The organism is Streptococcus sp. IsoGale021 (assembly GCF_031142795.1).
GTDB lineage: Bacteria > Bacillota > Bacilli > Lactobacillales > Streptococcaceae > Streptococcus > Streptococcus hominis.
In genome coordinates this window covers 1-57,671 of record NZ_JAKZJH010000001.1, presented here as the reverse complement: position 1 = coordinate 57,671, position 57,671 = coordinate 1, and the positions used below count along the sequence as shown (strand labels likewise).

Annotated in this window: 53 protein-coding genes, 2 pseudogenes and 1 riboswitch (1 of these 56 running past the window's edge); of the genes and pseudogenes, 39 read left to right on the top strand and 16 right to left on the bottom strand. The window is 39.7% G+C overall.

Annotated elements, in window-relative coordinates; translation table 11 throughout:
• The 6 genes from RG565_RS00275 to RG565_RS00250 all read left to right on the top strand — a co-directional run.
• A protein-coding gene (locus RG565_RS00275) for a PTS sugar transporter subunit IIC (RefSeq protein WP_195323247.1) crosses the window boundary here: on the top strand, positions 1–848 show its 3' portion. Its footprint begins 418 nt before the window's first position; the window shows 848 of its 1,266 coding nt (coding positions 419–1,266); the start codon falls outside the window, past its left edge; the stop codon is at positions 846–848.
• Between the two features lie 12 nt (positions 849–860).
• On the top strand, positions 861–1,757 hold the full coding sequence (locus RG565_RS00270) for a haloacid dehalogenase-like hydrolase (protein WP_247937399.1): 897 nt from the start codon (positions 861–863) through the stop codon (positions 1,755–1,757).
• Between the two features lie 34 nt (positions 1,758–1,791).
• Positions 1,792–2,112: a PTS sugar transporter subunit IIB gene (locus tag RG565_RS00265; protein ID WP_221735319.1), complete on the top strand. Its 321-nt coding sequence runs from the start codon at positions 1,792–1,794 to the stop codon at positions 2,110–2,112.
• Positions 2,113–2,121: 9 nt separating this feature from the next.
• Positions 2,122–2,445 (top strand): PTS lactose/cellobiose transporter subunit IIA, encoded by a 324-nt coding sequence (locus tag RG565_RS00260; protein ID WP_247937400.1) that lies wholly within the window; start codon positions 2,122–2,124, stop codon positions 2,443–2,445.
• A 347-nt stretch (positions 2,446–2,792) separates the two neighbouring features.
• On the top strand, positions 2,793–4,715 hold the full coding sequence (locus tag RG565_RS00255) for a beta-glucoside-specific PTS transporter subunit IIABC (RefSeq protein ID WP_247937401.1): 1,923 nt from the start codon (positions 2,793–2,795) through the stop codon (positions 4,713–4,715).
• Positions 4,716–4,873: 158 nt separating this feature from the next.
• Positions 4,874–6,139 (top strand): CapA family protein, encoded by a 1,266-nt coding sequence (locus tag RG565_RS00250; RefSeq protein WP_247937402.1) that lies wholly within the window; start codon positions 4,874–4,876, stop codon positions 6,137–6,139.
• A gap of 90 nt (positions 6,140–6,229) precedes the next feature.
• Here the strand turns inward: RG565_RS00250 and RG565_RS00245 are convergent, their stop codons facing one another.
• The 3 genes from RG565_RS00245 to RG565_RS00235 all read right to left on the bottom strand — a co-directional run bounded on the left by RG565_RS00245 (position 6,230) and on the right by RG565_RS00235 (position 8,582).
• The gene (locus RG565_RS00245; protein ID WP_247937403.1) at positions 6,230–7,066 is read right to left on the bottom strand and encodes a C39 family peptidase; all 837 of its coding nucleotides are present in this window, start codon (positions 7,064–7,066) and stop codon (positions 6,230–6,232) included.
• Between the two features lie 86 nt (positions 7,067–7,152).
• The gene (locus tag RG565_RS00240) at positions 7,153–7,698 is read right to left on the bottom strand and encodes an HXXEE domain-containing protein (RefSeq protein WP_247937404.1); all 546 of its coding nucleotides are present in this window, start codon (positions 7,696–7,698) and stop codon (positions 7,153–7,155) included.
• A 14-nt stretch (positions 7,699–7,712) separates the two neighbouring features.
• The gene (locus RG565_RS00235; protein ID WP_003039856.1) at positions 7,713–8,582 is read right to left on the bottom strand and encodes an AraC family transcriptional regulator; all 870 of its coding nucleotides are present in this window, start codon (positions 8,580–8,582) and stop codon (positions 7,713–7,715) included.
• A gap of 111 nt (positions 8,583–8,693) precedes the next feature.
• On the opposite strand from RG565_RS00235, the gene RG565_RS00230 reads away from it, so the two are divergent.
• Both RG565_RS00230 and RG565_RS00225 read left to right on the top strand, forming a co-directional pair.
• A complete protein-coding gene (locus RG565_RS00230; RefSeq protein WP_247937405.1) occupies positions 8,694–10,133 on the top strand; it encodes a glycoside hydrolase family 1 protein in 1,440 nt (479 codons plus the stop codon).
• Entirely contained in the window at positions 10,123–10,509 is a 387-nt protein-coding gene (locus RG565_RS00225) for a VOC family protein (RefSeq protein ID WP_247937406.1), read from the top strand. Before RG565_RS00230 ends, RG565_RS00225 begins: the two co-directional genes overlap by 11 nt.
• Before the next feature lie 494 nt (positions 10,510–11,003).
• On the opposite strand, the gene RG565_RS00220 is transcribed toward RG565_RS00225, so the two are convergent.
• Positions 11,004–12,149 carry a cobalamin-independent methionine synthase II family protein gene (locus RG565_RS00220; RefSeq protein WP_247937407.1) on the bottom strand — a complete coding sequence of 382 codons (1,146 nt, stop codon included), beginning with the start codon at positions 12,147–12,149 and terminating at the stop codon, positions 11,004–11,006.
• A gap of 363 nt (positions 12,150–12,512) precedes the next feature.
• On the opposite strand from RG565_RS00220, the gene RG565_RS00215 reads away from it, so the two are divergent.
• The 11 genes from RG565_RS00215 (at position 12,513) to RG565_RS00165 (ending at position 27,902) form a co-directional block, all read left to right on the top strand.
• Positions 12,513–13,343, top strand: coding sequence for a Cof-type HAD-IIB family hydrolase (locus RG565_RS00215; protein ID WP_247937408.1), 831 nt, complete (start codon positions 12,513–12,515; stop codon positions 13,341–13,343).
• A complete protein-coding gene (locus tag RG565_RS00210) occupies positions 13,343–13,975 on the top strand; it encodes an SGNH/GDSL hydrolase family protein (protein ID WP_247937409.1) in 633 nt (210 codons plus the stop codon). The genes RG565_RS00215 and RG565_RS00210 overlap by 1 nt, the downstream gene beginning before the upstream one ends.
• Before the next feature lie 147 nt (positions 13,976–14,122).
• A complete protein-coding gene (locus tag RG565_RS00205) occupies positions 14,123–14,995 on the top strand; it encodes a helix-turn-helix domain-containing protein (RefSeq protein ID WP_070670159.1) in 873 nt (290 codons plus the stop codon).
• A gap of 404 nt (positions 14,996–15,399) precedes the next feature.
• Complete coding sequence (locus RG565_RS00200) at positions 15,400–15,939, top strand: hypothetical protein (RefSeq protein WP_247937410.1); 540 nt, start codon at positions 15,400–15,402, stop codon at positions 15,937–15,939.
• Positions 15,940–16,198: 259 nt separating this feature from the next.
• Positions 16,199–19,501 carry an LD-carboxypeptidase LdcB/DacB gene (gene ldcB, locus RG565_RS00195; RefSeq protein ID WP_282187071.1) on the top strand — a complete coding sequence of 1,101 codons (3,303 nt, stop codon included), beginning with the start codon at positions 16,199–16,201 and terminating at the stop codon, positions 19,499–19,501.
• Positions 19,502–20,157: 656 nt separating this feature from the next.
• Positions 20,158–21,933: a pyruvate oxidase gene (spxB, locus tag RG565_RS00190; protein WP_247937433.1), complete on the top strand. Its 1,776-nt coding sequence runs from the start codon at positions 20,158–20,160 to the stop codon at positions 21,931–21,933.
• 339 nt (positions 21,934–22,272) lie between these two features.
• Positions 22,273–24,072: an NACHT domain-containing NTPase gene (locus RG565_RS00185; RefSeq protein WP_268732142.1), complete on the top strand. Its 1,800-nt coding sequence runs from the start codon at positions 22,273–22,275 to the stop codon at positions 24,070–24,072.
• 171 nt (positions 24,073–24,243) lie between these two features.
• On the top strand, positions 24,244–24,504 hold the full coding sequence (locus tag RG565_RS00180) for an SWEET family sugar transporter (protein WP_247905957.1): 261 nt from the start codon (positions 24,244–24,246) through the stop codon (positions 24,502–24,504).
• Positions 24,505–24,715: 211 nt separating this feature from the next.
• Positions 24,716–26,155: a 6-phospho-beta-glucosidase gene (locus RG565_RS00175; protein ID WP_247937412.1), complete on the top strand. Its 1,440-nt coding sequence runs from the start codon at positions 24,716–24,718 to the stop codon at positions 26,153–26,155.
• A 200-nt stretch (positions 26,156–26,355) separates the two neighbouring features.
• Positions 26,356–27,033 (top strand): response regulator transcription factor, encoded by a 678-nt coding sequence (locus RG565_RS00170; RefSeq protein ID WP_151380083.1) that lies wholly within the window; start codon positions 26,356–26,358, stop codon positions 27,031–27,033.
• 2 nt (positions 27,034–27,035) lie between these two features.
• On the top strand, positions 27,036–27,902 hold the full coding sequence (locus RG565_RS00165) for a sensor histidine kinase KdpD (protein WP_247937413.1): 867 nt from the start codon (positions 27,036–27,038) through the stop codon (positions 27,900–27,902).
• Positions 27,903–27,952: 50 nt separating this feature from the next.
• Here the strand turns inward: RG565_RS00165 and RG565_RS00160 are convergent, their stop codons facing one another.
• The 6 genes from RG565_RS00160 to RG565_RS00135 form a co-directional block, all read right to left on the bottom strand.
• Complete coding sequence (locus tag RG565_RS00160) at positions 27,953–28,711, bottom strand: ABC transporter permease (RefSeq protein WP_247937414.1); 759 nt, start codon at positions 28,709–28,711, stop codon at positions 27,953–27,955.
• 13 nt (positions 28,712–28,724) lie between these two features.
• The gene (locus RG565_RS00155; RefSeq protein WP_247937415.1) at positions 28,725–29,633 is read right to left on the bottom strand and encodes an ATP-binding cassette domain-containing protein; all 909 of its coding nucleotides are present in this window, start codon (positions 29,631–29,633) and stop codon (positions 28,725–28,727) included.
• A 127-nt stretch (positions 29,634–29,760) separates the two neighbouring features.
• Positions 29,761–30,387: an alpha/beta fold hydrolase gene (locus tag RG565_RS00150; protein WP_106083134.1), complete on the bottom strand. Its 627-nt coding sequence runs from the start codon at positions 30,385–30,387 to the stop codon at positions 29,761–29,763.
• Positions 30,388–30,596: 209 nt separating this feature from the next.
• Positions 30,597–31,250 (bottom strand): energy-coupling factor transporter transmembrane component T, encoded by a 654-nt coding sequence (locus RG565_RS00145; RefSeq protein ID WP_247905955.1) that lies wholly within the window; start codon positions 31,248–31,250, stop codon positions 30,597–30,599.
• Entirely contained in the window at positions 31,247–32,581 is a 1,335-nt protein-coding gene (locus RG565_RS00140) for an ATP-binding cassette domain-containing protein (protein WP_247937416.1), read from the bottom strand. Before RG565_RS00140 ends, RG565_RS00145 begins: the two co-directional genes overlap by 4 nt.
• 1 nt (position 32,582) lies before the next feature.
• The gene (locus RG565_RS00135) at positions 32,583–33,143 is read right to left on the bottom strand and encodes an ECF transporter S component (protein ID WP_247937417.1); all 561 of its coding nucleotides are present in this window, start codon (positions 33,141–33,143) and stop codon (positions 32,583–32,585) included.
• A gap of 83 nt (positions 33,144–33,226) precedes the next feature.
• Positions 33,227–33,314, bottom strand: a riboswitch (TPP riboswitch).
• Positions 33,315–33,578: 264 nt separating this feature from the next.
• Between RG565_RS00135 and metE the strand changes: the two genes are divergently transcribed.
• The 6 genes and pseudogenes from metE to RG565_RS00105 all read left to right on the top strand — a co-directional run bounded on the left by metE (position 33,579) and on the right by RG565_RS00105 (position 40,752).
• Positions 33,579–35,828 (top strand): 5-methyltetrahydropteroyltriglutamate--homocysteine S-methyltransferase, encoded by a 2,250-nt coding sequence (gene metE / locus RG565_RS00130; RefSeq protein WP_247937418.1) that lies wholly within the window; start codon positions 33,579–33,581, stop codon positions 35,826–35,828.
• 313 nt (positions 35,829–36,141) lie between these two features.
• Positions 36,142–36,996 (top strand): methylenetetrahydrofolate reductase [NAD(P)H], encoded by an 855-nt coding sequence (gene metF / locus RG565_RS00125; RefSeq protein ID WP_247937419.1) that lies wholly within the window; start codon positions 36,142–36,144, stop codon positions 36,994–36,996.
• Between the two features lie 223 nt (positions 36,997–37,219).
• A pseudogene (locus RG565_RS00120) lies at positions 37,220–38,689 on the top strand (glycoside hydrolase family 1 protein).
• A gap of 12 nt (positions 38,690–38,701) precedes the next feature.
• Positions 38,702–39,544, top strand: coding sequence for a Cof-type HAD-IIB family hydrolase (locus tag RG565_RS00115; protein WP_308937435.1), 843 nt, complete (start codon positions 38,702–38,704; stop codon positions 39,542–39,544).
• Positions 39,545–39,555: 11 nt separating this feature from the next.
• Positions 39,556–40,149 carry a histidine phosphatase family protein gene (locus RG565_RS00110; RefSeq protein ID WP_247937421.1) on the top strand — a complete coding sequence of 198 codons (594 nt, stop codon included), beginning with the start codon at positions 39,556–39,558 and terminating at the stop codon, positions 40,147–40,149.
• A complete protein-coding gene (locus RG565_RS00105) occupies positions 40,150–40,752 on the top strand; it encodes a histidine phosphatase family protein (protein WP_247937422.1) in 603 nt (200 codons plus the stop codon).
• Positions 40,753–40,985: 233 nt separating this feature from the next.
• On the opposite strand, the gene RG565_RS00100 is transcribed toward RG565_RS00105, so the two are convergent.
• Genes RG565_RS00100 through RG565_RS00090 form a run of 3 tightly spaced genes read right to left on the bottom strand, consistent with a single transcriptional unit; the run spans position 40,986 to position 43,316 of the window.
• Positions 40,986–41,396, bottom strand: a complete 411-nt coding sequence (locus RG565_RS00100; protein ID WP_049533362.1) for a hypothetical protein — start codon at positions 41,394–41,396, stop codon at positions 40,986–40,988.
• On the bottom strand, positions 41,371–42,276 hold the full coding sequence (locus RG565_RS00095; protein ID WP_247937423.1) for a phosphodiester glycosidase family protein: 906 nt from the start codon (positions 42,274–42,276) through the stop codon (positions 41,371–41,373). Before RG565_RS00095 ends, RG565_RS00100 begins: the two co-directional genes overlap by 26 nt.
• Positions 42,273–43,316 (bottom strand): bifunctional glycosyltransferase family 2/GtrA family protein, encoded by a 1,044-nt coding sequence (locus RG565_RS00090; RefSeq protein ID WP_247937424.1) that lies wholly within the window; start codon positions 43,314–43,316, stop codon positions 42,273–42,275. The genes RG565_RS00095 and RG565_RS00090 overlap by 4 nt, the downstream gene beginning before the upstream one ends.
• 267 nt (positions 43,317–43,583) lie before the next feature.
• On the opposite strand from RG565_RS00090, the gene rpsF reads away from it, so the two are divergent.
• The 3 genes from rpsF to rpsR are packed head-to-tail and all read left to right on the top strand — an operon-like array spanning position 43,584 to position 44,653.
• Complete coding sequence (gene rpsF / locus RG565_RS00085) at positions 43,584–43,874, top strand: 30S ribosomal protein S6 (RefSeq protein ID WP_003026325.1); 291 nt, start codon at positions 43,584–43,586, stop codon at positions 43,872–43,874.
• A gap of 11 nt (positions 43,875–43,885) precedes the next feature.
• A complete protein-coding gene (locus RG565_RS00080; protein WP_003039831.1) occupies positions 43,886–44,377 on the top strand; it encodes a single-stranded DNA-binding protein in 492 nt (163 codons plus the stop codon).
• A 36-nt stretch (positions 44,378–44,413) separates the two neighbouring features.
• Positions 44,414–44,653 (top strand): 30S ribosomal protein S18, encoded by a 240-nt coding sequence (gene rpsR, locus RG565_RS00075; protein WP_000068664.1) that lies wholly within the window; start codon positions 44,414–44,416, stop codon positions 44,651–44,653.
• A gap of 181 nt (positions 44,654–44,834) precedes the next feature.
• Here rpsR and RG565_RS00070 read toward each other — a convergent pair whose 3' ends face one another.
• Positions 44,835–45,512: a DUF1129 domain-containing protein gene (locus RG565_RS00070; RefSeq protein ID WP_117644765.1), complete on the bottom strand. Its 678-nt coding sequence runs from the start codon at positions 45,510–45,512 to the stop codon at positions 44,835–44,837.
• Between the two features lie 15 nt (positions 45,513–45,527).
• A complete protein-coding gene (locus RG565_RS00065; RefSeq protein ID WP_195674331.1) occupies positions 45,528–46,472 on the bottom strand; it encodes a magnesium transporter CorA family protein in 945 nt (314 codons plus the stop codon).
• A 122-nt stretch (positions 46,473–46,594) separates the two neighbouring features.
• On the opposite strand from RG565_RS00065, the gene uvrA reads away from it, so the two are divergent.
• Entirely contained in the window at positions 46,595–49,420 is a 2,826-nt protein-coding gene (gene uvrA, locus RG565_RS00060) for an excinuclease ABC subunit UvrA (RefSeq protein WP_247937425.1), read from the top strand.
• A gap of 37 nt (positions 49,421–49,457) precedes the next feature.
• Here the strand turns inward: uvrA and RG565_RS00055 are convergent.
• Positions 49,458–50,213, bottom strand: a pseudogene (locus RG565_RS00055) (hypothetical protein).
• Positions 50,214–50,360: 147 nt separating this feature from the next.
• Between RG565_RS00055 and RG565_RS00050 the strand changes: the two are divergent.
• The 10 genes from RG565_RS00050 to RG565_RS00005 all read left to right on the top strand — a co-directional run bounded on the left by RG565_RS00050 (position 50,361) and on the right by RG565_RS00005 (position 57,584).
• Entirely contained in the window at positions 50,361–51,422 is a 1,062-nt protein-coding gene (locus tag RG565_RS00050) for a Xaa-Pro peptidase family protein (RefSeq protein WP_195673320.1), read from the top strand.
• 58 nt (positions 51,423–51,480) lie between these two features.
• Positions 51,481–52,041 carry an elongation factor P gene (efp, locus tag RG565_RS00045; RefSeq protein WP_003037772.1) on the top strand — a complete coding sequence of 187 codons (561 nt, stop codon included), beginning with the start codon at positions 51,481–51,483 and terminating at the stop codon, positions 52,039–52,041.
• 110 nt (positions 52,042–52,151) lie between these two features.
• Complete coding sequence (locus tag RG565_RS00040) at positions 52,152–52,541, top strand: Asp23/Gls24 family envelope stress response protein (RefSeq protein ID WP_003037725.1); 390 nt, start codon at positions 52,152–52,154, stop codon at positions 52,539–52,541.
• Positions 52,534–52,959, top strand: a complete 426-nt coding sequence (gene nusB / locus RG565_RS00035; protein ID WP_003039673.1) for a transcription antitermination factor NusB — start codon at positions 52,534–52,536, stop codon at positions 52,957–52,959. Before RG565_RS00040 ends, nusB begins: the two co-directional genes overlap by 8 nt.
• A gap of 216 nt (positions 52,960–53,175) precedes the next feature.
• The gene (locus RG565_RS00030; protein WP_247937426.1) at positions 53,176–53,649 is read left to right on the top strand and encodes a sigma-70 family RNA polymerase sigma factor; all 474 of its coding nucleotides are present in this window, start codon (positions 53,176–53,178) and stop codon (positions 53,647–53,649) included.
• Positions 53,650–53,841: 192 nt separating this feature from the next.
• Positions 53,842–54,666 carry an HAD family hydrolase gene (locus RG565_RS00025; RefSeq protein WP_247937427.1) on the top strand — a complete coding sequence of 275 codons (825 nt, stop codon included), beginning with the start codon at positions 53,842–53,844 and terminating at the stop codon, positions 54,664–54,666.
• Between the two features lie 18 nt (positions 54,667–54,684).
• A complete protein-coding gene (locus RG565_RS00020) occupies positions 54,685–55,368 on the top strand; it encodes a LacI family DNA-binding transcriptional regulator (RefSeq protein ID WP_247937428.1) in 684 nt (227 codons plus the stop codon).
• A gap of 551 nt (positions 55,369–55,919) precedes the next feature.
• On the top strand, positions 55,920–56,516 hold the full coding sequence (locus RG565_RS00015) for a TetR/AcrR family transcriptional regulator (protein ID WP_247937429.1): 597 nt from the start codon (positions 55,920–55,922) through the stop codon (positions 56,514–56,516).
• On the top strand, positions 56,513–57,079 hold the full coding sequence (locus RG565_RS00010; protein WP_247937430.1) for an NAD(P)H-dependent oxidoreductase: 567 nt from the start codon (positions 56,513–56,515) through the stop codon (positions 57,077–57,079). The genes RG565_RS00015 and RG565_RS00010 overlap by 4 nt, the downstream gene beginning before the upstream one ends.
• Before the next feature lie 136 nt (positions 57,080–57,215).
• Positions 57,216–57,584, top strand: a complete 369-nt coding sequence (locus RG565_RS00005; protein WP_049513101.1) for an EXLDI protein — start codon at positions 57,216–57,218, stop codon at positions 57,582–57,584.
• The last annotated feature ends 87 nt before the right edge of the window (positions 57,585–57,671 follow it).

Here is a 57,671-nt window from a genome sequence, read left to right as displayed (position 1 = left end):
GCTTGGTAAATGGTTACATCTATCAATGGTTTATCAATCATAATGTTCAAATTAAAATGCCTGATGGTGTTCCGCCGGCAGTTTCAAAAAGTTTCAGCGCCATTATTCCAGGTGCAGTGATTATCACAGGCTGGTTGTTGGTTTATGCCCTTTTAGCAAGTTTAAAACTACCAAATTTGCATGCGGTAGCTCAAACTGTTTTAGGAAAACCGCTAGGCCTACTAGGTAATAATTTATTTGGTTTGATGATTCTAGTCGCTTTAAATAGTTCATTCTGGTTTGTTGGACTTCATGGAGGCAATGTTGTCAATGCGGTTATGAAACCATTGTGGCTTTCGAACCTTGATGCCAATAAAGTTGCTTATCAAGCAGGGGAAAAATTACCACATATCTTTACTAGTGTTTTCATGGATAATTTCGTCTTCATTGGCGGTGGTGGCGCAACTATTGGCTTGGTATTAGCGATTGGTTATTTAGCGAAAAAGAAAAAATCAAGTAAGCAGATCAAAACACTAGCACCTATTACAGTAGTTCCAGGCTTGTTCAATATCAATGAGCCAACCATGTTTGGTGTGCCAATTGTCTTAAATATCTTGCTTCTGTTTCCATTCATTTTGGCACCGATTGCGAATCTTATCGTTGCGTGGTCATCTATGGCAAGTGGTCTGGTACCGTTAACATATACTGATCCAGGTTGGACAACTCCTCCGATTATTAGTGGCTTGCTGGCAACGGGAAGTTTTAAAGCGTCTATTTTACAAGCTGTTCTTATTGTGATTGATATTTTAATCTATATTCCATTTGTAATTACTATTGAAAAACGCTTTAAAGCAGAAGAAAATCAGTAGGGAGATGAGAATATGAAACGATTAATTAGTGCAAATCCTTCGGAAATTTTGAATATGACAGCCCAAGAATTGAAACAAAGCATTCAAGCGAGTGAAGGGCGAGTTGTTTTATCCGAAAATGTTGTCATTCGTGAAACCTTTGTCGGAGATATTACCAATGCTGAAATTGCAAGAGCTTTTGGTGCAGATATGATTTTGCTGAATTGTTTAGATGTTTTTAATCCAAAGATCTTTGGATTGGACTGTGAAGACAGTCAAGTGGTTCGAGAGCTCCATCGCTTAGTCGGAGCACCAATCGGGGTCAATCTAGAACCTGTTGATTTGCAAGCAGATATGTTGGAAGAAGTACAAGTGATCGCTGCTGGTCGACAAGCCAGTCAAGCTTCTTTTGAGCAAATCGAAAAATTAGGTTTTGATTTTGTCTGTTTGACAGGAAATCCCGGTACAGGAGTTAGCAATAAAGAAATTGTTGCTGCGGTGAAATTGGCTAAACAATATTTCTCAGGTTTGATTATAGCTGGGAAAATGCACGGTGCAGGAGTGTCTGAGCCGGTTGCAGATCTTCAGACAGCTGAACAATTATTAGAAGCGGGTGCAGATGTGATTTTGGTGCCAGCCGTTGGAACGGTTCCTGCTTTCAACGATGAAGAAATGAGAGCTGTCGTAGATCTAGTACATAGTAAAAGAGGTTTAGTCTTAAGCGCTATTGGCACTAGCCAAGAGACATCAGATGTGGATACGATTAAACAAATCGCGCTTCGCAATAAAATTTGTGGTGTGGATATTCAACATATTGGAGATGCAGGCTATGGTGGTTTGGCAGTAGTGGATAATATTTATGCACTGAGCAATACAATTCGTGGCATTCGGCATACTGTGTCACGTTTAGCAAGATCCGTTAATCGGTAGACAGTAATCATTTGATAAAATAGAAGGAGTAAACATGGCTAAAACGACCATTATGCTAGCATGTGCTGCGGGCATGAGTACCAGCTTGCTTGTCACAAAAATGCAAGCTGCAGCAGATGAAAAAGGATTAGATGCAGAGATTTTTGCAGTCCCAGCTCAGGAAGTGGACGACATCATTTTGGAGAAAAAAGTAGATGTTTTGCTATTAGGACCGCAAGTTCGGTATCTATTAGAGCAATTTACGGAAAAATTGAAGTATAAAAACATTCCAATTGGAGTTATCCCAATGGTGGATTATGGCATGATGAATGGTTCAAAGGTGCTAGCGTTAGCTGAGGGACTGATCGGAGGCTAGAAGATTGATATGGAAAATTCAAATTTAGAAAGTATCATGTCCCTCATTATGTATGGTGGCGAGGCGAAGAGCAATGCTTTTGAAGCGATTCAAAAAGCTAAAAAAGGCTGTTTTGAAGAAGCACATGAAAAGTTAAAAGCAGCAGATGAGGCATTAGTTTTAGCACACAAGTCACAGACAGTGATGCTGACACAGGAAGCTCAAGGTGAAAAAATTGAGCTCAGTCTTTTGATGGTGCATGCTCAGGATCATTTGATGACAAGTTTGACTTTCATTGACTTGGCAAAAGAAGTCGTTGATGTATACGAGCGGCTGACAAATGAGATGAAGTAAAAAAACGATTTTACACATTCTTATAAATCAAAACTTTGGTTGGTGATAATCCAATCAAAGTTTTTTAATTGTCTTACTTCGTTATTGAATGGCAGCTCTATCTCTAGTTTGATAACGATTTTTTCAAATTTAAAAAAACTTTTAGAAACCGCTTGCATTTTTAGAAACTTGTGTTATACTTAATTCATGGATTGTTACTGGTCATGCAGGCAAAACCTAGACAAATACGAGATATGAAGTAGGGGAACTACTTTCTATTTGGTATGTGTTTAGGTTTTTTTGTTATCGTTGTTCTATATTTATATGTGCAACAACACAGCTGACCTAAAAAATAAAGGAGGTCCATTATGGCAAAAGATTATACTGACTTAGCTCAGGATATTGTTGCTCACGTTGGTGGCAAGGAAAATATCATCAAGTTAGTGCACTGTGTGACGCGTTTGCGTTTTTCTCTGAAAGATGAGAGCAAGGCAGACACGGAATACTTGAAAAATAGAGACGGTATTGTAACGGTTGTAAAAGCTGGTGGACAATACCAAGTGGTGATTGGGAACCATGTGCCAGATGTGTATGCGGCGGTCATTAAGGAAGCAGGCATTTCTAGTGAGGGAAGTATTGATGTGGATGAGGGAGATGTTCCGCAAGGAAATCTATTTGACCGATTTATCGCTTTGGTGTCAGGACTTTTCCAACCAATGCTGGGAGCTCTTTCTGCAGCTGGTATGATCAAAGGTGTAGTTGCCATTATGGCAGCTTGTGGTGTTAAGTCGACAGACGGTGCTTATGTCATCTTAAATGCCGCTGGTGACGGATTCTTCCAATTCTTACCATTGATTCTGGCTTTGACTGCTGCTAAGCGGTTTAAAATGGAAAAATTCACAGCGCTTGCGATTGGCTTTGCCTTGGTCTATCCAAATATCGCAGCTAGCTTTACAGCTGCTAAACCACTCTACACGCTATTTGCAGGAACTTTTATTGAGTCAAAAATCTACGCAACTTTCTTAGGTTTGCCGATTATCTTTCCTGCTTCTAGTTATCTATCAACTGTATTGCCAATCATTCTAGCAATTTGGGTCGGCTCAAAAATTGAAAAATTCTTTAAACGAATTATTCCAGATGTTGTCAAAGTCTTTGTTGTTCCATTCTTTGTTATCTTAATCACGGTACCGTTATCATTTCTTGTCATTGGACCAGTCATGACATGGGCTTCTGATATAGTCGGTGCTATTTTCACAGGTATTTATAGCTTCAGCCCAATTATTTATGGAATTATTCTGGGTGCTTTGTGGCAAGTGTTGGTTATGTTCGGTCTCCACTGGGGATTGGTGCCGCTTGCAATTTTGGAATTACAAAAAGGACCAGGTGTCATTCTTGTAGCTTCTATTGCTATTTGCTTTGCGCAAGCAGGAGCATTGCTCAATATCTTCTTGCGTACAAAAGAAGAAAAAGTCAAACAGTTGGCTATTCCAGCTTTTATCTCGGCTTTGTTTGGGGTAACAGAACCAGCTATTTACGGGATTACCTTGCCAATGCGAACACCATTTATTATGACTTGTATTGCTGGTGCAGTTCAAGGGGCCTATCTCGCTTTCTTTAATGCCAAAATGCAAGTAATGGGTGGAATGGGACTCTTTGCGATTCCGTCTTTCATTGATCCAAAAGACTCACTATTACTCATTCACTTCCTTGTAGCAATTGCAATCAGCTTTGTTCTTGGATTTGTATTGACCCAATTTACAAAGATTCCAACTCTTTATGGTGGGGCACAAGAAGTCGCTGCTGAAGAAATCAGTCAGCCAGTTGAAGAGATTGCTCCTGAGCAAGTCATCACAGCTCCGCTTAGCGGGAAAGTGGTCGCACTCGAAGATACGCCTGATGCTGTTTTTGCAAGTGGCGCAATGGGTCAAGGTGTAGCAATTGAGCCTAGCGTTGGCGAAGTTGTCGCTCCTGCTGACGGTGTGATTCGTCTGCTTTTCCCAACCAACCATGCGATTGGCTTAGCGACTGATGATGGCGCTGAAATCTTGATTCACGTGGGCATGGATACAGTCGCTCTTGAAGGAGAAGGCTTTATGGCACATGTTACTCAAGGCTCAAAGGTCAAGGCGGGTCAATTATTGCTAAGCTTTGATATAGATGCTATCAAGAAAGCAGGTTATCCTGTTACAACTCCAATCATTGTAACCAATACAGCTGATTATAAGACAGTTGAAGCATTAGCTGGCGGCGATGTGAAACTAGGCGATGATTTGCTGAAAGTAAGTAAATAATCTAAGAAAAGGACAAGCAAAACTTGTAGAGTTCTAAACAGTTGGTCGAAAAAATCAACTAGAGCTACTACAAACATGCTTCGTCCTTTTTATTATTTATCATTTCCTGCGTCATGTCTGCTTCTTTGTGCTACAATAGAGGTATAGGAGAACAGGAGATGAAAAGATCAGAACGGAAAATACAGTCAGCAACTAATTGGCAGTTTATTTTAGGCTTGCTTTGCGTAGTGTTTTTAGTAGCAAGTGTGATTTTATTAGCTGAGAAAATAAACGATAGCATGAAGATGAAGACAAGGCCTACAAAAACAAGTATTGTACAAAAGAAAAAAATGTCTTCTTCCTCAAATGGTGTACAGATGGCTCGTATCATGGCAAATGGAGATTTGCTGTATCATGACCTTCTATATATGAGTGCCTTACAGTCAGACGGGACATATGATTTCACAGAGAATTATCAATATGTCAAACCTTGGTTGAAAAAAGCGGACTTGGTATTAGGAGACTTTGAAGGGACGATTCGACCAAATTATCCTTTGGCGGGCTACCCGCTGTTCAATGCGCCAGAGTCGGTGGTATCTGCTATCAAAGACGCTGGTTATCAAGTCGTGGATTTGGCACACAATCACATTTTAGATTCCCAATTAGAAGGTGTTACCACAACAGCAGAGGCTTTTGAAAAACAAGGCATTACACCAATTGGAGTTTACACTCATGAAAGTCGGAATAAATCGTCACTTGTCATTAAAAAAGTAAATGGGATTAAAATTGCGCTCCTAGCTTATTCTTATGGATTTAATGGCTTAGAGGGAAATCTCTCTCAGGCAGACTATAATCATCATTTGTCGGATTTAAATGAAGAAAAGATGAAAAAAGAAATTGAGCGAGCCGAAAAAGAAGCTGATATAACCGTTGTCATGCCTCAGATGGGGGTTGAATATCAATTGGAACCGACACAGGAGCAAAAAACTCTTTATCATAAGATGATTGAGTGGGGAGCGGATATTATCTTTGGCGGGCATCCGCATGTCGTTGAACCATCAGAGGTCGTCAAACAAAATGGGCAAAAGAAATTCATTATCTATTCTATGGGAAATTTTATCTCCAATCAGCGAATCGAGACAATGGACGGTGTGGAAAATAAGAAATGGACAGAACGCGGCGTGCTCATGGACGTGACGGTTGAAAAATCAAAGAAAGGGACGATTATCAAGGATGTACAGGCACATCCGAGTTGGGTGAGTCGTGTGGCGAAAGGGACGTATTCACCGGAAGGCTATCCTCTCTACACCTACCAGACCTATATTTTAGAAGATTTCATTGAAGGTGGAAAATACCGTAATCAATTAGACCAAGCCACCAAAGAACGAATTGACACAGCTTATCAGGAAATGAATGAGCATGTAAATTTGAAATGGAACGAATAAGTTTATTCCTTTAGAAAAAAGACCAGAGATTCTTGCGTTGAGAATTTCTGGCTTTTTGTTTTTGGTAAAATTCAATAGTATAGAGGATTTTTACCATGCATAATTTGGTTCAGTACAACTTACCATTGCATTTAGCAATTCTTCTGGACTCACAATTTTTAACCCTCCATAAACAGAATCTTGGACTAAATAAGATGGATCTAAATAATAGACATAAGCAACATCTGAACCATCTTCTGTTAAGACATATCCTACACCGATAACATTATGCTCTCCACTTTTGCCGGGATATATTTTGCTATTATTGAAAGTGTAGTACATTGGATAGCCGCCATTGATATTTTGAATCAGGCGTTTTTTGAATAATCTCATATCTTCTGAATCAGAATTAGGATTGGTTACAGTTGCTAAACGATATCCTGCTTGATTTCCTGATGGTACATCGTAGCCAAACAAATGGCGATTTAAAACTTTTATAGCATTGCTATTATGAGTTCCAAAAGTTTCATCTGTTCCCATTTCATTGGCTAGCTGGGCTTGGTCAACCTGAAGATCTTGACTTGCCAGTATCATAGATACGGTTGCTGGTGCGCAGTAATTCCACCGTCGTTGGACAATTGTAGAGATATTTAGTTGAACCTTTTCCCCTCCTACATGACTTTTTGGGTCGGTACTATCTATGGATTCAGAGGGGACTGTTTTATTAGTAGCTGAAGAATTGTTTTCTCCAGCAGTTGAGGTTTGAGAAGAACTTGTCTGGCTTGAACTAGAAGAATTTTGTTGAGAGGCAGAAAAATGAGAACGTTGTGTTTGCTTGGCTTTAACAGTATCTGATGGTTTTGCTGGTGCTGTGTTTCCATGAACACACGCAGTAATCACAATGAAGGCTAATAAGAAAACAATTGACGAGTATATGACTTTTTTCATAATTCTTCCCCCCTTATTTCTCAAAACTATAATGCCGTATTTCTAATTTTTGTGAATTCGTTTACATTTTTAGTGTACCATTTATGTTAAAGTTTTTCAATTTTTTCCGAGTTGTAAAAAATCTTATTCAGCCACCCAGAAAACTGCCTCCCTAACCAGAGTGCAAAAAAGAGATTACTGATGAGAATGAGAATACCAATGAGACTGAAAAAGAGGAGTTCAACTGTGTTGACATGAAGTAAAGTGCTTGCTTTCCAAATGATGATACTGCTAACTGGTAAGCACAGGATAGAGGTCGCAAGAGCTGGGATATAGCGTCTAAGCCAGATAGCTTGCAGGATATGAACCACCAGATGAAGAGCGAAAGCGACAAATCCGCCCAGCCAGATGAGGTAAAGTAGGCGAGTGTGGCAAATAAGAGCAAAGAACGAGACGAGGAGCACCACGACAAATTCCTCTGCCACAGCTAGCGCGAAACCTTCTGTAGATAAGCCTTTGTGGGTATTTAGAATGAAAGCAGCTTTTTTCGCTAGCAGTTTTTCGTTTCGCTCTATCCACGGCATGAAGCCGATGATTTCTTCCAAATAATGAAAAATGAATAGTAGCGGAAACAACCAGATAGTATCTTTCATTGAATGTCTCCTTGTTATTTTTTCCGATATTGACTAGGAGTTATTTGGTAATACTTTTTAAACTGACGATTGAAGTTAGAGAGATTGTTAAAGCCAGACTGTGTAGCAATTTCTAGGACGGGCAAGGTAGAGTGTTGCAAGAGTTCAGCCGCTTTTCGCAAGCGAAATTGAATCACGTATTCCATGCAAGATACCCCCAGATGTTTCTTAAAGAAATTCATAAAATGGGTATCGCTATAACCACAAATTTGAGCAAGCTGATCAATCGTGAGCTCCTCTTGATAATGACTACCGATGTAGTCAATAATGGTACGGATTTTTTCTTCCTTGCGATAGCCTTCTAAAGATTGCTCTTTTGAAATCACATAGCCATTTTCAAATAAGAGAAAAAAGAGTTGGTTGAGCTGGGCTTTGAGCTGAAATTCAAAATACTCTGTACGATAATAGCCTGTTTTCATGGCATCAAGTAAACACTGCCGAATGTCTGCATAGGCTGGCTGATTGGGCTTGATGACACGAACAAAATCCAGCTGACCATTATAAAGTGGCTGCAAATATTCAATACTAGCTTGATCCATCGCAGAATAGCCCATTAAGTCTAAATGAAAGTTAATCGCATCCATATAGTGGCGTTGATTTTCAATCGGGTGAATGGAGTGAAGAGCATTGGGACGAATCAGGATAATATCACCTGCCTCACTATTAAAGTAATCATAATCAATGTGGAACTGCGCAGTTCCTTCATGAACATAAACCAGCTCAACATCCGTATGCCAATGAAAGAGAATGTCCGGCTGACCGTTTTTTGTAATAGTTCGTGTGAGAGAATAAGGAGTGCCTTGATTTTTGTAAACGATATCTTTGTGTAATGTTCCCAGATCCATAAGTGTTGCCTCTTTCGTAGAATAATACCAATTTATAAGAGAATTGTGTTAGAAAATACTCTTGTCTAAGATTATAATATAATTAAGTGAAAAATAAAAGAGGTAAAAGTCATGAGTAAATTTCCGGCAGATTTTCTTTGGGGCGGTGCAACAGCTGCCAATCAATACGAAGGAGCTTACAATGTGGACGGGAAAGGTCTTTCGGTTCAAGATGTGACACCAAAAGGCGGCATGCCAGCTAAAGCAGGTGATCTCAATCCTTTGATTACAGATGAGCCAACAGCAGACAATCTCAAATTAGAAGGGATTGACTTTTATCATCGTTACAAAGAAGACATTGCCCTTTTTGCAGAAATGGGCTTCAAGGTCTATCGTACTTCCATTGCTTGGTCGCGGATTTTCCCAAATGGTGATGAAACGGAGCCAAATGAAGCAGGTCTAAAGTTTTATGATGACCTCTTTGATGAATTGGCAAAATATGGTATTGAGCCTTTAGTGACTTTGTCGCACTATGAAACACCGCTATACTTGGCACGCAAGTACAATGGTTGGGCAAATCGTGATTTGATTGGTTTTTATGAGCGCTATGTTCGCACTGTCTTTACTCGCTACAAAGACAAGGTGAAATATTGGTTGACCTTTAATGAAATCAACTCCGTTCTTCATGCACCATTTATGAGTGGAGGGATTGCAACACCAGTAGAAGAATTGTCCAAGCAAGACCTTTATCAAGCAGTTCATCACGAACTAGTGGCATCAGCTCTTGCAACGAAGATTGGGCATGAAATCAATCCAGACTTTAAGATTGGTTGTATGGTGCTAGCCATGCCAGCTTATCCGATGACGCCAAAACCAGAGGATGTACTGGCTGCCCGTGAGTTTGAAAATCAAAACTATCTCTTTTCAGATATTCATGCGCGTGGTAAATATCCAGCATATATGAACCGTTTCTTCAAGGAAAATGGAATTGAGATTCAATTTGCACCGGGTGATAAGAAATTGATGGCAGAACATACCGTGGACTTCATCTCCTTCTCTTATTATATGAGTGTGGTTCAAGCTCATGACCCAGAAAGTTATTCTTCTGGTCGTGGAAATGTTCTAGGTGGTCTGCAAAACCCTTATCTGGCAAGTTCTGAATGGGGTTGGCAAGTTGACCCAATTGGTCTGCGTCTAGTTCTCAATGCTTTCTATGACCGCTACCAGTTGCCACTCTTTATCGTAGAAAATGGTCTCGGTGCTAAAGATGTCTTGGTAGATGGTCCTAATGGTCCAACTGTTGAAGATGATTATCGTATTGATTATCTTAAACAACATTTGCAACAGGTCGGCGAAGCGATTGAAGATGGTGTTGAGCTCTGGGGCTATACCACTTGGGGCTGTATTGACCTCGTGTCTGCTTCAACAGCTCAGATGAGCAAGCGTTACGGATTTATCTATGTTGACCGAAACGACGATGGAACAGGGACTTTGGCTCGCTACAAGAAGAAATCATTTGACTGGTACAAAGAAGTCATTGCAACGAACGGAGAAAAACTCTATGAAGATTGAGCATGCAGCCCTTTATGTTCGAGATTTAGAAGGGGCGAAATGCTTCTTTGAAACATATTTTGAAGCAAAAAGTAATCAGCTCTACTATAATCAGAAAACAGGTTTTCAGTCTTACTTCCTCAGCTTTGACGAAGGAGCAAGATTGGAAATCATGACCCGAAAGGAAGGTTTAGCAGAGAACAACCAAGAACTTCTCTTTTTGGGCTATCATCATTTGGCTTTTAGTCTAGGAAGCAGAGAAAAGGTAGATGAATTGACAGCTAGGCTCCAAGCAGATGGTTATCAACTTTTAAGCGGTCCACGCCTGACAGGTGATGGTTACTATGAAAGCTGCATTCTGGGTTTAGAAGGCAATCTGATTGAGCTGACCGTATAATTGATAAATTTGCTCCTTATAAATAGAGAGTGGGACAGAAATCAATCATTCGAAGAATTTGATTTTTCAGCAAGTCCTAGTTTCTAGTTGCTGACCTAAAACAGCCTACTGGACCGTTTTATCCCACCTCCGCACAAGTTGGTTAGGATAGCCACTATCGCCGGTACAGCTAGGGATAAGGTTATCCAATTAACCACTGCATTTTGCAAGCTAAACGATAAATACATGAGGTTGGAAATTTTTGTCCCAACCTCCTTTTTTGTGTTAAACAAATGAACTGAAAGTTGTAACATAGATATCAGGCGAAAAATATCTCAGTGCCGCTCTCTGTTGTTTTTACCTTAAAAATTTGCCAAATAGAGAAATCATTTTGACTTTACTCTTTTTCAGTCGTATTTATTGCCAAAGGTCAAAAAAGACAAACCTCAAAAAGAAGTTTGTCTCGCGTTTTATAAGGATTCACTAAACAGTCATAAGATGTCGTCACGTACAACTTAATCCCAAAACTTTTTAGCGATTTCTTGACCTTGTTTGATTTTGGCCCATTGTTGTGGAATAGCTAGTTCATTGCCTGAATCGCAGGAAGCAAAACCGCATTGATGTGACAGCAGGAGACGATCCTTAGGAAGGATAGTGCTGGCTTGTTCTAATAAACGAAGTACACGTTCTTCATCATCTAGATCAGTTGTCTTACTAGAAAGAAGTCCAAGAACAACTTCAGCATCTTTATCTTTAAGAGAAGCAAGAGCCTTCAAATCACCAGATACATCACTGTCCCATTCTAAGAAAAAGCGGTCATAGTGTTGATCACGCAAGAATTTTTCCGCAATGGCTTCATAAGTTCCGCCTGATGCCGAACGGCTTTCATAATTTCCACGGCAGTTGTGTGTCCAAACTTTCAGTCCTAGCTGATGTCCATAATCAGCCACTTCGTTATTGATTGCAATGAATTCATCAGCTAAATCAGCCAGCGCAGCATTGCCATCAGCAAAAAACGAAGCAGGATTTGATTCGTCGAAAAGTTCCCAGAGGCAGTCGTCAAATTGAATGATTTCACCGCCATCTTCCTTATATTCTGCCAAGAATTCTTTGTAAGCCTTGATGAGACCGGTCTTTAATTCTTCATTTGTTTTGTAAACTTGATCATCGCCAGCCAGCCCGTCAAAGATAGCCAGTTCTGTATAAGCATGAGCAGGACCCCAAATGGTTAATTTTGTTTGCGTATCACCAGCTTCTTCCTTGAGCAGTTTGTAAATATCTAAAAAATGGTGATTTTTACCTGAAAGTGGCTGGCTAATGCGAATACCGATGTCTTTACGTGTTTCGTACTGCCCGCCATCATGATCTTGGAAAGTGTAACCGTGGTCTGCAATGTAACGTTCAATACCTTTAAGTCCCCAAATAAAATCTAAATGCCACATGGACTTAGAATATTCACCATCTGTCAAAATATCAATACCATTTGCCTTTTCATCAGCAATCACTTTTTTTATCGCTGCTATCTCTGTCTCATGATAACCAGGAAAATTATCGTAAAATGGATAGCGAATATCATCACGATGTTCGATTTTATTTTTGTAGGCAAGGAGGTTGGCTGGGCGAAGAAGAGAGCCAACGAGCTGGAATTTTGATTGTGTCATGTCAAAAGCCTCTTTCTAAATTTCTTACTTTTTATTGTACACAAGCTAAGCACTTTTGAAAAATAGTTAATTTAGAGGAAGGGATATAGTTTAAAACTATACCCGAAAAGACCAGTCCTTGCTTGAATACAATTGTTTCCTCTTCACCCCTCTTTTTGGTAAAATAAAAGAAAAAACTTTGTTTGCTATTTTGCTATTTTTTAAATGTGCTATAATCTTTTTGAAATAGGATGTAAATGTAGCCAATCCTGTCCTGCGTTATCCAAGTGGAATTACAGAAATGGTAAAAGGATAGTTGTACATCATGAAATAAATGAACGATGGGATTTGAATTTGAAATGAATGATTGTTAAAGGTGATAACATGCCAATTAAGATGATTGTGACTGATATGGATGGCACGCTCTTAGATGAAAAAGGGGAATTCGATCGAGGTCGGTTGAAAAATATATTGGATGAGCTGGACAAGCGGGAGATTCGGTTTGTGGTGGCAACGGGCAATGAAATTCACCGAATGCGCTTGCTATTTGTGGATTTGCTGGAGCGCGTGACCTTGATTGCCGCAAACGGTGCGCGGATTTTTGATAAAAATGAGATACTGCTAGGCACATGTTGGTCTCAAGACTTAGTTGTACAAGTCTTGTCTTACTTTGAAGGGAGAGAACGTGATGTGCACCTCGTTGTCACAGCTGAAAATGGTGCCTTTGTCAAAACGGGTACGGTTTTCCCTATGATTGAAAAAGTCATGACAGCAGAAATGGCGCAAGAATTTTACCGAAAGATAAACTTTGTTGAAACATTGCGTCCAGACGATTTCCCACAAGTTTTGAAAATGAGCATGGTGGTAAACGAGCAAGTAGCAGTTCAGGCTACTCGACAGCTCAATCAGGATTTTGCAGACACATTAAACGCAGTCACAAGCGGCTATGGAGCGATTGACATTTTGCAAAAAGGAATCCATAAAGCTTGGGGGTTGGAGCAATTGATGCAAAAATGGGAAATTCAAGAGCAAGAAATCATGGCCTTTGGAGATAGTGAAAATGACATTGAAATGCTGCAATTAGCAGGGATTTCCTATGCTATGGAGAATGCAGATCCTAAAACCAAGGCAGTTGCCAATCACCTTGCACCAGCAAATACAGAGGCGGGTGTCCTGACAGTATTAGAGAGCTATTTGAGCAAAGGAGAGAGTTAATGGCTGTCCAATTATTAGATGAATGGCTTTTGAATGAGCAAGAGCAGGTCAGACAAAAGTACCAAGATTTGAATCGTATATCCGTCAAAGATCCCGATGTACTTTTTCTGGGAGATTCTATCGTAGAGTATTTTCCATTACATGAGTTGTTAAAAACGTCAAAAACACTAATAAACCGTGGAATTCGAGGGTATCAATCCGATTTGTTGCTAGAGCATTTAGAATCTCTTTTATTTGGACAGGCAGTTGATAAGGTCTTTCTCCTCATCGGCACCAATGATATTGGCAAGGAAATCCCGCAGCAAGAAACAGTAAAAAATGTGGAAAATATCATCCAAACGATTACTAGGAATTATCCTCTTGCAGAAGTTTGTCTTTTATCTGTCCTACCAGTCAATGAAACTGCTACTTACAAAAAGCGCGTTCATCGAAGAAGCAATCGAAAAATTCAAAGTCTCAACCATGTCTATCAAGAGTTAGCTTCTGCTTATATGAGTGTGACCTTTGTGAATGTCTATGACAATCTGCTGAATGAAGCAGGACAATTAAAAGAAGCATTCACCACTGATGGACTGCATTTGACCGTTGCGGGATACCAAGTGTTGGCAGAGCGAATAGCAGAACAGTTATAATCTTTGAGTCAACTATAGATTAGCAATTTTGAACTCGTTTCAATAGATATAATACCAAAAAATTATTATTGTCATAAAAATTTAATGTTATATACTTTAACTCATATGATATAATGAAAAATAATTATAAAATGTTGAAGGAATAGTATGAGTACATTATTAGCTACAAGATTAAAAAGTAAGCGATTGGAATTAGGGTTATCTCAAAAAGAATTAGCAGAAGGGGTATGTGAGCAAGGTCAGATTAGTAGAATGGAAAAAGGCAAGTATATGCCTGGTTCGGATCTTTTATATTCATTATCAAAAAAAATGAATGTAACAATGAACTATTTTTTTGATGATAGTGTACTTGGTGAGACATCTAAGTTGGTACAATTCAAAGAGCTGGTAGAATCCTTTCTAGTAAAGCGTGAGTATGATTCATTAAAATATTTATACAGTTTAGAAGTTGATAAACAACATAGATTGCCATTATCAGACCAAAATTATCTTGAATGGATAGGGGCAATTGTTTCATTTCATTGTGATAATAAAAGAGAAGAGGCTATTAAAAAATTAGAACAAATGCTTGTGCGATTAAATAAAGATGAGTTAATGTACCTTCGTATCTCTAATACCTTGCTTAATTTCTTTTTAGAAGAAAAAAATAATGATGAATTTGAAAAATGTTATCAAGCAGTACTACCTAAATTTCAAAGTATTGACTTTACTCATATAATAGAGTTGAAAATTTATATTAAAATTAGATATAATTTTTGTCGCTATCTTTGGAAAAGCTCTCAGATTGAAAAGGGAATAGAGGAAACGCTTGATGTTATTGAAAAATGTAATGAATACAGTTGTAGTTATTTATTAGCAGATTTATACTGTATATTAGCAAATATTAGCGAGGATTTTTCTAGTCAAAGTATTGTAAAACAATATTTTACGCTTTCGCAAGTATTATATAAACTAAGCGGCAATGAAAAAATGGCATTGACGCTTGAAAAGTATCTTCGTGATAATTTTCAAAAAGTGTAAGTTAAAGATAAATTGTAGAAAAACACGAATAATCTTATGTCCAGTTAATTATGGGGATAATTTTATTCGTGTTTTATTTTTGAAACTGCTACCTTAAAACTAAGGGAATATATCCAAGCGCAGAAGATAATTATAGTTATAATTATAAAAAAAATGACTATTTTTATAAAAATCTATTGAAATAGTTTATTCAAAGGTATATAATGTGTACCTAGAAAGGAGATTTAATTCTGTTAAAAATATGAAGAATGTTATCAAAAATTTTTTGTTTCTATCAGGAATATGAGAATAAAGAAATTGTTACAAATAAATTACAAATATTTCTAAAATATGTTGATTTTTACAAAACAAAGTTATATAATGACTTTGGAATTTAAAGATTCCTGAAAAAGAAAGGAAATACAATGAAAAAATCATATAAATTAGCAAGTGTAACCATGTTGTGCTCTATGCTCTTACTTGGTGCTTGTCATAAAAACGAAGTCAAAAGTGGGACAAATGGACATTCAGTAAAAACAACGAAAACAACAAAAAGTAGTAGCTCTAAAAAGACAAAAGCTTCTCAAAATAACAAAACGTCTACTAATGATAATAAAATAACTGATAAAGAGCAAGACAATTCGGTTACAAATGCTCAATCATCAGAGATTAGTAATTCAAATAGCCAAAATAGTGCAAGTAGTCAGCAATCTTCGACTCCTTCAATTGTTCAATCTCAAGGAGGAGGTACTCAAGTGACCTCTGGGACTCTTGAACTGTACCAAGACACGCCAGTTTATGCTTCACCAGATAAATCAAGCGAAGTTGCCTATACTTATCCTAAAGGAAATGTTGATTGGGATCAGTATGTTTTTGAAAACGGTGAAAATTGGTATAGTTTTGTAGTTTCTAATGGAACAGAGCCTAAGCGTTACTACATAGCCTATTCAGATGTAAAACACTAAGGATATTGTTGACTTTTCCTCCTCAGGTAATAGAAATATTACAAATAAACCACAAGTGTTTCTATAATATGTCTATTTTTACAAAATAAAACTGTATAATGATCTTGGAATTTAAAGATTCCTGCAGGCATAGCTGATCCTATTACAGGAAATGTCTCTAATACAGATCGTATTTTGATTGGGCAAGATGAAAATGCCAATGCACATCCCTTTTATAGAAATTAAGATGATAAACATAAATTAGAAAGTAGGACAAGTGATGAAAAAAAGAATGTTTGATCACGAAGAACAACGTTTTTCCATTCGTAAATATTCGTGCGGTGCGGCTTCTGTTTTGATTGGATGTGTCCTCTTTATGGGCGGTCAAACCGTGTTAGCTGATGAACAAGCCACGACTGGAACAGTACCAGAAGCGGCTCAAGTTGGCACAGTAAATAAGACTCAAAACACAATTGAATCAACTGATGTGTCTTCTCAATCAGCAGCAACTCAAAAAGAAACTGCTGTAACAACAACTGCGCCAACTAGTTCTTCAGCGGATAAAGCTGTTTCTGTAGCTACAGAGACGACACTTTCTCAAACAACGACTGTTGATGCGGCGACACAGACAGAAGACGAAACAACAAATTCATCTGTTGATGCAACAACAGACACAGCTACCCCTTCAACAACTGCAAAAATTGAAAAGAGTCCTGTCGAAAAAGAAGCAGGAAAAGAAGAAATTGATGTTGCGAAATTGATGGATAAAACGCAAACAGCGCACGAAGCACGTCTGGCAGAATCCAAAGTAGCGCAAAGTGTACCTTCTTTACCAAGTCAGGGCTATTACACTTATACGAAACGTACGGAAGTGAAGAATGAACCAAAAGCAAGTGCAGCATTGCAATTTTATGTGAATGCGGGGGATCGCGTTTTTTACGACCAAGTTTTGATTGCAGATGGATACCAATGGCTAAGTTACCGCTCTTATAGTGGAGCTCGTCGCTATGCGGCTATTAATAAGTTGGTAACAGAACTAGTTCAACCTGCAAAGCCAACACCTTCTTCAACAGGAACACTCCCTTCTAGAGGAAGATATACTTTCTCTGGAACGGCAGAGGTTAAGAATGAAGCCAAATGGTCAGCTCCGACACAATTTACTTTTAATAGAGGCGACAGTGTCTACTATGATAAAGTGCTGGAAAATGATGGCTATCAATGGATTAGCTATGTTTCATATAGCGGTGTTCGTCGTTATGCGGCTGTGACAAAATTAGCTCAGTCAGAGTCTAAAAAACCAGCTCAAAATAAGGTGACAGGTACGATTCACATTGAAAATAAGACCTCGCAAGGCTTTGATGTGGTGGTGACAAATGTCAGCTCGACCAAGGGTGTGAAGACAGTGAAGTTGCCTATTTGGTCCAGTCAAGGCGGTCAAGATGACATCATTTGGTACGATGCCGCTAAGCAAAATGACGGCACCTACAAGTTGAGTGTGGACATTCGTCGCCATAAAAACAACTATGGTGACTACAACGTGCACATGTATTACGTTCAGTCAGATGGCAGCTTGCAAGGTGTAACGGGTACAACGACCAAGGTGGAAGAACCCAAATACAGCGTAACAGGTACTATTAACATTCAAAATAAGACATCTCAAGGCTTTGATGTCCTGATTACAAATGTGTCAGACAGCAATGGAATTTCTAGAGTGAAAGTTCCTATCTGGACAGATAAGGATGGTCAAGACGATATTATTTGGTATGATGCCACTAAGCAAAGTGATGGAAATTATAAAGTTTCTGTCAATGTTGACAAGCACAAGGGTGAACGTGGCACCTATAATATTCATCTTTACTACATTGAATCAAACGGTAAAGTAAGAGGTGTTAGCGGCACTAAGACAAGTGTAGCTGAGCCAAGTTCTGCGAGAGAAATCATTCCGTCTCAAGGAGTTTATACTTTTAAAAAAGAGGTTGAAGTCAAAAATAGTCCCGCAATGGCAGCTAAGACTGAATTTACCTTTGCAAAAGGAGAACGGATTCGCTATGATAAGGTATTAGACGCAGATCATCATCAATGGATTAGTTATGTTAGCTACAGTGGTACACGTCGTTATATCCCAATTGCAACCTTAACAAATGAAGAAGCTTCCAAACCTGTTCAGGTGACTGGTACGATTCACATTGAGAATAAAACTTCGCAAGGTTTTGATGTGGTGGTGACAAATGTCAGCTCGACCAAGGGTGTGAAGACAGTGAAGTTGCCTATTTGGTCCAGCCAAGGCGGTCAAGATGACATCATCTGGTACGACGCTGCTAAGCAAAATGACGGCACCTACAAGTTGAGTGTAGACATTCGTCGCCATAAAAATAACTATGGTGACTACAACGTGCACATGTATTACGTTCAGTCAGACGGCAGCTTGCAAGGTGTGACGGGTACCACGACTAAGGTAGAAGAGCCAAAATATAGTGTGACTGGCACGATTCACATTGAGAATAAAACTTTGCAAGGTTTTGATGTGGTAGTGACAAATGTCAGCTCCACCAAGGGTGTAAAGACAGTGAAGTTGCCTGTTTGGTCTAGTCAAGGCGGTCAAGATGATGTGATCTGGTACGATGCAGCCAAGCAAACAGACGGCACTTACAAGTTGAGTGTGGATATTCGCCGCCATAAAAACAATCGTGGCGAGTACAACATTCACATGTATTACATTCAGTCAGACGGTAGCTTGCAAGGTGTAACGGGTACAACGACCAAGGTGGAAGGCTCTCAAACGGGTGCAAAAGAAGTACAATATAATGGCTCTTACTACTTTATCCAAGGTAAATATGATGAAATTGTAGTAGCAAATAAAAAGCATCCGATGGCTGCTAACTACAATCCTGGTGAAAATCTAACTGCAAAAGCTGCTTTCCTTCGATTAAGAAATGATATGATTGCGAAAGGCTATAATGTTGGATATGCTTATAGTGGCTTCAGAACTTATGATTATCAAAAAGTTTTGTATCAAAATTATGTGAATAAAGATGGACAAGCTGCTGCGGATCGTTACTCTGCACGTCCCGGTTATAGTGAGCACCAAACAGGTCTTGTCTTTGATTTAACGGATAAAGCGGGCAATCTTTTAGAGGATACTGCTGCAAGTAATTGGTTGAAGAACAATGCACATCACTACGGTTTTGTAGTCCGTTACCAACCAGGGAAAGAAGCTTCGACAGGATACATGCCAGAAGCATGGCATATTCGTTACATCGGTAAGGAAGCTGATGAAGTTTATCATTCTGGTTTGAGTTTAGAGGAATATTATGGCTTTGAAGGTGGAGATTACGCTTCATCAGTAACCCCGTCAAAACCAACAACTCCGTCTCCCCAAACACCCTCTATCCCTGCTCAAGGTGTATATCGTTTTACAAAACGCTCCTCTATCAAAGCAGAAGCTAGAATGTCAGCCCCTGAATTGGCTTATTATGATGCCGGGCAATCGGTCACTTATGATAAGGTTTTGAATGCAGATGGCGCGACATGGATTTCTTACATTGCTTTTAGTGGCAACAGACGATATATTGCTATCAGCTGATTCAGCAATCTATAAAGCGAGTTTGGCTTTATTGCCAGACTCGTTTTTTTCTATTTACTAAGAAACTAGTGCAAGCAAATGCTAATAATTGGATAGATTAAGTAGTAGTTTCATAAACTTTTTAGCTATTTTCTTAACAACGTAAGGTATTCTGTAGCATGTCCTCTTCCTCTAAAGCATTGATGTGTTAGTTCATTTTCTACCAAAATGCAGAGCTGTAGTTTCTTTATGGAATTTGAAATCACGATGCAAATATAAAAAGTGATTTTCTCGTCAGCAAGATTTACGACAATGCGATAACAAAAACAATTTCTTAAAAAATTCATGATGATTGTCTTTTGAAATTTATACGCCTCTGGATAAATAGATTCCAATTTTGTGAAAATGCAAACAATATGAAAATATAGTTGAAATTTTTCTGCCCAATAAACTTTATTTCAAGCCTTTTCTGAAATCTATTATAAAATACATTGCAGAATTTTGAAAAATTTAGATATTTTGTTATGTAATAGTTATCAAAGATCTATGAGCATATCCTTATACAAGTTCAGAAAAACGTGATAAATTGGTAGAGTAAAGTTTATTAAAACGTTTTCATGATATTGTCTGAAAATTGTTTTACTGAACAAGAAAACATATATTGAAGGAGAGTTATGATGACTCAAGGGAAAATCACTGCTTCTGCAGCAATGCTCAACGTTTTGAAAACATGGGGTGTGGATACCATCTACGGTATCCCTTCTGGAACCCTCAGCTCACTCATGGATGCTTTGGCTGAAGACAAAGACATCCGCTTTCTGCAGGTGCGTCACGAAGAAACCGGTGCTCTGGCTGCGGTTATGCAAGCAAAATGGGGCGGTTCTATCGGGGTAGCTGTCGGCTCAGGCGGACCAGGTGCCACTCACTTGATCAACGGTGTTTACGATGCAGCTATGGACAATACGCCATTTCTGGCGATTCTGGGCTCTCGTCCAGTCAATGAGCTCAATATGGATGCCTTCCAAGAGCTCAACCAAAATCCAATGTACAATGGTATTGCGGTCTACAACAAGCGCGTGGCTTACGCAGCGCAATTGCCAAAAGTCATCGACGAAGCCTGCCGTGCTGCTGTTTCTAAAAAAGGTCCAGCTGTAGTGGAAATCCCTGTAAACTTTGGTTTTGAAGAAATCGATGCGGACTCTTACTATGGATCAGGCTCCTACGAGCGCAAATTTATCGCGCCAACCCTCAACCAAACTGAGATTGACAAGGCTGTTGAAATCCTCAACAATGCTGAACGCCCAGTCATTTATGCTGGTTTCGGTGGTGTCGGTGCTGGTGATGTCATCACAGAATTGTCTCGTAAGATCAAAGCACCAATCATCACAACTGGTAAAAACTTTGAAGCCTTTGAATGGAACTACGAAGGATTGACTGGTTCTGCTTACCGTGTTGGTTGGAAACCAGCCAACGAAGTAGTCTTTGAAGCAGACACAGTTCTCTTCCTTGGATCAAACTTCCCATTTGCAGAAGTTTATGAAGCTTTCAAGAACACTGAAAAATTCATCCAAGTGGACATCGATCCTTACAAGCTGGGCAAACGCCATGCTCTTGATGCTTCTATCCTTGGTGATGCTGGTCAAGCCGCTAAAGCTATCCTTGACAAGGTAAACCCAGTTGAGTCTACTCCATGGTGGCGTGCTAACGTCAAGAACAACCAAAACTGGCGTGATTACATGAACAAGCTTGAAGGTAAAACTGACGGCGAATTGCAATTGTACCAAGTCTATAATGCTATCAACAAGTACGCTGATGAGAATGCTATCTACTCTATCGATGTCGGTAACTCTACTCAAACATCAACTCGTCACCTCCACATGACACCTAAGAACATGTGGCGGACATCTCCACTCTTTGCGACCATGGGAATTGCCTTGCCTGGTGGAATCGCTGCTAAGAAAGATAACCCAGATCGCCAAGTATGGAACATCATGGGCGACGGTGCCTTCAACATGTGCTACCCAGATGTGATCACCAACGTTCAATACGACCTTCCAGTCATCAATGTTGTCTTCTCAAATGCTGAGTACGCCTTCATCAAGAACAAATATGAAGATACTAACAAACACTTGTTTGGTGTGGACTTTACTAATCCTGACTATGCGAAAATTGCAGAAGCACAAGGTGCAGTTGGCTTTACAGTAGACCGTATCGAAGACATCGATGCTGTTGTCGCAGAAGCTGTGAAACTTAATAAAGAAGGTAAAACAGTTGTTATTGATGCTCGTATCACACAAGATCGTCCATTGCCAGTAGAGGTATTGGAATTGGATCCAAAACAACACTCTGAAGAAGCAATAAAAGCATTCAAAGAAAAATACGAAGCTCAAGAACTGGTGCCATTCCGCCTCTTCTTGGAAGAAGAAGGATTGCAATCACGCGCGATTAAATAATCCCTCTAAGAAAAAATTGTTATTTAAAAGAGTTTGGGACAAAAAGATTTTAATTTTTAAAAATCTTAATTATTAAGCCCTTCTAATCTATAATTAAATGCGAAAAGCGAACAAAGCAGAATTCTGATTATCAGAAAACTAGTTTTGTTCGCTTTTTATATTTGAGGTCGGACTTTTGTCCCAGCCTCTTTTAAATTGCGTATTAAGCTCTCGAGACAACATATATTCATATGTTTTTAGAATAGTGATATAATAGACTTATGGTATATTAAAAATTTGCCTGGAAAATTTTATTTATGGTAAAATAAGGTCAATAGTGAAATTAAAAAGGAGATTAACATGGATATGGACGGGAAAGCGATAGTAACTAGTGTAGCAACTGATATAGTAAAGAGTGGAATTACTTTAGGTTGGGAGAAAATTAAAACTTATTTTAAAGATCTTGATGCTAGTGCAGATATTGAATATAGAACAGCATATGAAGATTATCTAAAAAATACAAAGGACAGATATGGTAAAATAAAAACTATTATTTATAGGAGAGAAAGAAAAGATCTATACTCTTTTTATGAAGCTACAGGTATATCTTATGCAGGTCAAACACTCTCTTCTTCTAATATTAATAATTTATTAGAAATTGATAGTAAAATTTTAGTTACAGGAACTGGTGGAATTGGTAAGTCAATATTGTTTAAACATCTTTTTTTAAATTCGATGGAAGTTACAAATTTTATTCCAGTATTTATCGAATTAAGAAGTTTGAATACTTTAGAGAATAAAGAATTAAATATTTCAAATTTAATATTTAAAACTTTGGTATCAAATGGATTTAGGTTGGAAAGAAAGTATTTTGACGATAGCTTAGAACAAGGTGCTTACATAATTTTTTTAGATGGATTTGATGAAATTCACCATGATAAGAAATCTTCTATTACTGAAGAAATTAAGGTGTTCTGTGAAATGTATGCCTCAAACCAAGTTTTTGTTTCCTCTAGACCATCAACAGAATTTATAGGATGGTCAGATTTTAGTGAGTTTGAGTCATTACCATTAACTAAAGAACAAGCGTTGAGTCTAATTAATAAGATTGATTTTGATGAAACGGCAAAATCAATATTTTCTGAGGAATTAGAGAAGAAATTATATGAAAAATATAAATCATTTGCTTCTAATCCTTTATTATTGACAATTATGTTATTAACATTCCAAAAACATGCTTCAATTCCTGAGCGTTTAAATGATTTTTACGAGGAGGCATTTGTAACTCTATTTAATGTACATGATGCTACGAAAGATTCATTTGTAAGAGATATACGAAGTGGTTTAAGTTGTGAGGATTTTAAACTTGTATTCTCCTACATTTGCTTTAAATCGTACTTTAAAGGAGAATATGAATTTTCCGAAACAAGACTACATGAACTAATAAATAGTGCGAAAGAAAAATTCAAAGATAAATTTAGTTTTAATGTAGATGATTTTCAGGAAGATTTAGTCCATTCTGTCTGTATGCTTGTAAAAGAAGGACTAGAGTATAGATTCTCTCATCGATCTTTTCAAGAATATTTTTCAGCATGGTATACTTGTAAATTACCTGATACTACCCAAGAAAAACTTTTAGATGGATGGCTTAGAGAATCATCAACAATTCAAACAGACTCATATTTTTATATGTTGTTTGATTTACAAAGTGAGAAAGTGAACTCCATTATTCTAAAACCTGTTATGGAAAATATTATTAGCCTCTATGAAAAAGAAGGTATACTCTCTTTTTTAAAAACATTATTTGATAAATTTTCTATTAAAAATCAGGAAGAAAATGAACAATATCATAGCGCTTTGTATATTAAAGATATGTATTTATGTAATGGTCTGAGACTGTTAATTCTATTGAATAAATATCAGAGCGATAGAAAGGATTTTGTTTCAAAAGAAGATTATGAGACTTTTAATTCTAAAATAGGAGATGGTATTCCTTATATGACGATAGATTCAGGGATAGAGCTATTTGGTGAAGAAAAATTTGCGAATATGTTTTCTTGGCTTTCAAATCAAGTTGAGTTTATTAATAATATTTATGCAACTACAAAGAACTTGAAAACCAAAAAGCGAAAGGTATCTAGTATTATAGAGGAACTATAAGTATCCTTTTAATTATATTTTAAGATCGGAGCAATCCGGTCTTTTTCTTTGTCTTCTTACTTATCACAAGATTGTGATAGTTTACATCTTTATAACAAAGGGATAAAAGGGCTTGATTGTTTTGCTCACTCAGTATAAAATATAAACCTAAAAATGAAAGAGGTTTTGAAAATGAATGAAAGACAAATGAAAACGCTGGGTTGGATTGCAACTTTTATGTCTGTTATGATGTATGTGTCCTACATTCCACAAATCATGAACAACCTAGCGGGTCAAAAAGGGAATTTTATCCAACCCTTGGTTGCAGCCATTAACTGTAGCCTTTGGGTCTACTACGGCTTGTTCAAAAAAGAAAGAGATATTCCGCTTGCAGCAGCAAATGCACCGGGAATCATTTTCGGTCTGGTGACGGCCATCACGGCTTTGATTTAAAAGGAACAGAGGGGACTGGTTTTCAGTCTTCTTTTTCTGTTTCAGGGGAGGCTATTTGCTTTTTTCGAGAGGATAATTTTTAAAAAAACTATCTGATTAACTAAAATAGTAGAATAGTATCATTATTCCGCAGTATTTCACAAGTAAAGGTCTGGATATTGGAGTATAATATAAGTAAATGAAGTAGTAAAATAAGAAAGTGAGTAGAGATATGACAGAAAAATTGACTTTTCCAGATGGATTTTTATGGGGCGGAGCGACCGCTGCGAACCAATGTGAAGGTGCCTATGATGTTGATGGTAGAGGTCTTGCAAATGTCGATGTGGTGCCGATTGGTGCGGATCGTTTCCCGATTATTGCTGGTAAGAAAAAGATGTTTGACTTTGAGGATGGCTATTTCTATCCGGCAAAAGAGTCCATTGATATGTACCACCATTTTAAAGAAGATATTGCGCTTTTTGGCGAAATGGGCTTTAAGACTTATCGGATCTCCATTGCTTGGTCTCGGATTTTTCCAAAGGGAGATGAGCTAGAACCTAACGAAGCAGGCTTGAAATTTTACGAAGATCTCTTTAAGGAATGCCACAAGTATGGCATCGAGCCTCTGGTGACCATCACCCACTTTGACTGTCCTATGCACTTGATTGAGGAATACGGAGGCTGGCGCAGCCGCAAAATGCTGGAATTTTACGAGCGTCTCTGCCGCACTCTTTTTACCCGCTACAAGGGGCTAGTCAAATACTGGTTGACTTTCAATGAAATCAATATGATTCTCCATGCACCGTTTATGGGAGCAGGACTTTACTTTGAAGAAGGGGAAAATGAAGAGCAGGTCAAATACCAAGCAGCTCATCATGAATTGGTAGCGTCAGCTATTGCGACCAAGTTGGCACATGAGATTGACCCTGAAAATAAGGTTGGCTGCATGCTGGCAGCTGGTCAGTATTATCCAAATACAGCCAATCCAGCAGATTACTGGGCAGCTTTGCAGGAAGATCGAGAAAGCTATTTCTTCATTGATGTCCAGTCCAGAGGAGAATATCCAAACTATGCTAAGAAGAAATGGGAGCGTCTGGGTATTGAAGTTGAAATGACAAAAGAAGACCTAGACTTGCTCAAGACCTATACGGTGGATTTCATTTCCTTCTCTTATTATTCCAGCCGGGTGGCTTCTGGTGATCCAAAGGTCAATGAAAAAACTGCCGGAAATATCTTTGCCTCGCTTAAGAATCCTTACCTAGAAGCTTCTGAGTGGGGCTGGCAGATTGACCCGCTGGGCTTGCGAATTACTCTTAACGTCATCTGGGATCGCTATCAAAAACCCATGTTTATCGTGGAAAACGGTCTGGGAGCAGTTGATACACCGGATGAAAATGGCTATGTCGAAGATGACTACCGCATTGACTACCTAGCTGCCCATATCAAGGCGATGCGTGATGCAATCAATGTAGACGGCGTAGAACTTCTAGGATACACCACTTGGGGCTGTATCGACCTAGTGTCAGCCGGTACTGGCGAGATGAAAAAACGTTATGGCTTCATCTATGTTGACCGTGACAACGATGGAAACGGCACACTTAAACGTTCCAGGAAGAAATCCTTTGACTGGTATAAAGAAGTCATTGCGACTAATGGGGCAAGTGTGAAATAGAGCAATTGGGGCGTGAGACAAAATTTAAAATCATTTTAATCGGCTCTCTTATTTCAAGAATTCGGTGAAAGTGGGGCAGAAATCAGTAGCTTCGTAGAAACTTGATTTCGTCATTCCACTCTCTTTTTTGCTTTCCGTTGACTTCCGTCTTTTTCCTTGTTACACTATGGATAAGAGATTTTGCTGGAAATGGATGTAATATGGCTACTATTTTAATCATCGAAGATAATAACGATATTCATGATATTTTAAAAGATTTGTTTCAAGCTGAACATAGAGTTTTTTCAGCATATTCTGGAACGGAAGGACTTCTTGTTTTTGCGCAGGAAAAGATTGATTTGGTGCTGTTGGATATTATGCTGCCAGGGAAAAACGGTGATCAGGTCTTGGCAGAAATTCGCAAAAGCAGTCAGATTCCGGTGGTCATGCTGACAGCTTTGGGTGAGAAATCGCTGGTCAGTCAATATTTGTTGGATGGTGCCAATGACTATATTGTCAAACCGTTCGATCTGGATGAGGTTTTTGCACGTGTGACCGTGCAGCTTCGTAACCACCTTTTACAAGAGCAAGCAACAGAAATTCAAGGGATAAAAAATATCCGTCTTTCACCAGACACATTTGAAGTGGTCAATGGAGAAAAGCGAGTTCGTTTAGGCAAGAAAGAGTATCAGATACTTCAAACCTTGCTTCATCATCCGAAGAAAATTTACACAAAAGAAGAACTGTTTGAGTTGATTTGGGAAGAGGCATATTTTCCGGGAGATAATACGCTCAACACTCATCTAAGCAATCTTCGTAAGAAATTGGCACAAGTAGATGATTCGGAAGAATATATCGAAACGATTTGGGGACTGGGTGTACGGCTTAAGGAGGACTGAGAATGCTTGAATTTATACTAATTATGTTCATCGGTCTGCTCGGGGTCTTGCTCGTGCGTTATCATGTTGCGGTTCGTAATTTTTCACAGCAGATTCGTGAGAAACGGGAAACTGGTAGTCAGATACGCTTAACACCTCAATATCATGGTCAAACAATTATTGAGGTGGCAAATGAAGTGGAAAAACTCTTTCAAGAAGTAGAACAAACACGTTTTATTGCTCGCCAGGAGAAGAAAACTTTGGATATGGCTATTAGCAATATTGCTCACGATATTCGCACACCCTTGACCATCGCTAGCGGTTATACCCAACAGCTTATAAAGGAAAAAGAAGAAAATAAACAGCTGTTGAAAATTGCGACCAATCTGTCCGTTGTTTCCAATCGTTTGGAAGCGCTCATGGAATATCGTCGTCTTATGGAAGGGGCTGTTCGGCCGCAGTTTCGACAAATAGATATTTCCAAACTGGTTGCAAAGCAAATGCTTCCTTTTTATGATGCCTTTCAAAAGCAAGGAATTGAATTGCAAGTAAATTTGCAGGAGGGGTTAGTAATAAAGACAGATCCAGAAATTTTGGAGCGAATTGTCCAAAATATGTTGAGCAATGTCCTCAAGCATGGAAAGGAAACTGCCCAGCTATCTTTAATCCGAAAAGATGCGGCTATTCTTTTAAGTGTAAAAAATATAGTCCGTCAGCCAATTCAGCATTTGGAAAAATTAACCAATCGCTTTTATTCTGAAAATCTCTCTAGCACGGAAGAATCCTCTGGTTTAGGACTTTATATCACTCAACAACTGGTAGATATTCTTGGCGGTGATTTAACCATGAAAGCTGAAGGAGAATGGTTTGGATTGCTTATCCGTTTGTGAATATTTTATACAAAAAAACAGCTAATCATTTGACTAGCTGTTTTCTTTTGTTATAAATCTTTTCTTTTAAACACTTGCAAACCACTAAATGCAAAAAGAAGTGTGATGAGAAGAGCGATGGTTATGGTTTTGAAGACCATATCCTGTTTAGAAACCATGTCAAAATAGAATTGCATGTTCAAGTATTTTAACCAGTCAATATCTGGATAAAAGGCAGTTGGCAGACTTAGCAGGGAAACACCGATCAAATAAGTGAAAATAGCAGCTATAATAGAGTTGGTAGCATACAGTACGAAAGAAACAAGGCTGACCCAAGCTAGGGTACAAATAAATTGAACTCCTATCGTAATGAGAAAATTAGAAAGAAAATGTTTGGGTGCGGTTCCCATACCATTGATGAGCGTAGCTGGAATAAATGAGGAATAGGTTAGAATCAATTGAAGTACGATGAGAGTTGCCAGAACAAGGAATTTAGATAAATAGAATTCTGGCCGTGAAATACCACTAGTAATAGAATTTTTATATAATTTCTGAGTGAGATCAATTCCAATCAATAAAACAACAAGGATAATAATAAAAATAATGGTATTACTAAGATTATCAGAGGTTTTAGTGATAGCCTCAAAGCCAGTCCAGCCTCCGTTATCACCCAGTTTTTCAAAAGCTTTTGTATCTGTATGAACTCCGATACTTCCCACAACACCGTAGAGCACACCTAATAAGAGTGTGATGATAAAAAGGATTTCTGTAATCCAAAAACCTTTTGAACGAAAAAGACGATAAAAGTCTGCTTGAATAATATGAAACATGATAAACCTCCCTCTATTCTACTAGATCTGTAAAGTATTTTTCTAAATCTTGACGAGCATAGTAGATTTCATTGATAGCAATATTCGCCTTTCCTAGCTCTTGAATAATCTTGTTGATTTCATGCGAATGAGTAAAAATATGCAGCTCGTCTGTTGCATTTACAACTTTGAGGCGGTAGCCTAGTTGATCGTGAAGAATTTTGCTTGCTTCAGCAAGATTATTTGTTTTCAAAACGATATAATCTTCATTTTCTTCTTCAAATTCTGCTTTCGTGATTTCTTTGATAAGTTGACCGTTTTCGATAATGCCGAATTTTGTAGCAACTAGGTATAGCTCGCTTAAAATATGACTGGAAATGATGAAGGTCATATTTAATTCTTCATTGAGACGTTGCACCAACTGGCGGAATTCTTTGATTCCGACAGGGTCAAGCCCGTTAATCGGTTCATCCAAAATCATCAAATCTGGTTTTGACAGAAGAGCAATGGCAATGCCCAAGCGCTGTTTCATTCCAAGAGAAAAATCTCGGAATTTTTTCTTGCCAGTATTGGTCAAGCCCACGTAAGAGAGAGTTTCTTGGATAACCTTATCCGCATTTGGGATATGCCGTATCTTGCAACAATAGTTTAAGTTTTCATAGGCCGTCAAGTGATTGTAAGCAGCGGGTGCTTCAATGACAGAACCAACTCGCTTGAGAGCGTGCGTCCATTCGGAGTTATTAGAAGAGCCAAAGAGAGCGACCGTACCGCTATTGGGCTGAATCAGCTGGGTAATCACTTTGATAAGCGTTGTCTTACCAGCTCCATTTTTCCCAATTAGCCCGTAAATTTCTCCTTGCTTCACAGTGAGACTGACATCATCCAAAGCGAGTTGTTGTCCAAATCTCTTGCTGATGTGTTTCACATTTACAACAGTTTCCATAACATGACCTCCATTTTTTCTATCGTAGAGTTCTCCCTCTTTTCACTATTTAGTATACAAAATGCTTGTCAAATAAGTCTCAAGCAATTCTCAAATATTTCTAAAATTTAAAAAATCTGAGAAAACCTCAGATTTCACAATTTTGTAGGATAAATCTTTCAATCATAGTGGCCATTTCTTGAGGATGGTCTGTGTTAAGTGTATGATTTCCACCTGAAAGTGTCACAAAATCTGCTTGGGGTAAAGCTGCAGCTAATTTTTTAGAGGAAGGCAGGTTAGGCCAATCTTTGCTGCCACAGATGATGAGGCTGGGAAGTTGTATTGCACTTAATTGACTTGATAAATCTAAATTTTTCAAGTCTTTTAACAGGCCAACAAAAGATTTTTTATGAAGCCCCTCTTTTTTGAATAGGGAGTCTGGTAGGCAAGAGAAGATAACCAGCTGGAGTTTATAGAGTAGATTGGAGCTTAGTTTATATTGAGTTCCTGATAAAACGAGTGCTTGGAGCTGAGGAAATTGTTGCCCCACCTTTAAGGCAAGAGTTCCACCGAGGGACAATCCAACTAGAACAAATGGTTCGTTGATGGCTTGAAGTTCCTGACAAAGGTGTTGTTCTAGCTGAGAGACTGTAATGATGTTGTTATTTGTGTAAAAGAGGTCTAAAGCCTCGGTGTCATATTGTGGCAGAAGTTCACGGACTTTATCCCAAGAGTGTTTATCCTGTCCAAGACCGTGTAAAAAAATGATTTTCATGAGTGATTCCTTTTTATTTTCAACAAAAGAAATGGGAACGATTGTAAGAGTAAACCTATTAAAATCTATCATAAATTGGATTACTTGATATCATTATAGCATAAAGAAGGTGCTTGTGTTGCGATAGAATTAGACGATGACCGACTTTAAGTGGATAAAAAGACCTTCTAAAAAATAAAATTGATTGTAGTGTTTTTTGTATCAAATTCCTACTTTGGGATAAAAAGGGTTAGATTGATAAGGAGGAAAATCAAGAAGCAAGCAAGGGTAGTGCTTTTTGGTGTTTCTAAATGTCGGTAATAGCTTCGTTTGACAGTCTCATCAAAGCCGTGTGCATACATAGCTTCTACATAGGAATCTCGCCAGTTGAAAGCGATAAAAATTGCTTTGATATAAAAGATTGGCGACCAGAAATGTAAGGTTTTGCCTCGCAAAAGACTGGCTTCGCGAACAGCTTGGATTTCTTTTTGAATAACTGGAATAGCGTTTAAGACAACGAGCAGCCCGTAGGTAAAATGACCCGGAAGTCCTTTTTGATGCCAGTAGCGCAAGAGTTGATTGAGATTGACGCCGTATAAAAAGGTCATTCCCAGAGCTGCTAAAGCAAAAGAACGTGTAAAAAGAACAATCGCTTGACTTTTGTCACCGTGAAGCTGAATAGCCCAGAAATTTGCTAACGCCGGAAGTAATGGCAGAAGGAACACCCAGAGAATACCCCACCATTTCCTAATATAAATAAGGTAGATGAGTGTTCCTGCGACAATAGCGCAGTTGAGCCATGTTGAGCGGACAAAGGAGATTTCTAACGTCAAGGCAATGAGAAGGAGCAAGAGTGCTAGGACATTTGTTTCTTCTTTTTTCATAGCGCTCTCCTTTCTGTCAACCCGTGAGACGTCAACTCTACCAAATAATCACTAATACCGTCTAATGGCTCTAAGCGATGAGAAATGATAATAAAGCTCTGTTGTGCAGCTTTTTCTCTGATCCAATTAGCAAAAAAATCACAGGCTTTTTTATCTAAGCCAGTAAAGGGTTCGTCCATGAGTATGACAGGAGTTTCCAAGGACAGGATAGCCAGTAACTGAATGATTTTTTTCTGTCCGCCGCTCAAGTGGAAAAGACCAGAATCCATTTTGTCCTCTAAGCCAAATAAATCCAGGGCTTCTTGTACCTTTGCTTGGTTTTCATTGGAAAGAGAGGGCAGGTTTAATTCCTCTGCAGGGGTCGTCCGAATGAATTGCTTTTCAGCATCTTGAACAACAGCAGTAATATGGCGATATAACTTCTTGTTCTTCTTAATTTTTCGGCCCTGATAACGCATGCTGCCTTTGTATTTTTGCAATTGCAAAATGGCACGAAAGAGAGTGGACTTGCCGGCACCGTTAGACCCGATGAGAGTCGTAACACCTTGCTGAAAAGTAAAATCCTCAATCGCAAAAAGTATTTTTGAGTCAAATTGACAGGAAACGTGCTGTAATTGTAAGAGAGGATTTCGCTGGGTATTTTCGCATGCCAGCTGATAGCTTGGGAGTTCCTTTTTTAAAAGAGCTACATCTCGTTCAAAAAGTTCCCCATTTTTTAACTCAACAAGGTGGTCAACGCAGTCAGCATAGAGGCTACGATCATGGTCACATAAAATAACAGTCTTCCCCATTTTTGTCAAATCCGCTAACAGATGAATCAAGCGCTTGCGTGCCTCTTGATCGACAGAAGCAAAGGGCTCGTCCAATAGAATAATCTGCGAGTCCATAGCCAACAGAACCGCCAGAGAGACTTGTTGCTTTTCTCCACCAGATAGGGTCAGAAAGTCCCGATGAAGCAAGTGATCTACTTTGCCAAGAGCAATCGCATGCTGGATTTTTCCATCAATCTGGTCAGCAGGTATCTGGAGATTTTCCAACGTAAAAATCAATTCTTCATAGAGAGTTGGCATGGTGAATTGACGGCTTGGATTTTGAAACATCATACTGAGGTAGGTGACTCGTTCATGAATAGATAAATGAGATAATAGTGTATCACCTAGTTTTACCTCTCCAGAGAAGTCTAGTTCGTTGAAATTCGTTAAAATCCGAAAAAGAGTTGATTTGCCAGCACCGGTATCACCAATCAGGAGCGTCATTTTTCCTGTTTCAAAGGCGAAGGTTAAATCTTTAAAGACATCTCTAAAATAAATGTGCTCTAATGTTAGTTTCATCTTATTTACCAGCAGCTTGGTTAATCTTGTCGTAAAGATTCATAATAATTTTGACTAGAACGGCGCAGAAAAAGAATACAGAAAGGAAGCGGACAACAAGCAATGCTAAGACAAAACCGGGGTTAAAAGCATAGTAACCAATTTTGAAATATTCATAGGCAAAGCTCAAAAGGGTCGTACCAATTGCGCTGTAAGTAAGTGACAACCAATCATAGCGTTTGTATCTGGTCGCAGCAAACCCAAGCTCGCTACCAAATCCTTGTATGAAGCCAGAAATCAAGGTGCTCGTGCCAAATTGGCTACCATATAGTACCTCTGCGAGGGCTGCAAGCACTTCTCCAATCGTGGCGCTACCAGTTTTGCGAATGAGTATAGCTGACATAGGAGCTGCCATGCACCAAAGTCCGAACAAGACTTCATTGGCGAAAGGCTCCAAACCTGCTGGCGCTAAAATAGCTGTCAAAATATTGTAAAGAAAACCTGAACCGACAAAAATCCCACCGAAAAGAATAGCTAAAAGAGCTAAGAGGATAACATCTCGTAAACTCCATTTTTCAAACATAAAAAAACTCCTTCTAACAAAGCAGATGAGGAGTTTTAGCGCGACAAAATAAAATCTAATCACATAAATGATTAGAACGGTTTGGTCTTTCTTATACATTTCCCTGCGGCAGCATTAACTGCATCAGGTTCCATGGGTATAATCTCAGCCTCAGCACCCCAAATGTTCTTTGCTTTTTATTATGTTGCTATTCTAACATCTATTTTAAAAAATAGCAAGCAAAGGATTTTCAAAAATTTTGATGTATGCGGCTGCCATAGCCTTAAACTATATCAAATCATAAAATGTTAAACGACACGCGATGAAATCAACGTTTAATATATATTTAGAATCTTGCCATAGTTTTTAACTATAGCAAACTCCTAGAAATTCCAATTATACAGAGCTTAGATTTTCTGTTAAGATAGTGTCAACAAGAAATTTTGGAGGATGACTATGTCAACTACGATTATTGGCTTCCCGCGTTTGGGAGAATTCCGCGAATTAAAATTCACTACTGAAAAATACTTTAGGAATGAAATTTCAGCTCAAGAGCTCCTGGCTGCTGCCAAGGACCTGCGCGCCAAGCACTGGAATATCGTCAAAGAGCACGGGATTACTGAAGTGCCGTCCAACGATTTTTCTCACTATGATAACGTTTTGGATGCTGCCTTCCTCTTTAACGTAGTGCCGTCCTCTGTTCAGGGCTTGGACCTGTCTGATTTGGAGCGTTATTTTTCCCTGGCCCGCGGCTACCAAGGGAAAAAAGGGGACGTCCGTGCCCTGCCCATGAAAAAATGGTTTAACACCAACTACCATTACATCGTTCCAAAGTTTGAAAAAGACACCCAGGTCAAACTGGCCGGTCACAAGATTTTTGACGAATACCAGGAAGCCAAGGAACTGGGCCTGGATACCCGTCCGGTCCTGGTAGGTCCCTTTACCCTTCTGCAGCTGTCCGACTTTGAAGAAGGGGTAGAGGCTGCCCAGTTTGTGGCTGCCATGGCCAAGGTCTATCAGGAAGTCTTTGCCAAATTGGCCGACCTAGGAGCTGAGCGCATCCAGCTGGATGAGCCAAGCCTGGTCAAGGACCTGTCCGCCGAAGAGAGGGACCTCTTCCTTGATCTCTACAGGAAAATCCTGGCTGACAAGAAGGGACTGGAAGTCCTGATTCAGACCTACTTCGGCGATGTTCGGGATATCTACTCTGATTTGATCGAACTGCCGGTAGACGCTATCGGTCTGGACTTCGTCGAAGGCAAGAAAAACCTGGAGCTGGTCAAGTCCGGCTTCCCGGCCGACAAGACCCTCTATGTCGGGATTGTCAACGGTAAGAATATCTGGTGCAATAATTATGAAAAGAGCCTGGCTGTCCTGGAGCAGGTTCCGGCTGAAAAGCTTGTGCTGACCAGCTCTTGCTCCCTCCTGCATGTACCTTTCACCACAGCCAATGAAGACTTTGAAGAAGCTATCCTCAAGCACTTTGCCTTTGCGGCTGAGAAGTTGAATGAGCTTCGGGACCTAGATGCCATCCGCAATGGTGGCGGAGCAGAAGCCCTGGCTGCCAATAAGGAACTCTTTGCGACAGAGCGTGTCGGTCAAAATGCTGAATTGGCAACTCGTATCGCTGGATTGACAGATGCAGACTATACTCGTCTGCCGACCTTCGCAGAACGCGAAGCCATTCAGAAAGAAGCCTTCAAACTGCCGGCCCTTCCGACGACAACCATCGGTTCCTTCCCTCAGACCAAGGAAGTTCGGGCCAAGCGCCTGGCCTTCCGCAAGGGAGAACTGTCCCAGGAAGACTATGACAAGTTCCTGGCTGAGCAGGTTGACGAATGGATCAAGTGGCAGGAAGAAGTTGGTTTTGATGTTCTGGTTCACGGGGAATTTGAGCGTAATGACATGGTAGAATACTTCGGTCAAAACCTGTCCGGCTACCTCTTCTCCAAGAACGGTTGGGTGCAGTCCTACGGTATGCGTGGGGTGAAACCGCCGATTATCTGGGGCGATGTAACCCGCCTCAACCCGATTACTGTTAAATGGTCCAGCTATGCTCAAAGCCGGACTGACAAGCCGGTTAAGGGAATGCTGACGGGACCTGTAACTATCCTCAACTGGTCCTTCCCACGGGAAGATATTTCCATCAAGGACTCTACCCTGCAGATTGCTCTGGCCATCAAGGACGAAGTTCTGGACCTGGAAGCTGCCGGCGTTAAGATTATCCAAATCGATGAAGCTGCCCTGCGTGAAAAGCTGCCGCTCCGTCGCAGCGACTGGTATGAAGATTATCTGGACTGGGCTATTCCGGCCTTCCGTCTGGTCCACTCTACCGTTGCACCGGATACGCAGATCCATACCCACATGTGCTACTCAGAGTTTACCGATATCATCCCGGCCATTGACAACATGGATGCGGATGTTATCTCCTTTGAGGCCAGCCGCTCCAACCTGGAAATCCTGGATGAGCTCAAGGCCAAGAACTTCCAGACAGAAGTGGGACCTGGAGTTTACGATATCCACTCTCCTCGTGTACCAAATGAAGAGGAAATCGACCACACCATCGAAGCCATCCTGACCAAGGTGCCGAGCCGCAAGCTCTGGATCAATCCTGACTGCGGCCTGAAAACGCGTGGTATTACTGAAACCAAGGCCAGCCTGGTCCGCCTGGTAGAGGCAGCCAAGGCAGCGCGTGAAAAACTTTAATCAAAAAATAAGAGCTGACAGAAGGGTGGACCTGCCCCTGCCCTTGCTGTCTTATACTCGTCGAAAATCAACATGATACTTTGCCAGTTTCAACAGTCCAGTGGACTGTTGAAAGTTGCGGATAAAAGGAATGCAGTTCCTGTCAAAAACTGTCTGGGAGACTGTGAGAGGTTGCAAATAGAGAAAGCGAAGCTTTTCTCTTATGTAACTCCAGTACTTTTGATGCAAACTAGGTTTGCTTTATCTGCAACCTCGCCTCGCTTTCGCGTCTAATTTTGATTTTCATTGAGTATTAGTAAAGGAATTGTAAAACATGTCTAGCCCAAGTCCGTCTCTCTCTTTTGAAGTATTTCCTCCCAATCCAGCAGTAGGCAATGAAAAGATTATGGTGGCCCTGAAGGAAATGCAGGATCTGGTGCCTCATTTCATCAGTGTTACAGCGAGTAATAATAAGTTCAATATTGAAGAAACGACGGTGCGTCTGGCGGACTTTATCCGCAATGACCTGCACATCCCGACCATTGCTCACCTGCCTGCGGTTTATCTGACTAAGGAAATGGTTACAGAAACTCTGACAGCACTTGATAAGGTAGGTGTTCATAAAGTATTGGCGCTTCGAGGAGATATTTTTCCAAATATGGAGCCAAAGAAAGATTTTACCTATGCGACGGATTTGATTGAGTATATTAAGGAACAGGCACCGCATTTTGAAATTATTGGTGCTTGCTATCCAGAAGGGCATCCGGACTCGCCCAATCAAATCTCAGATATCCAAAATCTCAAAAAGAAGGTGGATGCCGGCTGTTCCAGTCTTTTAACACAACTTTTCTTTGATAATGAGAGCTTTTACGATTTTCAAGATAAATGTATCTTAGCAGGGATTGAAGTGCCCATCCATGCAGGGATTATGCCGATTTTAAACAGAAATCAGGTTCTTCGTTTGCTCAAAACCTGTGAAAACATTTATTTACCACGAAAATTTTGCTCTATTCTAGATAAATATGAACACGATCCAGAGTCGCTCAGAGCAGCAGGATTAGCTTATGCGATTGACCAAATTGTTGACTTAGTCACTCAAGATGTGGCAGGCGTTCATTTATATACGATGAACAATTCCGATACTGCTCATCGAATTTATCAAGCGACGCATACATTTTTTGATAAGTAAGCATGTCCTGATTTGTTTTGGGAACAGGATGTTCTGACCTTTGTTGTTCTGCAGTTGCAGCTAGAAACCTTGAAAGAGTGCTGAAAATGCGCTCTTTTTGGTTTTCTGATAGATAGGAAATATTAAATAATGGAAGAATAGTATCATTATCTCTGACTATTCTACAAGAAAAGGGTTTCAAAAAATAGTATAATAGAAGTGATCAAAGAATGAGGTGAATGAAATGACAGAAAAACGGTTTCCGAAGGGCTTTTTATGGGGTGGTGCGACTGCTGCCAATCAGTATGAAGGTGGCTGAAATTTAGGTGGGCGTGGTCCGGCTACATCTGGTACAGCTAAAGCAGTGCGACCTGAAGAACGTCAAAATTTAGAAGGTTTCTCTGCGCCCATGACCAAAGCAAAAGTAGAAGCTGCTCTTAATGACAAGGAAGGACTCTACCCTAAGCGCTGGGGCTCTGACTTTTATCATCGTTACAAGGAAGACATCGCCCTCTTTGCGGAAATGGGCTTCAAGACTTTCCGTCTGTCTATTGCTTGGAGCCGGATTTTTCCCAAGGGAGATGAAACCCAGCCTAATGAAGAAGGCTTGGCTTTCTATGACGCAGTTTTTGATGAACTCAATAAATATGGCATTGAACCTTTGGTGACGTTGTCACACTATGAGACACCGATTCATTTGGCATTAGAGTACGGTGGCTGGAAGGATCGCCGAGTTATTGGCTTTTTCGAGCGCTATGTGCGGACAGTTTTTGAACGTTATAAAAATAAGGTGAAATATTGGCTGACGTTTAATGAAATCAATATTATGGGCATTTCTGGCTATGTTGGCGGCGGACTGCTTTTTGAAGACGGGAAACAAAATTTCCAAGACTTGTATCAAGCAGCACATCACCAGTTTGTAGCTAGCAGTTTAGCAGTCAAAGCAGCGCGAGAAATCAACCCAGACTTCAAAGTCGGTATGATGCTTGCTCGTATGCAAGCTTATGCGGCTACCTGCAATCCTTTGGATGTCATGGAGGAGATTCAGAAAGATCATGAAAATCTTTTCTTCTCGGATGTACAAGTCAGAGGGAAATACCCAAGTTATGCTCAACGCTTTTTCAAACAAAATGGTATTGAATTGCAGATAGAAGATGGTGACTTGGAGCTTCTAGCACAATACCCAGTTGATTTCATGTCCTTTAGTTATTATATGTCCTCTATGGTACGCGCTCAAGAGGAAGTATCTGGTGAAAAGACTGCCGGTAATTTCTCAATGGGAGAGAAAAATCCTTATCTAGAAGCATCTGATTGGGGTTGGCAAATTGACCTGGTGGGTCTGCGCATTACCCTCAATAAGCTCTATGACCGCTATCAAGTGCCACTTTTCATCGTGGAAAATGGTCTGGGAGCGTTGGATAAGGTAGAAGCAGATGGTGCTATTCATGACAACTATCGAATCGATTATCTCAAGGCGCATATTAAGCAAATGTACGAAGCGATTGAGGACGGAGTGGAGCTTATGGGTTACACGCCTTGGGGCTGTATTGACTTGGTGTCTGCTTCTACTTCTGAGATGAGCAAGCGCTATGGATTTATCTATGTGGATGCAGATGATGAAGGAAATGGAAGTTATGACCGCTCCCGCAAGGATTCCTTCTTCTGGTACCAGAAAGTGATTGAAACAAACGGGGCAGCAGCCTTAGAAGAATAGAAAGGTCAACAGATGAGCAGAAAAATTATCTTTTTAGATGTAGACGGAACTTTGGTGGATTATGACAATCGCATTCCAGAATCTGCTATTCAGGCTATTCGTCAGGCGCGGGAAAATGGGCATCTGATCTATGTCTGTACGGGACGTAGTAAGGTGGAAATGCCTCAGGAAATCTGGGATATTGGTCTGGACGGTATGATTGGCGGGAATGGTTCTTATGTGGAGCATGAAGGCCAGGTTATTATGCATCAGCTGATTCCTTTAGAAGTGGAAAAGAGAGTTGTAGACTGGTTGCATGAGAGAGGATTGGAATTTTATTTAGAAAGTAACAACGGTCTCTTTGCTAGTGAACATTTTCGTGACGCAGCACGTCCGGTCATGAAACTTTATGCCAAGAAAAAAGGCAAAACAGATGCGGAAGTTGAACATCAAGAGGTTGAAGATGTGATGCACGGCATGGTCTTTGGTGGCGAGCTTTACCGAGATGATCTGAATAAAATCAGCTTTATTCTCACTTCTTATCAGGATCACTTGGACTCTAAGGAAGCTTTTCCAGAGCTCAAGGCTGGTACATGGGGTGGTCGTGGAGAGGAAGCTCTCTTTGGCGATCTAGGAGTTAAGGATATTACGAAGGCACATGCGATTGATGTACTGCTAGAGCATTTGGGGGCAAAAAAAGAAGATACAATTGCTTTTGGAGATGCCAAGATTGACATTCCGATGTTGGAATATTGTCAAATTGGGGTTTCTATGGGCAATGGCGGCCCAGCAATATTAGCCATGGCGGATATGGTGACAGATGATGTGGCCGAGGACGGTCTCTACAATGCCTTTGAAAAATTAGAACTTCTTTAGAGGAATATTTTATGACAAAAACACTTTATTTGATGCGACACGGACAAACTTTATTCAATAAGCGGCATCGGATTCAAGGCTGGTGTGACGCCCCTTTGACGGACTTAGGAGTGTATCAGGCTCAGGTGGCTAGGCAATATTTTAAAAATGCAGGAATTACGTTTGATGCGGCTTACAGCTCAACATCTGAGCGAGCTTGCGATACTTTAGAAATTGTTACAAATGGTAGTCTTCCTTATCAGCGAGTTAAAGGCCTCAAGGAATGGAATTTTGGAACCTTTGAAGGAGAAAGTGAAGACCTCAATCCTCCTTTGCCATATGAAGATTTTTTTGTGACCTATGGTGGCGAATCTCAAGACCAAGTTCGAGAGCGCACGGCTGCAACCATCCTACAGCTCATGCAAGAAACGAAAGGCAAGTCTGTTCTCATGGTATCTCACGGTGGTGCTATGGCCAACTTTGCACGTGCTTGGGAAGACAACTGGCAGCTGGATAATCTAGGACACATGACCAACTGTGGTATTTTGAAGTTTTCTTTTGAAGATGACCAATTTTACCTGGAAGAGGCGGTTGGTCATGACTTTAGCGGCTGGGAGGAAGCGTAAATGAAAGATTTATATTTGATGCGGCATGGACAGACTTTTTTCAATCAAGAAGGGCTGGTGCAAGGAGTGTGTGATTCACCGCTGACTGATTTAGGTATAGAGCAAGCCAAGCAAGCGCGAGCTTTTTTCGAGAAAAATGGCATTGAATTTGGCGGTATCTACTCTTCCACTCAAGAGAGGGCTTCTGATACCTTGGAAATTGTGACTGGTCGAACAGATTACACCCGTCTCAAGGGGGTGAAAGAGTGGAATTTTGGACTTTTTGAAGCTCAGCCAGAAAGATTGCAGCCCAAGTTTCGAGCTGGTGCGGTGTCTTTTGAAGATTTATACGTGCCTTATGGGGGTGAAGATGTGGCTCAAGTAGGAGAACGCATGCTGACCTCTCTGACAGAAGTCATGAAAAAAACGCCTGCTGTTGAGAATCCAACATTGGTCGTCAGTCACGGTGGCGCTATGTGGGCTTTTTATCTAAAAGTAGGCTATTTGCCTGATCCTAATATTTATTTCAGTAACTGTGCCATTTGTCATTACCAATATGAAAATGACCAGTTTCTGCTTCGAAAAGTTATTGACCCATTGGCTAAAACGGTCTATGACTTGTAACGGCAACTTACTTATTATCGCTTAATCTCTTATAGAGAAAATAGCATAGAGTGACTGTTTAATAGTTGAATAAAAGAAAGAAAATGATGACCAAAACCATCATTTTCTTTCTTTTTATATGTAATTTTCAAATTTCCTTTTTCTGTAGGTGATTGCATTAGTAAACTATCCTGAGCTCAAGTATTTTACGAAAAATCTCGAAGAATTTTTCGAGATCTGCAATATTATAAAAGCTATTCTTCTGTCACCCACACGCTTCTGGTGAAGATCATGGAGAGTAGGGCTAATCCAGCAAGTCCTACTCCTACGTACCAGTAGGGGAGGTCCATTGTGGTGGAGCGTCCAGACAGGTTGACAATGCCACGAAAGAGAACGCCAGTAGCAATGGTTGCAACCGCAGAATTCCAAAGATTGAGACTGAGCCGTGAAAGATTAGGAATCATTTTTTGGAAAATCAGAAGCACCACTCCTCCTATTAGTGGCACTCCAAAGAGATAATGCATATAAACTGAAGTCTCACCAAAGCTGAAGTGCTCGTAAATACGACTAAAAATGAAGAAAAATATTGTGATTAAGGCATAGACAACGGCTGTCTTTTTGAACCGTTTCTTGCTTGCTTTAGTAACCGATGTAGACAATGTCACTCACCGCCCTTTCTGAAATTGTTCCGTTTGTTGTTGGTTTATTGATGACCTTACCATTGAAGTAAAGAGTAGACGATCCTCCTCCGTCAAGGTTATAAGCTGTTTTCACCCCGTAAGATTTCATAACTTCTGCGAGTTCATAGAGAGAAAGTCCCGCGCTTTCTGAAGTTCGACCGTCTGATACAATGATAATATAGTGATTTTTTTTAATCATTCCAATAGCTGTACGCGGATTGGAAGACATGGATTGCCCCACTTCCGAATTGCTTGAAACAGCAATCTTACCGTTTTCAACCAAAGTTGGACCAAAAGCGAGAAGGTTTACAACACCTTTTTTAACCAAGTCATCAGCAGAAACATCATTTTCGTAAACAATTCCGAAGCTCCCATCTTTATAAATTGCTAAGTCACTGTTGCTAGCATCTTCTCGTACGGTATTTCGATAGACAACACTGTTACGGATGACATAGCCAGTCGTGTTGGCTCCGTAGTAATCTCCGTTGATAGCAAGAATGGCATTGTTATTGGCTGCTGTGACAGAAGTCTTAGCAGTCACGTTATTTCCATAAGTATTTTGCGCTAGAGCGGTTTTGAGATATTCAGGCGAGCTGACCGTAATATCTGCAATGTACACTTTCGTGTTGCTGACGGTTTTTGTAGTAATCTTTACTGAAATATTATCGTCTTTATAGCTCGTATCAGTCGTTGTAGCATTTGTTGTGGCTTTAGCAGCAGTTGTACTTGTCGAGCTTGAAGAAGATTTTACAGTTGTAATAGACTCTGACAAGACAAAGGTTTTTAGCATTGAATAGGTAAATGATCCTGTTAGCAAAATACCAAAGAGACTAGCATAAGCATAGGATTTTTTAAATAATTTCATAATAAGGTATGAGTCCTTTCCTTGAAAATAATTTTTTTTTGCACGAGCCAAGATAGGCAAAAGAGCAACGCTCCGACAATGATTTTAACAATCAGCAAATTGAGACCGAAGATGGCATAAAAGAGTCTAATCAAAAGGGTGTCAAGGATAAACAGGCCCAAGGCTAAACCGAAATAACCAGTCCCTGTTTTGGCGACACTGTCTTTATTTTTAAAGACCAGTTTTTTATTTGCGGAATAATTGAAAATCGAGCTCGTGACACGAGCCACTCCGTTTGCCAGTAAAATTTTGAGACTAGTTGGTACCGCAGCAAGCACCAAAAGGGCTAGCGCATAGACGATATAGTCAACCAAAAAACTACTAATTGAAGAAAGAGCAAATTTAAACATATCTTTATAAATCATAAGCCCATCTCGTACCGGTCTAAAGTGAGAAGCTTGATTGTCATTGATATAAACCGTCTCAATTGGAACTTCAATGATAGGGTATTCTTTGGAAGCAGCTAGTAACATATTCATTTCATATTCATAACGCTGCCCTTCAACCTTCAACATAAATGGAATTATGTTGGTTGTAAATCCGCGAAGTCCTGTTTGGGTGTCTGTCACGGAAACACCAGTCTGTTGCTTAAACAGAAATCGTGTTAATTTATTTCCAAAAGCCGAACGTAAAGGAATGTTGCCAGAAAAAGATCGAGTTCCCAAAATCAACCGATTAGGGTTTTCTTGAGCCTTTTTGCTCACTCGGAAAATATCCCAAAGTTTGTGTTGACCGTCTGCATCAGCTGTGACCACTGCCCCATATTGACCTAAGGAATCAATATAAGAAAAAGCTGTTTTCAGCGCTTGCCCTTTCCCTTGATTTGTTGTATGGCATAGAATAGTAGCATATTTCTGTGCTTCTCGAAAAATGGAATCATCGTTAGCTGGACTGCCGTCATTTACCACGATGATTTGCAGCGAGCTCTTTTCCTTCACCTTTTGCAACAAATGAATAAGATGAAGGTCAGGTCTGTATGCGGGAATGACTAAATAGTTCATGCGTTTACTCCTTTCTTAGAAAAGTGATAGGAAATTTACACAACAGTATATAGAGCATAGCTTAAAACTAACTGATATCAGCTTTTTTTAAGGTTTTGAAGTGGAATGGGTAATGGAGTATAGGAAAAAACTGTGCTTTTTACAAAAACAAAAATCGAATTTTTCTTGCTATTTCCCAGAATGTTTAGTATAATAGTTATTCGTGAGAAAACCTCACTTACCCCTTGCAATGTCTGGGGGTCATTAGACCAAAAGGAGGAAAAATCAATGGCTAAATACGAAATTCTTTATATTATTCGTCCAAACATTGAAGAAGAAGCAAAAAACGCTTTGGTAGCACGCTTTGACTCTATCCTGACTGACAACGGTGCAACTGTTGTTGAATCAAAAGACTGGGAAAAACGTCGTCTTGCATACGAAATCCAAGATTTCCGTGAAGGACTTTACCACATCGTGAACGTTGAAGCTGAAGATGCTGTCGCTTTGAATGAATTTGACCGTCTTTCAAAAATCAACGCTGACATTCTTCGTCACATGATCGTCAAACTTGACGCATAAGAAGGGTTACTATGATAAATAACGTTGTACTTGTGGGTCGTATGACCCGAGATGCCGAACTTCGCTATACTCCGCAAAATCAAGCGGTCGCAACTTTTACTCTTGCTGTCAATCGCAACTTTAAAAATCAAAGTGGCGAGAGAGAAGCAGATTTTATCAACGTTGTGATTTGGCGTCAGCAGGCAGAAAATCTTGCAAATTGGGCTAAAAAAGGAGCACTCATCGGAATTACTGGTCGTATTCAGACACGTAACTACGAAAATCAGCAAGGTCAACGTGTCTATGTGACAGAAGTGGTAGCTGATAATTTCCAATTGTTAGAAAGCCGTGCCAGCCGTGAAGGTCAATCTTCTGGTAGCTATACTTCTAATAACTTCGGAAATTCATCTTCCAATTTTGGGAACTCAACTTCTGTTAACCAAGTACCTAACTTTTCTCGTGATGAAAATCCATTTGGCAATACCAATCCAATGGATATCTCAGATGACGATCTACCATTTTAATGGACAAACAGAATAAATATATAAAGGAGAAAGAACATGGCTCAACAACGTCGTGGCGGATTTAAACGCCGTAAAAAAGTTGATTACATCGCAGCAAACAAGATTGAATATGTTGATTACAAAGATACTGAGCTTCTTAGCCGTTTCGTTTCAGAACGTGGGAAAATCCTTCCTCGTCGTGTAACAGGAACTTCAGCTAAAAACCAACGTAAAGTAACAACAGCTATCAAACGCGCTCGCGTAATGGCTTTGATGCCTTTCGTAAACGAAGACTAAAATATAAAAATGAGCATGAATTTCATAAAATCATGCTCATTTTTTAAAACTCAATCAGCAACTAAATAGGTTGCTTTTCTTATGCTCAAAATTGTTTGAAACGGTTACTAAAAATATTTATCAGATCTTATTCAAAACATCCACCTGTTGAAACAAAGTGGATGCTCAAATAAAAATATGACTAAAGTTGTCTTGGTGCGGTTAAAGCACTGCGGATATTGAATTTCTTTTTGAGATAGAAACGAAGTGCTAAGGTTCCTCCGCCGAATACTAGGATAAATAAATTTGGTAGTTTTGGATTTAAAACTGCTGGCAACAGGAAGGTTGTTCCGTAAAGAACAACAGCCCACAAAATCGTAGCAGCTGAAATGATAAGAAGCGATTTGAAAAATGGTGGTTTTTGACTTTGGTCTTGGTCAGCATAATAAAAACGGTAAATAAAGTAGTACATTCCGTAAAATACGAGTGCCCCCACCGCGCTACCAAGTACAATCGTCACAACGCCATAATTGCTAGGATTTTTGGAGAATAAGTTAACACTACTATTTAAAATAGCAAACAAACTAAAGACAAATAAGAAAGCATCCATAATCATAAGATAAGGGTTGGTATTTTCTTGGACGGTCTGAGCTTCTTTTTGTTTTGCTTCTGAGAAATTTGCTGCCCAAACAGTTGGTGCTCCATAAAGTCCGCGAGCGGTGATGCCTTTTGCTTGATTTTCAAGGATTGTTGGGATAATCTCCTCTAGCAAGGCTTTGATTTCTTCGTCTGTTTTTCCGTCTTTGATGAGTTGGTGAGTTGCGATACGGACAAATTCTTGATTCTTTTTGCTTAATTTATCCAAAGAAACTTGTGTCATAAGATCTCCTTTTAATTAGAATAATTTTTTGTGAATAAGGTAAACAGTCAGGGAAACACTTATCGCAAAGGCGATAAAAATAATAATCCAAAAAGCGTGAGGTTCCCCGTTGAGCGGTAAGTCATTGTTTTTGAAGTTCATTCCATAGGCTGAGAAAATCATAGTTGGAATGGACATGACAATCGTCACCAAAGCCAGAGCTTTCATGATGTTATTTTGATTATTTGAAATGATAGAAGCAAATGTATCGGTCATGCTGTGCAAGATATTTCCATAAATATCTGCCATCTCAATCGCCTGCTGGGTCTCGATGAGTGTATCTTCCAGCAAGTCCTCATCTTCCAAATATTTCTTAATATTGCTTGTAGCGCTGGTCAATTTTTTAATCACGCGCTCATTGGTTTTCAAGGAAGCTTTGAAATAGACAATCGTTTTTTCAAGCTCCATGAGTTCAATCAATTCTTCATTGCGAGTGGACTTGTGCAGTTGACTTTCAATCTGCTCACTCTTGCGGTCAATAGAGCGCAACGCTGTCAGATAAAGCTCGGCATTGCGGTATAGAATTTGGAAAATAAAGCGAGAACGCATAAATGTATAGAAATTACGTAACCGTCGATTGATAAAAATATCCAATAAAGGAAGTTTTTCCAAACAGGTAGTAATAATCGCATCTTCGGTAATAATAATCCCTAGAGGGATGGTTACATAGTAAGTCTGATTATTTCGCTCCTCTGTAATTGGAACATCCACAATAATCAAGGTATATTCATCTTCGATGGTAACACGAGACATTTCCTCTGCGTCAAGGGGTGCTCGTAAGTCCGTAATATCAATGTCAAAGGCGTTGGCAATCTCAGTAGACTCACTTTGAGAAGGGTTGACTAAATTGATCCAAGTCCCCGACTCAAGCGTATCAATTTCTTTAAGTTCAGTTGTTGTTGATAGAAAGACTTGTTTCATGTTTTCCTCCTTCAGTTATTTGCACACCGTACTATTATACTATAAAATTCCGAGTTTTTGGGTAAAAGATTGTAGAAAATTTTGTTATAATAAAAAGAAGTTTAAAATAAAGTGTGGTAAGAATGCAGGATAAAATTATCATTCATGGAGCACGAGCTCATAATTTAAAAAATATTGATGTCACAATTCCGCGAGACAAGCTGGTTGTCGTGACTGGTTTGTCTGGTTCAGGCAAATCTAGCTTAGCTTTTGACACTCTCTATGCAGAGGGGCAACGTCGCTATGTAGAAAGTTTGTCTGCCTATGCCCGCCAATTTTTGGGCAATATGGAAAAACCAGACGTGGACTCAATTGACGGACTTAGTCCAGCCATTTCTATTGATCAAAAAACGACCAGCAAGAATCCGCGGTCAACAGTCGGAACAGCTACAGAAATCAATGATTACCTCCGTTTGCTCTATGCGCGTGTGGGAACTCCATATTGTATCAATGGGCATGGAGCCATTAAAGCTTCTTCTGTAGAACAAATCGTCAATCAAGTTTTGGAATTACCCGAACGTCAGCGGTTGCAAATTCTAGCGCCAGTTATCCGTAAGAAAAAAGGGCAACACAAGACAATTTTTGAGAAAATTCAAAAAGACGGATACGTACGTATGCGCGTGGACGGAGATATTTATGATGTCACAGAAGTTCCAGAGCTTTCTAAAACAAAAAAGCACGATATCGAAGTAGTGGTAGACCGGATTGTTATTAAGGACGGTGTACGCAGTCGGTTATTTGATTCGATTGAAGCAGCCTTAAGAATTGCAGACGGTTATGTGGTAATTGACACGATGGATGGCAAGGAATTACTCTTTTCCGAGCATTATGCTTGTCCAGTCTGTGGCTTTACGGTACCTGAGTTGGAGCCTCGTCTCTTTTCTTTTAATGCCCCATTTGGCTCTTGTCCTGATTGTGACGGTCTGGGTGTGAAACTGGAAGTAGACTTGGATATGGTGGTTCCTGACAGTAGTAAAACCTTGCGGGAAGGCGCCTTAGCTCCATGGAATCCTATTTCTTCAAATTATTATCCTCAAATGCTAGAACAGGCAATGACGGAATTTGGTATTGATATGGATAAGCCATTTGAGGACCTGACAGAAGACGAGCGGCAGCTGATTTTCTTTGGCTCTGAAGGACGAGAATTTCATTTTCATTATGAAAATGAATTCGGTGGCGTGCGAGATATCGACATTCCTTTTGAAGGAGTGGTAACCAATATAAACCGTCGCTACCATGAGACCAATAGTGATTTCACCCGTACCCAGATGCGGCTTTATATGAATGAGCTGACGTGTGCAAGCTGCCATGGTTATCGACTGAATCCACAGGCCTTGTCTGTTAAAGTGGGGGGTGAAGGTGGTCTCAATATTGGTCAAGTGTCTGATTTGTCTATTACAGATCATTTAGAATTACTTTCTCATCTGACTTTGACTGAAAATGAAGTGGCCATTGCAACACCGATTATCAAAGAAATCCGCGATCGCTTGACTTTTCTTCATAATGTCGGACTTAATTATCTAACTCTGTCTCGGTCTGCGGGAACATTGTCGGGTGGGGAGAGTCAGCGGATCCGCTTGGCGACTCAAATCGGCTCTAATCTCAGCGGTGTTCTTTATATCTTAGATGAGCCTTCTATCGGTCTTCATCAGCGGGATAACAATCGCTTGATTGCCAGTCTCAAAAAAATGCGTGATTTGGGTAATACCCTCATTGTGGTTGAACATGATGAGGACACCATGCGTGAAGCTGATTGGTTGATTGATGTTGGACCTGGAGCAGGTGTTTTCGGTGGCGAAATTGTTGCGGCAGGCACGCCTGATCAAGTTGCGAAAAACAAAAAATCCATTACAGGTCAATACTTGTCAGGTAAACGCAAGATTGAAGTTCCGCTAGAACGCCGAGTTGGAAATGGGCGCTTTATTGAAATCACAGGTGCGCAAGAGCACAATTTGCAAAATATCACAGCTCGTTTCCCTCTAGGAAAATTCATTGCTGTGACGGGGGTTTCTGGTTCCGGAAAGTCTACTCTGGTTAATTCGATTTTGAAAAAGGCGATTGCGCAAAAGCTCAATCGAAATTCAGATAAACCAGGGAAATTTAAAAAGATTTCAGGCATTGAGCATATCGATCGTTTGATTGATATTGACCAAAGCCCGATTGGACGGACTCCTCGCTCCAATCCTGCTACTTATACTGGGGTTTTTGATGATATTCGTGACCTTTTTGCCAAGACCAATGAAGCCAAAATTCGCGGTTATAAAAAGGGGCGCTTTAGTTTCAATGTCAAGGGTGGACGTTGTGAAGCCTGCTCTGGAGACGGGATTATCAAAATTGAGATGCATTTTCTACCAGATGTCTACGTTCCTTGTGAAGTTTGTCACGGCACTCGCTACAATAGTGAAACTCTGGAAGTGCATTATAAGGATAAGAATATCGCACAAGTTTTGGATATGACAGTCAATGACGCAGTCGAATTCTTCAAACATATTCCGAAAATCGAGCGCAAATTACAAACGATTAAAGACGTAGGACTAGGATATGTAACGTTAGGACAACCAGCCACAACTCTTTCTGGCGGGGAGGCTCAGCGGATGAAACTAGCCAGCGAACTTCACAAGCGCTCAACAGGTAAGTCTTTCTATATCCTAGACGAGCCGACCACGGGGCTGCATTCCGAAGACATTGCCAAGCTCCTTCATGTGCTATCACGCTTTGTGGACGATGGCAATACAGTCCTCGTCATTGAGCACAATCTGGACGTCATTAAGACGGCTGATCACATCATTGACCTTGGACCAGAAGGTGGTATTGGCGGAGGTACTATTATTGCTACTGGTACACCAGAAGAAGTAGCTGCAAACTCTGCTAGCTATACTGGCCAGTATCTAAAAGGAAAGTTAAAATAAGATTTAAAAGACTCTGCTTTTTTAGGCAGAGTCTTTTTTATAATAGATTACGAATTTTTTCTTTTATAAATGGGTTAAAAGAATAGTGTTTATCCAGATATTCTAGGAGTGCTTGAGCAGACTCAGAAATGCGTTCGTAACCTTGCAAAAAGTGAGGCAATTGCTTGGCTTCCTTTGGATAACCTTCTTCAAATCGTCTGTTGGTATTAAAGATATCTATAAAATTAGATTGAGAAGTTGTTTCCAAACTGATTAGTTCAGTCCAAAGCTTGACGGATCTGTTTTGGATGAAATCATAAGCAGCTAATTTTTCGCCTCGCTGATAGCGATCTAGCCCTAAATATAGATTACATGAAATTTCTCCCAACAGCCATTCACGGTCTCTGTTTTCTTTTGATGGCAGTCTTTGTGGCTGACAGATTGTTTCATCAAAACCGACCTCCTTCCAGATAATCTTGCCTTCAGCGAAGGGAATGTTTACTAGTTCATGAGCTTCAAAGACAGCAAATTCACAAAAAACATCATCTTCAAATAGAACTTTATGTCCGTCCACTGTATTTTGGTAGTGAAATGCAATTGGTTCTAGCTTACTTAACCAGGTTAGGTCTTGGATATAGAGCTGCTTGTAGCCATCTTTTACAATAACAAAGAAGTCTAAATCTGAGTACTAATCCAATCGTTCTCTTTCTGTTCCGCAAGAACCAAGTGCTAGCAAAGCTAGTGCTTGGTTCGAATCTTTTAGAGACTGACCAATTTCATCTAGTCTTTGTAACAGTAATTCTGTTTTATTCATATCGTTACCTCATCATTTCTTGTTTAACAAAAATTATACATTTAGCGCTTTCAAATGTCAATTTCATCTAATCCTAACTATATAGATTGTATTATTTTCGGTATTTTTTTGCTATAATAAATTGAATCATTTTACGGAGGAATTTTTATGTTATCAAGAGTAAATAAATTAGAAGCAGCACTTGCGCAAACGGATTGTGATGCTGTCCTTGTGACCAATCTTAAAAATATCTATTATCTGACGAGTTTTAGCGGAACTGAAGCAACTGTTTTTATCAGCAAGAATCGCCGAATTTTTCTGACCGACTCACGCTATACCTTGATTGCCAAAGGTGTGGTCAAAGGATTTGATATTATTGAAACGCGTGATGCTTTGTCAGAAATTGCGAAGATCATTGCAGATGATAAAATAAAGACTATTGGATTTGATGACGAAATTTCTTATCATTCTTTCAAAACTCTCGAAGAACTTTTTTCAGATTATAAGCTGACAGCAATGACTGCTTTCATTGAAAATCTACGCATGATCAAAGATGAAGGAGAAATTGCCACGATTCGAAAAGCTTGTCAAATTTCTGACCAAGCCTTTCTAGATGTCTTGGATTTTATCAAGCCGGGGCAAACAACGGAGCTACAAGTTATGAACTTTTTAGATGCTCGCATGCGGCAACTGGGCGCGTCGGGAGCCTCTTTTGACTTTATTATTGCATCAGGTTATCGCTCTGCTATGCCGCATGGAGTAGCTAGCGAGAAGGTCATTCAAACAGGTGAAACCTTGACAATGGATTTCGGTTGTTATTATAATCACTATGTTAGCGATATGACACGAACCATTCATGTTGGTCATGTGACGGATGAGGAGCGCGAGATTTACGATATTGTATTACGGAGCAACCAAGCTCTGATTGAAGCGGCGAAAGCTGGTATGAGTCGTATTGAGTTTGATCAAGTACCGCGCAAAGTGATTAACGATGCAGGTTACGGACAATATTTCACGCATGGAATTGGACACGGAATTGGTCTTGATATTCATGAGATTCCTTATTTTGGGAAATCCTCTGAGCCGATTGAAGCAGGTATGGTCTTAACAGATGAGCCAGGTATTTATTTGGACGGAAAATACGGTGTGCGGATCGAAGATGACATTCTCATCACAGACACAGGTTGTGAGCTTTTAACGCTTGCGCCAAAAGAGTTAATTGTTATTTGAGAATTGTCAATGTTTATGATAAAATAAAGAGAAATCTATTTTAAAAGAGGTAATAATAATGATTGAAGCAAGTAAGCTGAAAGCTGGTATGACGTTTGAAACAACGGACGGAAAATTGATTCGTGTCCTTGAAGCAAGCCACCATAAACCAGGTAAAGGGAATACTGTTATGCGTATGAAATTACGGGATGTACGCACAGGTTCGACTTTTGACACAACTTACCGTCCTGAAGAAAAATTTGAACAAGCAATTATTGAAACGCGCCCAGCACAATACTTATACCAAATGGATGACACAGCTTATTTCATGGATACAGAGTCATTTGAGCAATATGAAATCCCAGTAGCGAATGTAGAGCAAGAATTGAAATTTATCCTTGAAAATTCAGAAGTGAAAATTCAATTCTACGGAAGCGAAGTTATCGGTGTTACGGTTCCAACGACTGTAGAATTAGTCGTAACAGACACACAACCTTCTATTAAAGGAGCAACGGTAACAGGTTCTGGTAAGCCAGCTACTCTTGAAACAGGTCTTGTGGTCAACGTACCGGACTTTATCGAAGTTGGGCAAAAATTGATTATCAATACGCAAGAAGGAACTTACATTTCTCGTGCATAATTTATGCTAAGAACTAGAAGTTCTTAAATTACTATCAAACTCAGACTGAGAGCCTGACAAATATTATGCAGACTCCTTGAATGTCTTTGTGTCTTAAGAAAGGACAAGTTATGGCAACTGAACAATTAGGCGAAATCGTTATCGCACCACGTGTCTTAGAAAAAATTATTGCCATTGCAACGGCTAAAGTGGACGGTGTTTACTCTTTCGCAAATAAAAGCATGTCTGACAGTCTTGCAAAACGTTCTTTAGGACGTGGCGTCTATCTTCATACCGCCAGTGATGGCGAAGTAACTGTTGACATTTATTTATACTTAGAATACGGTGTAGGGGTGCCAGCAGTAGCTGTTGCTATTCAAAAAGCCGTTAAAAGTGCTGTTTCTGATATGGCAGAAGTTGAATTATCCGCAGTAAACATCCATGTAGCGGGTATTGTGCCTGAAAAAACACCAAAACCAGATTTAAAAGATTTGTTCGATGAGGATTTCCTCAATGACTGATGTACAACTGGAAGCAAGAAGAGAACTACGTGAACGTGCATTTCAAGCATTAATGAGTTTGGAATATGAAAAAGACATTGTAGAAGCGTGTCGTTTTGCATATCTCTATGATAAAGATATGACAAACGATTCTGATGTGGAAATTCCAGCCTTTTTATTGAACCTCGTCACGGGTGTTGAACAGTCTAAAAACGAGTTGGATGACAAGCTTAGCCAGTACCTAAAAGAAGGTTGGACTTTGGAACGTCTTACATTGGTAGAAAAAAATATTCTTCGCTTGGGATTGTTTGAGATGACAGAGTTTGATACACCTCAACTAGTCGCAATCAATGAAGCAATTGAGCTATCTAAAAAATTCTCAGATGAAAAATCGAGCAAGTTTATCAATGGCATTTTGAGTAAATTTGTTATAGAATAACTTTTAAGAAGAAATGAACATAGAATTGAGAGGACGAATTTCGTTCTCTCTTTTTCAATTTTTTTCGCTGAACAGTTTCAGAAAACCTCTGAAGTGACAGGAATGTTGCTCACGAGACCCAGAAGAGATGCACTAAGATAAAAAATAGATAGAAGAAAACCAAAGGTTTCTCCTTCATACTATCCTTAAAAGGTAAGAGCAAGGAAGGAGAAGGAAATGGAGTTCAAGGAGTTGTACGACAAAGTGAGAGGGATCGTACTGAAGTGTCGCCGGGAATATTATGTCCACCTGTGGGAGTTAAGTGATTGGGACCAAGAAGGGATGCTGGTCTTATATGAGTTGGTGAGTCGCTATCCGCAGCTGGTAGAGACAGAAAGTCAGCTCTATGTTTACTATAAGACCAAGTTCCGCAATCACATCAAGGACATCCTCCGCAAACAAGAAAGCCAAAAGCGCAAACTAGACCGTCAAGCTTATGAAGAAGTGAGCGAGATAGGTCACAAGCTCAGCCTAAAAGAACTGTATTTGGATGAATTGGTGATTCTCCGAGACCAACTAAAGAGCTATCAAGCTCAACTGAGCCCAGAGAAACAGGAGCAGTACGAGCGCTTACTAGCCGATGAACGGTTCAAAGGCCGCCAAGCCATGATTCGAGAATTAAGAGCCTACTTAAAGGACTATAGCGATTAAGATAAGTCAGAACTTTTCCCTTTTTAAAGGTCATTTTCATTTTGCTACCTCTAGAAGATTTAATTCACTTTTTTTCATTTTCCTCTTGACATGAAACGCGTTCCAGATTGTACAATGAAGTCAAGCTAGCGAAGAAATAAGATTTGAACTCGGAGTGGAGCGCAAATCCATAAAGAAAAGGAGAGAAAAATCATGCAAACAAGAACGATTAAACGTATTTTTACTGATATGGATGGGACGCTTTTAAATTCAAAGGGGCAAGTTTCCGAAAGGAATGCCAGATGCATTCGCAGAGCAGCCATTCCGATTACGATGGTCTCTGCGCGTGCGCCAATGGAGATGCGTGAGGCTATTGAATTGTTGGGTTTGCAAGGTCCGCAAGTGGGCTTTAATGGTGGTTTAATTTATGAGGTTGTCAATCATCAAATTCGTCCGCTGCACACCAAGGTTATTTTCAAGCAGACCGCATCAACGATTTTACAGGCTGTGCGGCAGCATTTTCCACAGGTCAGTCTCAGTTATTATGACTTGAATCATTGGTATTGTGATACAATAGATGAAGGAATTCGTTACGAATACGACTTGACTCATCAGGCACCGACTCAAGTTCATGATGAAGATTGTTTTCTTTCAGCTTGTGATAATCTTTTTAAAATCATGATGATTAGCTTTGAAGAGGAAGAAATGCAAGATTTGCAGGCTTATCTAAATAGTCTAGGACTAACTAGTGTTACAATTCTGCGTTCTGGTCGATTTTATTTAGAAATCACCAGCAAAGAAGCTCGAAAATCATCAGGGATTGATTACATTAGCCGGAAAGAAAATCTAAAAAAAGAAGAAACAGCTGCCTTTGGTGACGGTCACAATGACATTCCGATGCTAGAAATGGTTGGTTTTCCGATTGTTATGGCCAATGCCTTTAAGGATGTGAAGGCACATGCTTTTAAAATTACCAAAAGTAACGATGAGGACGGAGTTAGTTACGGAATTCACAGGTATCTCGTCAGTTCATCTTGAAAATCAGAAAGGAACTCGATGACCAATATTCGAGAAATAGCGAAGTTGAGTGGCTATTCGGTGTCCAGTGTGTCGCGCGTGCTTAACAATCATCCATATGTATCAGACGAGGCACGGGAGAAAATCCTGCAAATTGTCAGAGAACTGGACTATACTCCAAATCTAGTCGCAAAAGAACTGAGTTTGGGCAATACTTATAAAGTGGGTGTAGTCATTCCTCATGTGCGTTACACTTATTTTACCAAGCTCATCAACGGTATGTTGGATCAAGCGCAGAGAAGTGCCTATAATTTGCTGCTTTTGCCGTCTCAGTATGACAAAGAACTAGAGATTCAGTACCTGGAACAATTGCGAGGTCAGGCTTTTGATCATTTGATTTTCACCTCACGAAGCATAGATTTAGAAACCATTGCTTCCTATGCTAAGTACGGAAATATTGTCTGCTTAGAAAAGGTAAACCATTCTCAACTGAGTAGTATCTATGTGGATCGCAAATCAGCTTGCAGAGAGGCTTTTCGCTGGTTGAAAGAACTAGGTTATCAACATTTAGCCCTTATTTTCACTCGTAAAGACAAGCGCAGTTCTACCTATCGGATGGTCAAAGAAGCTTATGATGAGGTCTATGGATTGGAGCATACTCCGGTGATTATCGAAGGGGTTGCTATAGAAGAAGACGCTTATCAGAAAGCTTCTGAATTGTGAAAACACCCAGAGATAGATTGTATTTTTTCAAATGGGGATGACATGGCAGCTGGATTTATGCGGGCTTACGAAGAAGCTAGGAAACAGCTCCCTTTCATCATGGGGCAAGAAAACATGCTGGCCGGACGCTCTTGGGTCTCTCTACCATTGACAACAAATCCTATCAGTTGGGTCAGAAAAGTTTCAAGCAGGTTTTATCTGAAGAGAAAAAAACCATTGTGCTCAAATCAGAGTTTATCCAGCGATAAGAGACTTGTTATTTTTCAAATTAGCTTACTTATTTAATAAAGAAGAAGAGTTTGGAACAAAAAGATTTCAATTTTTAAAAATCTTAATTATTAAGCCCTTCAAATCTATAATTAAATGCGACAAGCGAACAAAGCAGAATTCTGATTATCAGAAAACTAGTTTTGTTCGCTTTTTATATTTGATGTTGGACTTTTGTCCCATCCTCTTTTTTACTGAAATTTTTCTAAACAGAAAATATTGACAAGAAAAAGTATACAATGTATACTAATAAAGTAGACATTGTATACTTTTTGAGGGAAAAAATGAAACGAAATACGGCAGAGTTAAAGGAAAGATTGATCCAGACGGGGATTAAAGAGATTGAAGATCATGGTATCGACCAGCTATCACTGAGGACTGTCGCTAAATCCTGCGGTGTTACTCACGGCACCCCTTACCGGCATTTTGAAAGTAAGGAAAACTATTTAAAAGTTGTTTTAAAGCGCCTTTCTGTTTTTCTCAACCAAGAAATCCAAAAAGAGATCGATTGGAAGGCTTCTGCGCGGAATCAACTGGCCCAAATGGGCTTTAACTTTATCATCTTTGCGAAGGCTTACCCCTATTTCTTTGAAGCCCTCTTCATTAAATTTCCTTTTAAGTATATGAAAGTCACTCAGGATACTATTTCGCTGGATTCTGATTTGCCAGGATTCGCTGCATTTAAACGGATTGTTTTAGAGCTTCGTAAGGAGGAAGGCTTTACCAACAGCGAAGCTGAAACACTGTTTCATTTTTGGAGTTTTATTTCAGGTCTTGCTGTTTTGGCGAACAGTCCCATTGGACGTGACCTTGACAACAAAGCCATTCAGACTAACATTGAGCAAATGCTTGATATCTATATAAAAGGAGAACAGTCATGAAAATCTTAATTATTTTTACTCATCCAAACCCTCAAAGTTTTGACGGTGCTATTCTCAAGCAAGTCCAAACCAATCTTTCTGAAGCGCATTCTGTCAAAACCTTAGATTTATATGCTGAACAGTTTAATCCAATCTTACGATTTGATGAAAATCAAAAACGCCGCGATTTGGCTAAGGTTCCTGAAATGGAAAAATACCGTGATCTTGTCACTTGGGCAGACCACCTAATCTTCATTTTCCCGATTTGGTGGAGCGGAATGCCGGCTATGCTCAAAGGATTTATTGACCGAGTATTTGTAGCTGATTTCGCTTATTCTTATAAAAAAGTCGGTCTTGAAGGGCACTTACAAGGAAAATCTGCTTGGATTATCACCACCCATAATACGCCGGCCTTTGTGCTGCCTTTTATTCAGGATTATGGTAAAGTCCTGAAAAATCAAATTTTAAAAATCTGCGCTGTCGCACCGGTTAAGCTAACACAATTAACAAATGTTGAAAAAATTTCTGATGAACAGCGCCAGCAATTCTTAGAAACCATCACTCAAACAGCCCGTCGTATTTAAAATAAGGATGATTGTAAAGCAGAAATAGTACGATACAGCTGAAAACTAGCTTAATAATCCATTTCTTATGAAACATTTCTTGAAAACCTGCGTAAAACTGCTATAATGGAAGTGGAAAAATTAAGGAGGTGTCACGATGGAATATAAGGAAGTGGAATGCAGGCTAGTGGATCATGGAATCAGAGAGTATAAAAAATTTAAAGGAATCAAGATTTATAGTAACAGCCGTTTTTCTGAAGATAGGAAAAAAATAATCTATCAAACGATTTATCTGACACCCAAGAAGAACCTTGTCTACTATCAAAGAGAAGATCTCAACTATGATTCAGAGTGGTGGCTCAGAAAGCATAAGGATCTACCATTCTACCATCAGCAAGAGGCAGATACGGTTTTCAAAATTTGCCAAGCTTTTGCTGAGTTAAGCTCTTACCTAGACAAATCTACTATCAACAAGTTGGAGCAAAAGTTAGCGGCAGGTGCTTTTATTGAAACCTTGAATATTTAACTTTACAGACAGCCAGTCTTTACGGACTGGTTTTTTTGTATGAAGTCAGTTGCATTGTTTCATAGGACATTTGTCCATTTTTGTTAT

Bases quoted from the DNA above. Each gene is read 5' to 3' on its own strand.
- RG565_RS00270 (WP_247937399.1), top strand. From the start codon at position 861: ATGAAACGATTAATTAGTGCAAATCCTTCGGAAATTTTGAATATGACA.
- RG565_RS00265 (WP_221735319.1), top strand. From the start codon at position 1,792: ATGGCTAAAACGACCATTATGCTAGCATGTGCTGCGGGCATGAGTACC.
- RG565_RS00260 (WP_247937400.1), top strand. From the start codon at position 2,122: ATGGAAAATTCAAATTTAGAAAGTATCATGTCCCTCATTATGTATGGT.
- RG565_RS00255 (WP_247937401.1), top strand. From the start codon at position 2,793: ATGGCAAAAGATTATACTGACTTAGCTCAGGATATTGTTGCTCACGTT.
- RG565_RS00250 (WP_247937402.1), top strand. From the start codon at position 4,874: ATGAAAAGATCAGAACGGAAAATACAGTCAGCAACTAATTGGCAGTTT.
- RG565_RS00245 (WP_247937403.1), bottom strand. From the start codon at position 7,066: ATGAAAAAAGTCATATACTCGTCAATTGTTTTCTTATTAGCCTTCATT.
- RG565_RS00240 (WP_247937404.1), bottom strand. From the start codon at position 7,698: ATGAAAGATACTATCTGGTTGTTTCCGCTACTATTCATTTTTCATTAT.
- RG565_RS00235 (WP_003039856.1), bottom strand. From the start codon at position 8,582: ATGGATCTGGGAACATTACACAAAGATATCGTTTACAAAAATCAAGGC.
- RG565_RS00230 (WP_247937405.1), top strand. From the start codon at position 8,694: ATGAGTAAATTTCCGGCAGATTTTCTTTGGGGCGGTGCAACAGCTGCC.
- RG565_RS00225 (WP_247937406.1), top strand. From the start codon at position 10,123: ATGAAGATTGAGCATGCAGCCCTTTATGTTCGAGATTTAGAAGGGGCG.
- RG565_RS00220 (WP_247937407.1), bottom strand. From the start codon at position 12,149: ATGACACAATCAAAATTCCAGCTCGTTGGCTCTCTTCTTCGCCCAGCC.
- RG565_RS00215 (WP_247937408.1), top strand. From the start codon at position 12,513: ATGCCAATTAAGATGATTGTGACTGATATGGATGGCACGCTCTTAGAT.
- RG565_RS00210 (WP_247937409.1), top strand. From the start codon at position 13,343: ATGGCTGTCCAATTATTAGATGAATGGCTTTTGAATGAGCAAGAGCAG.
- RG565_RS00205 (WP_070670159.1), top strand. From the start codon at position 14,123: ATGAGTACATTATTAGCTACAAGATTAAAAAGTAAGCGATTGGAATTA.
- RG565_RS00200 (WP_247937410.1), top strand. From the start codon at position 15,400: ATGAAAAAATCATATAAATTAGCAAGTGTAACCATGTTGTGCTCTATG.
- ldcB (WP_282187071.1), top strand. From the start codon at position 16,199: ATGAAAAAAAGAATGTTTGATCACGAAGAACAACGTTTTTCCATTCGT.
- spxB (WP_247937433.1), top strand. From the start codon at position 20,158: ATGACTCAAGGGAAAATCACTGCTTCTGCAGCAATGCTCAACGTTTTG.
- RG565_RS00185 (WP_268732142.1), top strand. From the start codon at position 22,273: ATGGATATGGACGGGAAAGCGATAGTAACTAGTGTAGCAACTGATATA.
- RG565_RS00180 (WP_247905957.1), top strand. From the start codon at position 24,244: ATGAATGAAAGACAAATGAAAACGCTGGGTTGGATTGCAACTTTTATG.
- RG565_RS00175 (WP_247937412.1), top strand. From the start codon at position 24,716: ATGACAGAAAAATTGACTTTTCCAGATGGATTTTTATGGGGCGGAGCG.
- RG565_RS00170 (WP_151380083.1), top strand. From the start codon at position 26,356: ATGGCTACTATTTTAATCATCGAAGATAATAACGATATTCATGATATT.
- RG565_RS00165 (WP_247937413.1), top strand. From the start codon at position 27,036: ATGCTTGAATTTATACTAATTATGTTCATCGGTCTGCTCGGGGTCTTG.
- RG565_RS00160 (WP_247937414.1), bottom strand. From the start codon at position 28,711: ATGTTTCATATTATTCAAGCAGACTTTTATCGTCTTTTTCGTTCAAAA.
- RG565_RS00155 (WP_247937415.1), bottom strand. From the start codon at position 29,633: ATGGAAACTGTTGTAAATGTGAAACACATCAGCAAGAGATTTGGACAA.
- RG565_RS00150 (WP_106083134.1), bottom strand. From the start codon at position 30,387: ATGAAAATCATTTTTTTACACGGTCTTGGACAGGATAAACACTCTTGG.
- RG565_RS00145 (WP_247905955.1), bottom strand. From the start codon at position 31,250: ATGAAAAAAGAAGAAACAAATGTCCTAGCACTCTTGCTCCTTCTCATT.
- RG565_RS00140 (WP_247937416.1), bottom strand. From the start codon at position 32,581: ATGAAACTAACATTAGAGCACATTTATTTTAGAGATGTCTTTAAAGAT.
- RG565_RS00135 (WP_247937417.1), bottom strand. From the start codon at position 33,143: ATGTTTGAAAAATGGAGTTTACGAGATGTTATCCTCTTAGCTCTTTTA.
- metE (WP_247937418.1), top strand. From the start codon at position 33,579: ATGTCAACTACGATTATTGGCTTCCCGCGTTTGGGAGAATTCCGCGAA.
- metF (WP_247937419.1), top strand. From the start codon at position 36,142: ATGTCTAGCCCAAGTCCGTCTCTCTCTTTTGAAGTATTTCCTCCCAAT.
- RG565_RS00115 (WP_308937435.1), top strand. From the start codon at position 38,702: ATGAGCAGAAAAATTATCTTTTTAGATGTAGACGGAACTTTGGTGGAT.
- RG565_RS00110 (WP_247937421.1), top strand. From the start codon at position 39,556: ATGACAAAAACACTTTATTTGATGCGACACGGACAAACTTTATTCAAT.
- RG565_RS00105 (WP_247937422.1), top strand. From the start codon at position 40,150: ATGAAAGATTTATATTTGATGCGGCATGGACAGACTTTTTTCAATCAA.
- RG565_RS00095 (WP_247937423.1), bottom strand. From the start codon at position 42,276: ATGAAATTATTTAAAAAATCCTATGCTTATGCTAGTCTCTTTGGTATT.
- RG565_RS00090 (WP_247937424.1), bottom strand. From the start codon at position 43,316: ATGAACTATTTAGTCATTCCCGCATACAGACCTGACCTTCATCTTATT.
- rpsF (WP_003026325.1), top strand. From the start codon at position 43,584: ATGGCTAAATACGAAATTCTTTATATTATTCGTCCAAACATTGAAGAA.
- RG565_RS00080 (WP_003039831.1), top strand. From the start codon at position 43,886: ATGATAAATAACGTTGTACTTGTGGGTCGTATGACCCGAGATGCCGAA.
- rpsR (WP_000068664.1), top strand. From the start codon at position 44,414: ATGGCTCAACAACGTCGTGGCGGATTTAAACGCCGTAAAAAAGTTGAT.
- RG565_RS00070 (WP_117644765.1), bottom strand. From the start codon at position 45,512: ATGACACAAGTTTCTTTGGATAAATTAAGCAAAAAGAATCAAGAATTT.
- RG565_RS00065 (WP_195674331.1), bottom strand. From the start codon at position 46,472: ATGAAACAAGTCTTTCTATCAACAACAACTGAACTTAAAGAAATTGAT.
- uvrA (WP_247937425.1), top strand. From the start codon at position 46,595: ATGCAGGATAAAATTATCATTCATGGAGCACGAGCTCATAATTTAAAA.
- RG565_RS00050 (WP_195673320.1), top strand. From the start codon at position 50,361: ATGTTATCAAGAGTAAATAAATTAGAAGCAGCACTTGCGCAAACGGAT.
- efp (WP_003037772.1), top strand. From the start codon at position 51,481: ATGATTGAAGCAAGTAAGCTGAAAGCTGGTATGACGTTTGAAACAACG.
- RG565_RS00040 (WP_003037725.1), top strand. From the start codon at position 52,152: ATGGCAACTGAACAATTAGGCGAAATCGTTATCGCACCACGTGTCTTA.
- nusB (WP_003039673.1), top strand. From the start codon at position 52,534: ATGACTGATGTACAACTGGAAGCAAGAAGAGAACTACGTGAACGTGCA.
- RG565_RS00030 (WP_247937426.1), top strand. From the start codon at position 53,176: ATGGAGTTCAAGGAGTTGTACGACAAAGTGAGAGGGATCGTACTGAAG.
- RG565_RS00025 (WP_247937427.1), top strand. From the start codon at position 53,842: ATGCAAACAAGAACGATTAAACGTATTTTTACTGATATGGATGGGACG.
- RG565_RS00020 (WP_247937428.1), top strand. From the start codon at position 54,685: ATGACCAATATTCGAGAAATAGCGAAGTTGAGTGGCTATTCGGTGTCC.
- RG565_RS00015 (WP_247937429.1), top strand. From the start codon at position 55,920: ATGAAACGAAATACGGCAGAGTTAAAGGAAAGATTGATCCAGACGGGG.
- RG565_RS00010 (WP_247937430.1), top strand. From the start codon at position 56,513: ATGAAAATCTTAATTATTTTTACTCATCCAAACCCTCAAAGTTTTGAC.
- RG565_RS00005 (WP_049513101.1), top strand. From the start codon at position 57,216: ATGGAATATAAGGAAGTGGAATGCAGGCTAGTGGATCATGGAATCAGA.